Origin of the sequence: Pseudomonas sp. MIACH (genome assembly GCF_001269925.1) — a bacterium.
GTDB lineage: Bacteria > Pseudomonadota > Gammaproteobacteria > Pseudomonadales > Pseudomonadaceae > Aquipseudomonas.
The window spans coordinates 171066-227337 of the sequence record NZ_LHVO01000056.1 but is presented as its reverse complement, the minus strand read 5'-3'; the positions used below and the strand labels follow the sequence as shown (position 1 = coordinate 227337).

Annotated in this window: 54 protein-coding genes (1 of these 54 running past the window's edge); 27 read left to right on the top strand and 27 right to left on the bottom strand. The window is 61.7% G+C overall.

What is annotated here, in order from left to right; translation table 11 throughout:
- Positions 1–134 precede the first annotated feature (134 nt).
- From ppa to AD670_RS23800, 8 genes are all read right to left on the bottom strand, one after another.
- The gene (gene ppa / locus AD670_RS23835; RefSeq protein ID WP_053138161.1) at positions 135–662 is read right to left on the bottom strand and encodes an inorganic diphosphatase; all 528 of its coding nucleotides are present in this window, start codon (positions 660–662) and stop codon (positions 135–137) included.
- Between the two features lie 108 nt (positions 663–770).
- On the bottom strand, positions 771–1586 hold the full coding sequence (locus AD670_RS23830) for a zinc-dependent peptidase (RefSeq protein ID WP_053138158.1): 816 nt from the start codon (positions 1584–1586) through the stop codon (positions 771–773).
- 6 nt (positions 1587–1592) lie between these two features.
- Entirely contained in the window at positions 1593–2249 is a 657-nt protein-coding gene (locus tag AD670_RS23825) for a DedA family protein (protein ID WP_053138154.1), read from the bottom strand.
- Between the two features lie 299 nt (positions 2250–2548).
- Complete coding sequence (locus tag AD670_RS23820) at positions 2549–3007, bottom strand: N-acetyltransferase (protein WP_053138152.1); 459 nt, start codon at positions 3005–3007, stop codon at positions 2549–2551.
- A gap of 92 nt (positions 3008–3099) precedes the next feature.
- Entirely contained in the window at positions 3100–3933 is an 834-nt protein-coding gene (eutC, locus tag AD670_RS23815; RefSeq protein WP_053138150.1) for an ethanolamine ammonia-lyase subunit EutC, read from the bottom strand.
- Complete coding sequence (locus AD670_RS23810; RefSeq protein ID WP_053138148.1) at positions 3930–5324, bottom strand: ethanolamine ammonia-lyase subunit EutB; 1395 nt, start codon at positions 5322–5324, stop codon at positions 3930–3932. Before AD670_RS23810 ends, eutC begins: the two co-directional genes overlap by 4 nt.
- A 57-nt stretch (positions 5325–5381) precedes the next feature.
- Positions 5382–6815, bottom strand: coding sequence for an ethanolamine permease (gene eat / locus AD670_RS23805; RefSeq protein ID WP_053138146.1), 1434 nt, complete (start codon positions 6813–6815; stop codon positions 5382–5384).
- A gap of 144 nt (positions 6816–6959) precedes the next feature.
- Positions 6960–8480, bottom strand: a complete 1521-nt coding sequence (locus tag AD670_RS23800) for an aldehyde dehydrogenase family protein (protein ID WP_053138144.1) — start codon at positions 8478–8480, stop codon at positions 6960–6962.
- 272 nt (positions 8481–8752) lie between these two features.
- On the opposite strand from AD670_RS23800, the gene AD670_RS23795 reads away from it, so the two are divergent.
- The 4 genes from AD670_RS23795 (at position 8753) to AD670_RS23780 (ending at position 12974) form a co-directional block, all read left to right on the top strand.
- Entirely contained in the window at positions 8753–10648 is a 1896-nt protein-coding gene (locus AD670_RS23795; protein WP_053138140.1) for a sigma-54-dependent Fis family transcriptional regulator, read from the top strand.
- 73 nt (positions 10649–10721) lie between these two features.
- Positions 10722–12071 (top strand): UDP-N-acetylmuramate:L-alanyl-gamma-D-glutamyl-meso-diaminopimelate ligase, encoded by a 1350-nt coding sequence (mpl, locus tag AD670_RS23790; RefSeq protein WP_053138137.1) that lies wholly within the window; start codon positions 10722–10724, stop codon positions 12069–12071.
- Complete coding sequence (gene ubiX, locus AD670_RS23785) at positions 12068–12697, top strand: flavin prenyltransferase UbiX (protein WP_017735613.1); 630 nt, start codon at positions 12068–12070, stop codon at positions 12695–12697. The genes mpl and ubiX overlap by 4 nt, the downstream gene beginning before the upstream one ends.
- Positions 12690–12974: a YceK/YidQ family lipoprotein gene (locus tag AD670_RS23780; protein WP_027605223.1), complete on the top strand. Its 285-nt coding sequence runs from the start codon at positions 12690–12692 to the stop codon at positions 12972–12974. The genes ubiX and AD670_RS23780 overlap by 8 nt, the downstream gene beginning before the upstream one ends.
- Before the next feature lie 90 nt (positions 12975–13064).
- Here AD670_RS23780 and AD670_RS23775 read toward each other — a convergent pair whose 3' ends face one another.
- From AD670_RS23775 to AD670_RS23765, 3 genes are all read right to left on the bottom strand, one after another.
- Positions 13065–13706, bottom strand: a complete 642-nt coding sequence (locus AD670_RS23775) for an oxidoreductase (protein WP_053138134.1) — start codon at positions 13704–13706, stop codon at positions 13065–13067.
- A gap of 29 nt (positions 13707–13735) precedes the next feature.
- Positions 13736–15454 (bottom strand): C13 family peptidase, encoded by a 1719-nt coding sequence (locus tag AD670_RS23770; RefSeq protein ID WP_053138131.1) that lies wholly within the window; start codon positions 15452–15454, stop codon positions 13736–13738.
- A gap of 194 nt (positions 15455–15648) precedes the next feature.
- Positions 15649–16104 (bottom strand): MaoC family dehydratase, encoded by a 456-nt coding sequence (locus AD670_RS23765; RefSeq protein ID WP_053138128.1) that lies wholly within the window; start codon positions 16102–16104, stop codon positions 15649–15651.
- A 165-nt stretch (positions 16105–16269) separates the two neighbouring features.
- On the opposite strand from AD670_RS23765, the gene AD670_RS23760 reads away from it, so the two are divergent.
- The 3 genes from AD670_RS23760 to AD670_RS23750 are packed head-to-tail and all read left to right on the top strand — an operon-like array spanning position 16270 to position 17948.
- Positions 16270–16623 carry a CidA/LrgA family protein gene (locus tag AD670_RS23760; protein WP_053138125.1) on the top strand — a complete coding sequence of 118 codons (354 nt, stop codon included), beginning with the start codon at positions 16270–16272 and terminating at the stop codon, positions 16621–16623.
- Positions 16620–17336: an LrgB family protein gene (locus AD670_RS23755; RefSeq protein ID WP_053138122.1), complete on the top strand. Its 717-nt coding sequence runs from the start codon at positions 16620–16622 to the stop codon at positions 17334–17336. The genes AD670_RS23760 and AD670_RS23755 overlap by 4 nt, the downstream gene beginning before the upstream one ends.
- 21 nt (positions 17337–17357) lie before the next feature.
- The gene (locus AD670_RS23750) at positions 17358–17948 is read left to right on the top strand and encodes an LON peptidase substrate-binding domain-containing protein (RefSeq protein WP_053138119.1); all 591 of its coding nucleotides are present in this window, start codon (positions 17358–17360) and stop codon (positions 17946–17948) included.
- Here AD670_RS23750 and AD670_RS23745 read toward each other — a convergent pair.
- Complete coding sequence (locus AD670_RS23745) at positions 17945–19261, bottom strand: bifunctional DedA family/phosphatase PAP2 family protein (RefSeq protein ID WP_053138117.1); 1317 nt, start codon at positions 19259–19261, stop codon at positions 17945–17947. The genes AD670_RS23750 and AD670_RS23745 overlap by 4 nt on opposite strands.
- A gap of 85 nt (positions 19262–19346) precedes the next feature.
- Positions 19347–20030 carry a DNA-3-methyladenine glycosylase gene (locus AD670_RS23740; protein ID WP_053138114.1) on the bottom strand — a complete coding sequence of 228 codons (684 nt, stop codon included), beginning with the start codon at positions 20028–20030 and terminating at the stop codon, positions 19347–19349.
- A 175-nt stretch (positions 20031–20205) separates the two neighbouring features.
- On the opposite strand from AD670_RS23740, the gene AD670_RS23735 reads away from it, so the two are divergent.
- From AD670_RS23735 to AD670_RS23675, 13 genes are all read left to right on the top strand, one after another.
- On the top strand, positions 20206–21471 hold the full coding sequence (locus AD670_RS23735) for a glutamate-5-semialdehyde dehydrogenase (protein WP_053138111.1): 1266 nt from the start codon (positions 20206–20208) through the stop codon (positions 21469–21471).
- Positions 21471–22115, top strand: a complete 645-nt coding sequence (nadD, locus tag AD670_RS23730; protein ID WP_053138108.1) for a nicotinate-nucleotide adenylyltransferase — start codon at positions 21471–21473, stop codon at positions 22113–22115. Before AD670_RS23735 ends, nadD begins: the two co-directional genes overlap by 1 nt.
- Before the next feature lie 69 nt (positions 22116–22184).
- Complete coding sequence (rsfS, locus tag AD670_RS23725; RefSeq protein ID WP_003176298.1) at positions 22185–22679, top strand: ribosome silencing factor; 495 nt, start codon at positions 22185–22187, stop codon at positions 22677–22679.
- Between the two features lie 9 nt (positions 22680–22688).
- Positions 22689–23156, top strand: a complete 468-nt coding sequence (gene rlmH / locus AD670_RS23720; RefSeq protein WP_003176297.1) for a 23S rRNA (pseudouridine(1915)-N(3))-methyltransferase RlmH — start codon at positions 22689–22691, stop codon at positions 23154–23156.
- Positions 23157–23171: 15 nt separating this feature from the next.
- A complete protein-coding gene (gene mrdA, locus AD670_RS23715; RefSeq protein WP_053138105.1) occupies positions 23172–25070 on the top strand; it encodes a penicillin-binding protein 2 in 1899 nt (632 codons plus the stop codon).
- A gap of 31 nt (positions 25071–25101) precedes the next feature.
- Positions 25102–26205, top strand: coding sequence for a rod shape-determining protein RodA (gene rodA / locus AD670_RS23710; RefSeq protein ID WP_051429342.1), 1104 nt, complete (start codon positions 25102–25104; stop codon positions 26203–26205).
- A gap of 17 nt (positions 26206–26222) precedes the next feature.
- A complete protein-coding gene (mltB, locus tag AD670_RS23705; RefSeq protein WP_053138102.1) occupies positions 26223–27233 on the top strand; it encodes a lytic murein transglycosylase B in 1011 nt (336 codons plus the stop codon).
- A complete protein-coding gene (locus tag AD670_RS23700; protein ID WP_053138099.1) occupies positions 27233–28231 on the top strand; it encodes a septal ring lytic transglycosylase RlpA family protein in 999 nt (332 codons plus the stop codon). The genes mltB and AD670_RS23700 overlap by 1 nt, the downstream gene beginning before the upstream one ends.
- Before the next feature lie 176 nt (positions 28232–28407).
- The gene (locus AD670_RS23695; protein ID WP_053138096.1) at positions 28408–29565 is read left to right on the top strand and encodes a D-alanyl-D-alanine carboxypeptidase family protein; all 1158 of its coding nucleotides are present in this window, start codon (positions 28408–28410) and stop codon (positions 29563–29565) included.
- An 84-nt stretch (positions 29566–29649) separates the two neighbouring features.
- Positions 29650–29925, top strand: a complete 276-nt coding sequence (locus tag AD670_RS23690) for a DUF493 domain-containing protein (protein WP_053138094.1) — start codon at positions 29650–29652, stop codon at positions 29923–29925.
- Complete coding sequence (gene lipB, locus AD670_RS23685) at positions 29925–30572, top strand: lipoyl(octanoyl) transferase LipB (protein ID WP_053138092.1); 648 nt, start codon at positions 29925–29927, stop codon at positions 30570–30572. Before AD670_RS23690 ends, lipB begins: the two co-directional genes overlap by 1 nt.
- Positions 30573–30598: 26 nt before the next feature.
- Positions 30599–31600, top strand: a complete 1002-nt coding sequence (lipA, locus tag AD670_RS23680) for a lipoyl synthase (RefSeq protein ID WP_057444888.1) — start codon at positions 30599–30601, stop codon at positions 31598–31600.
- 138 nt (positions 31601–31738) lie between these two features.
- Positions 31739–32659, top strand: a complete 921-nt coding sequence (locus AD670_RS23675) for an LD-carboxypeptidase (RefSeq protein WP_053138090.1) — start codon at positions 31739–31741, stop codon at positions 32657–32659.
- 68 nt (positions 32660–32727) lie between these two features.
- On the opposite strand, the gene AD670_RS23670 is transcribed toward AD670_RS23675, so the two are convergent.
- The 5 genes from AD670_RS23670 to leuS all read right to left on the bottom strand — a co-directional run bounded on the left by AD670_RS23670 (position 32728) and on the right by leuS (position 38818).
- Positions 32728–34053 carry a lytic murein transglycosylase gene (locus AD670_RS23670; RefSeq protein WP_053138088.1) on the bottom strand — a complete coding sequence of 442 codons (1326 nt, stop codon included), beginning with the start codon at positions 34051–34053 and terminating at the stop codon, positions 32728–32730.
- A gap of 61 nt (positions 34054–34114) precedes the next feature.
- Positions 34115–34279 (bottom strand): alternative ribosome rescue factor ArfA, encoded by a 165-nt coding sequence (gene arfA, locus AD670_RS23665; RefSeq protein WP_003176285.1) that lies wholly within the window; start codon positions 34277–34279, stop codon positions 34115–34117.
- 161 nt (positions 34280–34440) lie between these two features.
- The gene (gene holA, locus AD670_RS23660) at positions 34441–35478 is read right to left on the bottom strand and encodes a DNA polymerase III subunit delta (protein WP_053138086.1); all 1038 of its coding nucleotides are present in this window, start codon (positions 35476–35478) and stop codon (positions 34441–34443) included.
- A 39-nt stretch (positions 35479–35517) separates the two neighbouring features.
- Positions 35518–36123 carry an LPS assembly lipoprotein LptE gene (gene lptE / locus AD670_RS23655; protein WP_053138085.1) on the bottom strand — a complete coding sequence of 202 codons (606 nt, stop codon included), beginning with the start codon at positions 36121–36123 and terminating at the stop codon, positions 35518–35520.
- Positions 36124–36211: 88 nt separating this feature from the next.
- A complete protein-coding gene (leuS, locus tag AD670_RS23650; RefSeq protein ID WP_053138083.1) occupies positions 36212–38818 on the bottom strand; it encodes a leucine--tRNA ligase in 2607 nt (868 codons plus the stop codon).
- A gap of 261 nt (positions 38819–39079) precedes the next feature.
- Here leuS and AD670_RS23645 point away from each other — a divergent pair, with 261 nt between their 5' ends.
- Together AD670_RS23645 and AD670_RS23640 are read left to right on the top strand one after the other, a co-directional pair.
- The gene (locus AD670_RS23645; protein WP_053138081.1) at positions 39080–39397 is read left to right on the top strand and encodes a hypothetical protein; all 318 of its coding nucleotides are present in this window, start codon (positions 39080–39082) and stop codon (positions 39395–39397) included.
- Between the two features lie 97 nt (positions 39398–39494).
- Entirely contained in the window at positions 39495–40256 is a 762-nt protein-coding gene (locus AD670_RS23640) for a YdcF family protein (protein ID WP_053138079.1), read from the top strand.
- A 62-nt stretch (positions 40257–40318) separates the two neighbouring features.
- Here the strand turns inward: AD670_RS23640 and lnt are convergent, their stop codons facing one another.
- The 5 genes from lnt to miaB all read right to left on the bottom strand — a co-directional run bounded on the left by lnt (position 40319) and on the right by miaB (position 45731).
- Positions 40319–41842: an apolipoprotein N-acyltransferase gene (lnt, locus tag AD670_RS23635; protein WP_053138078.1), complete on the bottom strand. Its 1524-nt coding sequence runs from the start codon at positions 41840–41842 to the stop codon at positions 40319–40321.
- Between the two features lie 8 nt (positions 41843–41850).
- Positions 41851–42690 (bottom strand): HlyC/CorC family transporter, encoded by an 840-nt coding sequence (locus AD670_RS23630; RefSeq protein ID WP_005791724.1) that lies wholly within the window; start codon positions 42688–42690, stop codon positions 41851–41853.
- Between the two features lie 42 nt (positions 42691–42732).
- A complete protein-coding gene (ybeY, locus tag AD670_RS23625) occupies positions 42733–43191 on the bottom strand; it encodes an rRNA maturation RNase YbeY (RefSeq protein ID WP_053138075.1) in 459 nt (152 codons plus the stop codon).
- Positions 43184–44188, bottom strand: coding sequence for a PhoH family protein (locus AD670_RS23620; protein WP_053138073.1), 1005 nt, complete (start codon positions 44186–44188; stop codon positions 43184–43186). The genes ybeY and AD670_RS23620 overlap by 8 nt, the downstream gene beginning before the upstream one ends.
- A 214-nt stretch (positions 44189–44402) precedes the next feature.
- On the bottom strand, positions 44403–45731 hold the full coding sequence (miaB, locus tag AD670_RS23615; protein ID WP_053138071.1) for a tRNA (N6-isopentenyl adenosine(37)-C2)-methylthiotransferase MiaB: 1329 nt from the start codon (positions 45729–45731) through the stop codon (positions 44403–44405).
- 131 nt (positions 45732–45862) lie between these two features.
- On the opposite strand from miaB, the gene AD670_RS23610 reads away from it, so the two are divergent.
- Complete coding sequence (locus AD670_RS23610; protein WP_003215457.1) at positions 45863–46189, top strand: DUF1820 family protein; 327 nt, start codon at positions 45863–45865, stop codon at positions 46187–46189.
- Between the two features lie 8 nt (positions 46190–46197).
- Here AD670_RS23610 and AD670_RS23605 read toward each other — a convergent pair whose 3' ends face one another.
- From AD670_RS23605 to AD670_RS23590, 4 genes are all read right to left on the bottom strand, one after another.
- Positions 46198–46752, bottom strand: a complete 555-nt coding sequence (locus AD670_RS23605) for a tetratricopeptide repeat protein (protein WP_053138069.1) — start codon at positions 46750–46752, stop codon at positions 46198–46200.
- 226 nt (positions 46753–46978) lie between these two features.
- Positions 46979–48262, bottom strand: a complete 1284-nt coding sequence (hemL, locus tag AD670_RS23600) for a glutamate-1-semialdehyde 2,1-aminomutase (RefSeq protein WP_053138067.1) — start codon at positions 48260–48262, stop codon at positions 46979–46981.
- An 18-nt stretch (positions 48263–48280) separates the two neighbouring features.
- Entirely contained in the window at positions 48281–48904 is a 624-nt protein-coding gene (gene thiE, locus AD670_RS23595) for a thiamine phosphate synthase (RefSeq protein WP_053138065.1), read from the bottom strand.
- A 32-nt stretch (positions 48905–48936) separates the two neighbouring features.
- Complete coding sequence (locus AD670_RS23590) at positions 48937–49734, bottom strand: hydroxymethylpyrimidine/phosphomethylpyrimidine kinase (protein WP_053138063.1); 798 nt, start codon at positions 49732–49734, stop codon at positions 48937–48939.
- A 275-nt stretch (positions 49735–50009) separates the two neighbouring features.
- Between AD670_RS23590 and AD670_RS23585 the strand changes: the two genes are divergently transcribed.
- The 4 genes from AD670_RS23585 to AD670_RS23570 all read left to right on the top strand — a co-directional run.
- Positions 50010–52400: a hybrid sensor histidine kinase/response regulator gene (locus AD670_RS23585; RefSeq protein WP_053138061.1), complete on the top strand. Its 2391-nt coding sequence runs from the start codon at positions 50010–50012 to the stop codon at positions 52398–52400.
- Between the two features lie 98 nt (positions 52401–52498).
- Positions 52499–54154 (top strand): acyl-CoA dehydrogenase family protein, encoded by a 1656-nt coding sequence (locus AD670_RS23580; protein ID WP_053138059.1) that lies wholly within the window; start codon positions 52499–52501, stop codon positions 54152–54154.
- A 195-nt stretch (positions 54155–54349) separates the two neighbouring features.
- Positions 54350–55822 carry an AMP nucleosidase gene (amn, locus tag AD670_RS23575; protein WP_172681519.1) on the top strand — a complete coding sequence of 491 codons (1473 nt, stop codon included), beginning with the start codon at positions 54350–54352 and terminating at the stop codon, positions 55820–55822.
- Positions 55823–55893: 71 nt separating this feature from the next.
- On the top strand, positions 55894–56272 hold the 5' portion of the coding sequence (locus AD670_RS23570; protein ID WP_053138055.1) for a pseudouridine synthase. 257 nt of this gene lie beyond the right edge of the window; only the first 379 of its 636 coding nucleotides appear in the window; it begins with the start codon at positions 55894–55896; the stop codon falls past the right edge of the window.

The window sequence follows — 56272 nt, the reverse complement described above, 5'->3', positions numbered from 1 at the left end:
GGCCTGATCTTTCAGTTGTTCTGCTTAGTTCAACGTTGCGTGTTAATTGGTGAACTTTATGTTTAATTTTTCCCACAAAAAAAGCCCCGAATAATCGGGGCTTTTTCAATTGCCGAGGCAATGAGTAGCAGGTATCAGCCTTTGTAGGCCGCAACCGACTTCAGGATCTCGGCGCGGGCGGCGTCTGCGTTGCCCCAGCCTTCGATCTTCACCCATTTGCCTTTTTCGAGGTCTTTGTAGTTCTCGAAGAAGTGCTTGATCTGTTCCAGCAGCAGTGCCGGCAGGTCGGTGTATTCCTTCACGTCCACGTACAGCTGGGACAACTTGTCGTGAGGCACAGCGATAACTTTGGCATCGCCGCCGCCGTCGTCGGTCATGTGCAGGATGCCGACTGGACGGGCGCGAATAACCGAGCCTGGGGCAACCGGGTAAGGGGTTACGACCAGCACGTCGAGGGGGTCACCGTCGTCGGCCAGGGTGTTAGGGATAAAACCGTAGTTGGCCGGGTAGAACATCGGGGTGGCCATGAAACGGTCAACGAACAGGCAGTCGCTGTCTTTGTCGATTTCGTATTTGATCGGCGCGTGGTTGGCCGGAATCTCGATGGCGACGTAGATGTCGTTCGGCAGGTCTTTGCCAGCCGGAATCTTGCTGTAGCTCATTGGGCGTTGCCCCCGTAGTTGGCCATATGACATGACCGGATTGGCCTAAAAGTGGCGGCGATTATAGGCATATTCTGACGGCGATGCCATGCGCCAGACGTCGTACAGTCATTCGCCTTGTGGCTGATAGCGCGGGTCGTGCGCTTGCAGTTGGGTCAGGCGGGCCAGGGGATCCTGGCGATAAAAGCGGCTGAGTTGGGCGTACACCTGGGGATAACTGTTGACCAGTAAATCCGGGGCGCTGAAAAAATATTCGCTGGTGACAGCAAAGAACTCCGCCGGATTTTCCGCGGCGTAGGGGTCTATCTCCGTCTCGGCATCGGGATTGGCGTCCAGTTGGCGATTGAGGTCGTCATAAGCACCCTGCATCACACTGGCCCACTCTTGCACACGCATGTCGTGGTGCAGCGGCGGCAGACCGTTCGCGTCGCCGTTGAGCATGTCGAGCTTATGCGCCAGTTCGTGGATCACCAGGTTGTAGCCTTCCCACTGACCGCTGGCCAGTACGCCGGGCCAGGCGAGGATCACCGGGCCTTGCTGCCAGGCCTCGCCGCTGTGTTCGCCGTCCCACTCGTGTTCGATGCCGCTGCTGTCGCGATGGCGCTGAGGGCTGAGGAAGTCGTCGGGGTACAGCACGATTTCATGGAAACCCTGGTACCAGTCGAGGTCGCCGAGGTTCATCAGCGGCAATTGCGCCTGGGCGGCGAGCAGCAGGCGTTGTTCCTGGTGCAGGTCGACGCCGGGGAGGGCGGTGAGGTGTTTTTCGGCGAGGAACACCACGCAGGCTTCGCGCAGCCACTGGTCCTGCTCGGCGCTGATGCCGTCGAGGAAGGTCAGGTGGTGGCGCACCCGCTGCCAGGTGTCATCGGCAATCGGGTGCTTGGCCAGCAGGCGCCGGCGACGCCAGGCGCTGAGGGACCACATGCCGGGTTACTGCGGCTTGGCTTCTGAAGACGTGCGACCAAAGCGGCTGCGGAACACGCCAATGATCATCGGCACCAGCGACAGCAGGATGATGAACACCACCAGCAGCGAGAGGTTTTTCTTGATAAATGGCACGTTGCCGAAGAAGTAGCCGAGGGTCACCAGGCCGCCGACCCAGAGGATAGTGCCCAGCACGCTGAAGCCGAAGAAGCGTGGGTATGGCATTTTCGCGATGCCGGCAACGAACGGTGCAAAGGTACGCAGGATCGGCAGGAAGCGCGCCAGGGTTACGGTTTTGCCGCCGTGCTTGTCGTAGAAATCGTGGGTTTTTTGCAGGTAGTCGCGGCGGAAGATTTTCGAGTTCGGGTTGCTGAACAGGCGTTCTCCCGCCGTTCGCCCGATCACGTAATTTGTACTGTCGCCGAGAATCGCCGCCAGCATCAGCAGGCCGCCCAACAATACCGGGTCCATGCCGCCGCCCGCAGCGACGGCGCCGGCGATAAACAGCAGCGAATCACCCGGCAGGAACGGCATGACCACCAGGCCGGTTTCACAAAAGATGACCAGGAAAAGAATGGCGTATATCCACGGACCATAATTGGTTACCAGCATGTCGAGGTACACGTCGAGATGCAGGATAAGGTCGAGCGGGTTGAAATCCATGGATGGCACCTGTGTGAACGGCCCGACTCGGCAGGCCTGTGCGGAAGCTCGGGTAATAAGGCTACACGTTTATGTAGTGTTTCTTACAACCCTGAAAGGTCCGCATTATACGGATTGAGAGGTGAAAAGCGTGTTGGTTTTGTAGCGGGGGATGTCGCAGTACACGGTGCGCTGGGCGCCTCATAACCCACTGTGGGAGGGGCTTGCTACCGATGAGGCCGTGTCAGTTATAAATAGTCTGACTGAACAGCCGCTATCGGGGGCATGCCCCTCCCACAGGGAGTCTACGTGTAAGGGAGTCAGTCTTCGCTGATCGGCAAGGTGTAGTTCTTGAACTCGGTGTCTTCACGAAACCCGATTGACTCGTACGTCTTCTGCGCCACTTGGTTATCACTGCTGGTCGATACCCGCAGCCGCACCGCGTGAGTCTCCTTGGCCATCTTCTTCGCCGTGCGCATCAAGTTATCCGCCACCAGTTGCCGGCGCGCGTCTTCGGCCACATAGATGTCGTTGAGGATCCACACACGTTTAAGCGACAGCGAGGAAAAGCTCGGGTAAAGCTGGCAAAACCCGAGCAGGCGTTTGTCGTCGTCATCGGCCAGGGCAAGGTAGATCACCGACTCCTTGCGGCGCAGGCGCTTTTCCAGGAACGCCCGTGACGAATCCGGAAAGGGCAGCGCGCCATAAAACTCGCGGTATTTGACGAACAACGGAGTCAACAGGTCCAGGTGTTCCAGGGTCGCTTGAGTAATCCGCATGCCAGGCCTCAACTTCCAAATGGGGTATGACCACACGAGCGGCCGTGACTTGATGCTGCCTAAAGACGCTAAAAAGCGCAATCGTGCCGGGATCAGTCGGTGGGTGGGCTAAGCAGGAAATTGCCCTTCATCAGGTCCGGGTCGTCGGATTCGATCGTCTGAAGCTGGGCCTCGTCCTTCAGGTTGACCCCCGACAGCTGCCGGCGACACGCCTCTCGCATCAAGTACAGCAAGCGATGGGCCGCCATGCCATAGCTCAAGCCTTCCAAGCGCACATTGGAGATGCAGTTGCGATAGGCATCGGTGAGGCCGACCTTGGGGTTATAGGTGAAATACAGGCCCAGGCTGTCCGGCGAACTGAGCCCCGGCCGCTCACCGATGAGGATCACCACCATCTTGGCGCCGAGCAGTTGCCCGATTTCGTCGGCCACTGCCACGCGGCCCTGTTCCACCAGGATCACCGGCGACAAGGACCACCCTTCGGCGTGGGTCTGTTCTTCCATGCGCGTAAGAAACGGCAACGTATGTTTATGCACCGCCAGCGCCGACAAACCATCCGCCACCACGACCGCCAGGTCCATGCCGCCAGGATGCGCAGCCGCGTAATCCCGCAGGCTTTGGGCCGACTCGTCACTCAAGCGCCGCCCCAAATCCGGACGTTGCAGATAGCTATGCCGGTCGGTTGCCGCGCTGTGCAGCAACAGGCTATCGCGCCCACGCTCGGCCAACTGACTGCTCAGGCCGGCATGGTCGAAGGGCAGGTGCACCGCGTCCCGCGCCTGGGCGTGGGCAAATTGAAAGTCCAGCTGTGCGTTGGTGGGAATGCTGGTGCCGGTGCGGCCCAGCGCAATCCGCGCCGGAGTCAGGCGGCGCAGTTCCAGCCACGGGTTTTCAGGCAGGTCGAGTTGCACAGGCGGCTCCTTCATCCCAATTGCGCCAAAGCGTGGCGAAACGCCGGTGGCAGGCTGTTGCCAAAATGCACCTTGCCGTCGGCCTGCGTAAAGATGCCCATTTTTGCCAGCCACTGTTCAAACTCCGGCGCCGGTTTTAAACCCAATGTTTGGCGGGCGTATAAGGCGTCGTGGAACGAGGTGGTCTGGTAGTTGAGCATGATGTCGTCGGAGCCGGGAATGCCCATGATGAAGTTGATCCCGGCGACACCCAGCAGGGTCAGCAGGGTGTCCATGTCGTCCTGGTCAGCTTCGGCGTGGTTGGTGTAGCAGATGTCGCACCCCATGGGCACGCCCAGCAGCTTGCCGCAGAAGTGGTCTTCAAGGCCCGCGCGGATGATCTGCTTGCCGTTGTACAGGTACTCGGGGCCGATAAAACCGACCACGGTATTCACCAGGAACGGCTTGAAATGCCGAGCCACCGCATAGGCGCGGGTTTCGCAGGTTTGCTGGTCGACGCCAAAATGCGCGTTGGCCGACAAGGCGCTGCCTTGGCCGGTTTCGAAATACATCAGGTTCTGCCCCAAGGTGCCCCGCTTCAGGCTCAAGCCCGCCTCGTAACCTTCCTGCAGCACGCTCAGGCTTATGCCGAAACTGGCGTTGGCTGCTTCGGTGCCGGCAATCGACTGGAACACCAGGTCCAGCGGCACGCCGCGGTTGATGGCTTCGATGGAGGTGGTGACGTGGGTCAGCACGCAGGCCTGGGTGGGGATTTCGTAGCGCTGGATGATGGCGTCGAGCATCTCCAGCATCGCGCAGATCGAGGCGATGCTGTCGGTGGCCGGGTTGATGCCGATCATGGCGTCGCCGTTGCCGTAGAGCAGGCCGTCGAGAATGCTCGCAGCGATGCCCGCCGGCTCGTCGGTCGGGTGGTTGGGTTGCAGGCGGGTCGACAGGCGCCCGCGCAGGCCCATGGTGCCGCGAAACTGAGTGACCACACGGATCTTCTGCGCCACCAGTACCAGGTCCTGCACGCGCATGATCTTGGACACGGCCGCGGCCATTTCCGGTGTCAGCCCCGGCGCCAATGCGCGTAGGGATTGTTCATCGGCAGCGTCGCTGAGCAGCCAGTCGCGCAGGCCGCCGACGGTCAGGTGGCTGACCACGGCGAAAGCCTGCTTGTCGTGGGTGTCGATGATCAGCCGGGTGACTTCATCGCTTTCATAGGGGATCAACGCTTCTTCGAGGAAGTGTTTCAGCGGGATATTTGCCAGCGCCATTTGCGCCGCCACCCGCTCACCGTCGTTCTGCGCAGCGACGCCGGCGAGAAAGTCCCCGGAACGCGCGGGACTGGCCTTGGCCATTACGTCCTTGAGGCTGTCGAAGCGGTAGGTCTGTGCACCGACCGCGTGGGAAAAGCTTGCCATACAGTGTCTCCTTGACGACGCGGGCAGGAGAGGAACCCGCGTCGAGGTTTACGGCAGTTAGTGCAAGGCGGCCTCTGCGGCCTGGATCGCGGCGAATTCTTCTTCGGGCGTGCCTGCTACCAAGTGATGCCGGCTGTAGAAAGCAAAGTAAGCAATTAATACTCCATAGATGATTGCGGCGCCAATCACCACCCGTGGATCCACCAAAAAGCCCGCAACGACGGCCACGCAGGCCAGTACCAGGGCCACCCCGGACGTGAAGATGCCGCCCGGCGTGCGATAAGGACGGTCCATTTTGGGGCGACGAATGCGCAGGGTGATGTGCGCGGCCATCATCAGCACGTAGGAAATGGTCGCGCCAAACACCGCCACCAGGATCAACAAATCCCCCTGGCCGGTCAGCGACAGGCCGAAACCGATAATGCCGGGGATCACCAGCGCCAGTACCGGTGCCTTGCTCTTGTTGGTCTGGGACAGTTTGCGCGGCAGGTAACCAGCACGGGACAAGGCGAAGATCTGCCGCGAATAGGCGTAGATAATCGAGAAAAAGCTCGCGATCAAACCGGCCAGGCCGACCAGGTTGACGAAGCTGCCCATCCAGGTCGAACCGCCATAAGACAGCGCCAGCGCTTCCACCAGCGGGTTACCCGACTTGATCAGCGCATAGGTGCCCGCGCCGCCCGGTGCGATCACCAGGATCAACAGGGCAAAGCTGGTCAGCACCACAATGGCGCCGATCAGGCCCCGGGGCAGGTCGCGCTTGGGGTTCTTGGTTTCTTCGGCGGCCAGCGGCACGCCTTCTACGGCGAGGAAAAACCAGATCGCATAAGGGATCGCCGCCCACACGCCGACGTAGCCAAACGGCAGGAAGGTGCTGGCGCCCTTGGCCTCGCTTACCGGGATATCCAGCAAGTTGGCGACATTGAAGTGCGGCACCATCGACACCAGGAACACGCCCAGCGCAATCGCGGCGATGGCGGTGATCACGAACATCAGCTTCAAGGCCTCACCGACGCCAAAGATATGGATGCCGATAAAAATGATGTAGAACGCCAGGTAGATCATCCAGCCGCCGATGCCGAACAACGACTCGCAATAGGCACCGATAAACACCGCGATGGCGGCGGGGGCGATAGCGTATTCGATCAGGATGGCGGTGCCGGTGAGGAACCCGCCCCAGGGCCCGAAGGCACTGCGGGCAAAACCGTAGCCACCGCCGGCGGTGGGGATCATGGAGGACAGTTCGGCCAGGGAAAAGCACATGCACAGGTACATGGTGGCCATCAGCAATGTGGCGAGGAACATACCGCCCCAGCCACCCTGGGCCAGGCCGAAGTTCCAGCCGGCGTAGTCGCCGGAGATCACGTAGGCAACGCCAAGGCCAACCAGTAGCACCCAGCCGGCGGCGCCTTTTTTAAGTTCGCGTTGTTGGAAGTATTGGGAGTCGACTTTTTCGAAGTCGACAGAAGATCCAGTCGGTTCGCTAGGCATGAAGAAGTACCTTTCATTGTTATTGTTTTTAACTCGGCCTCTGTGTGCCGAATGCAATTCGCAAGTACTTATGAAGATCTAAGTGTGGGAGGGGCAAGCTCCTCCCACATTTGATTGCATTTGAACTGTGGGAGGAGGGGTTAGTTAGAAGAAGCCCAGCGGATTAATGTCGTAACTCACCAGCAGGTTCTTGGTCTGCTGGTAATGATCCAACATCATCTTGTGGGTCTCACGGCCCACGCCGGACTTCTTGTAACCGCCAAACGCAGCATGCGCCGGGTACAGGTGGTAGCAGTTGGTCCACACGCGGCCCGCCTTGATCGCGCGGCCCATGCGGTAGGCGCGGTTGATGTCGCGGGTCCACACACCGGCGCCCAGGCCGAACTCGGTGTCGTTGGCAATCGCCAGGGCTTCGGCTTCGTCCTTGAAGGTGGTGATGCTCACCACCGGGCCGAAGATTTCTTCCTGGAACACGCGCATTTCATTGGTGCCCTTGAGCAGGGTCGGCTGGATGTAATAACCGCCGGCCATATCGCCCGTGAGTTGTTCGACCTTGCCGCCGGTGAGCAATTGCGCGCCTTCGCCCTTGGCAATTTCCAGGTAGGACAGGATCTTGTCGAACTGCTGCTCCGATGCCTGGGCGCCGACCATGGTGTCGGTGTCCAGCGGGTCGCCGCGTTTGATCTGTTCGACTTTCTTCATTACTACTTTCATGAAATCGTCGTAGATCGACTCTTCCACCAGCGCACGGGATGGGCAGGTGCACACTTCGCCCTGGTTGAAGAACGCGAGCACCAGGCCTTCAGCGGCTTTTTCGATGAACGACGGTTCGGCTTTCATGATGTCGGCGAAGAAGATGTTCGGCGACTTGCCGCCCAGTTCCACGGTGGACGGAATGATGTTCTCGGCCGCCGCATGCATGATGTGCGAGCCCACCGGGGTGGAGCCGGTGAAGGCGATCTTGGCGATACGTTTGCTGGTGGCCAGGGCTTCGCCGGCTTCTTTGCCGAAACCGTGCACTACGTTCAGCACACCCGGTGGCAGCAGGTCGCCGATCAATTCCATCAGCACGTTGATGCCCAGCGGCGTTTGCTCGGCAGGCTTGAGCACCACGCAGTTACCGGCGGCCAGGGCCGGGGCGAGTTTCCACGCGGCCATCAGCAGCGGGAAGTTCCACGGGATGATCTGGCCGACCACCCCCAGCGGCTCATGGAAGTGGTAGGACGCGGTGTGTTCGTTGATTTCGGCGCTGGTGCCTTCCTGGGCGCGGATGCAGCCAGCGAAGTAGCGGAAGTGGTCGGCCGCCAGTGGGATGTCGGCGTTGAGGGTTTCACGCACGGCCTTGCCGTTGTCCCAGGTTTCGGTGATGGCCAGCAGTTCGAGGTTCTGTTCGATGCGGTCGGCGATTTTCAGCAGCACCAGCGAGCGGTCCTGGGCCGAGGTCTTGCCCCAGGCGTCAGCGGCAGCGTGGGCGGCGTCCAGCGCCTTGTCGATGTCTTTGGCAGTGGAACGCGGGAATTCGGCGATAGGCTTGCCGTTGACCGGCGAGGTGTTGGTGAAATAGTTGCCATCGACCGGGGCAACGAATTCGCCACCAATGAAGTTGCCGTACTTGGCCTTGAACGAAACGATCGCGCCTTCAGTACCGGGGTGTGCGTAACGCATGGTGGGTATCTCCTGGCTTTTATGTTTATTGGAGTGCAGCGCGCAAGCGCTTGGTAAAGCGTAGAGCAAAGGTTGGGCCAGTGCTTTGCAGGCCAGGTAAATCAAGGGCTTGGGATTGGTTGCCAGATCTCGTTGTGACACGTGTGGTACAGCGGCAGTGACAGTTTGTGCCATAAACGGTACAGGTCGTGACCGATGGGTCGGCCTGGGATTGCATTGATCGGAGGGCTGGGGGATGCTGGACGCTCTCACGCAGGGAGAATAATAAGAAGATGCATAACGATCATTTCAGTCGCCATGCCCAGCAAGTCCTCACCGTGGCGCGCGGGCGCGATCCGTCCAGCGATCCGTCCATCGCCCGTTCCTGGCTGCGCTGCCTGGAGGATTACCACCTCGACCCTGCGCAAACCATTGCCCCTACGGTGCTTGAGCACGGTCGCCTGCTGGAAAGTCGCGAGCGCCTGCAACAGGTGCTGCATATTGCCGGCAGCGAGATGAACAGCCTGCACCAGCAGCTTTCCGGGGCAGGCCATGCGGTGCTGCTGACCGATGCGCGCGGGGTAATCCTCAACTGTGTCACCGCGCCGTCCGAGCGCAAGATTTTCGAGCGTGCCGGGTTGTGGCTGGGTGCCGATTGGAGTGAAGCCTGCGAAGGCACCAACGGCATCGGTACCTGCCTGGTGGAGCGCCAATCGTTGACCATTCATCGCGATGAACATTTCCGTGGCCGCCACACCGGGCTGACCTGTTCGGCGAGCCCGGTGTTCGACCCCCATGGCGAACTGCTCGCGGTGCTGGATGTGTCGTCGGCCCGGGAGGCGGTCTCGCGCCAGAGCCAGTTTCACACCATGGCGCTGGTCAACCTGTCGGCGAAGATGATCGAGAGTTGTTATTTCCTGCGCCACTTCGAAAACCATTGGCTGCTGCGCTTTCACTTGCAGGCCGAGTCGGTGGGGCTGTTCAGCGAAGGGTTGCTGGCGTTTGACGGCGAAGGGCGGATTTGTGCCGTCAACCAGAGTGCGCTCAACCTGCTGGGGCAGGTGCGTGGTGGTTTGTTGGGGCAGCCGGTGGAGGCGTTTTTCGAGTGTTCCCTGGACCAGCTGCTCGGTCGCGCCAGTGCCAATGCCACCGCCAGTTGGCCATTGCGCACGCGGGATGGCCGGCACTTGTTCGCGGCCTTGCGCGGTCAATCGCGCAGCGTGCCGGCGCCCATCGCCCAGCCTGCGCCGGTACGCCTGGCCGGTATCTGCCTGGGCGATCCGGCGCTGCAAAGTGACTTCCGTAAAGCGCTGCGGGTATTCGAGCGGGATGTGCCGTTACTGATTAATGGCGAAACCGGCAGCGGCAAAGAGGCCTTCGCCAAGGCGGTGCACCAGGCCAGCCAGCGCGCTGATCAAGCCTTCGTTGCGCTCAACTGCGCCGCCATCCCGGAAAGCCTGATCGAAAGCGAATTGTTCGGCTATCGCGGCGGCAGCTTTACCGGCGCGCGTAAGGACGGCATGCAGGGCAAGTTGCAACAGGCCGACGGCGGCACGCTGTTCCTCGATGAAATCGGCGACATGCCGTTGGCGCTGCAGACGCGTCTGTTAAGGGTGCTGGAGGACCGCATGGTGGTGCCCATCGGCGGTGAGCCCCAGGCGGTTGATGTCAGAATTATCAGCGCCACTCACCGGAATTTGCTGGAACGTGTGCAGGACGGCAGTTTTCGTGAAGACCTGTATTACCGGCTCAATGGTCTGGAAGTCGGCTTGCCAGCGTTGCGTGAGCGCAGCGATAAGTCTCAGTTGCTGGACTTCCTGCTGGTGCAGGAAGCCGGCGGGCAGAGCGTACAACTCGACCCGGCAGCGCGTTCGGCGCTGTTGACCTTCGCCTGGCCGGGCAACGTTCGGCAACTGCGCACGGTGTTGCGTACGCTGGCGGCGCTGTGTGACGACGGGCGGGTCGGTCTTGAGGATTTACCGGCGGCGATCCGCCAGGCTCGGCCGCAACCGGTCGCCGAGGCCAGGCTTGCGGAGTCGCCCCTGGGCGACGCCGAGCGGCTCGCCTTGCTCACGGCTCTGGAGCAACAACGCTGGCACATGACCCACACGGCGGAGCAGTTGGGGGTCAGTCGTAATACGCTGTATCGAAAGCTGCGCCGGCACGGTATTGCACGGGCGGCTCCATAGATCGGTCCTACAGCTAAAGAGTGCGATTTTCGCCCCCCTGCGCTAACCTGCCTCGATGTTTACGAGGTCGACTATGCACATTCATATTCTTGGTATCTGCGGCACATTCATGGGCTCGATGGCGGTTCTGGCCAAAGAACTGGGCCATCACGTAACAGGCTCCGATGCCAATGTTTACCCGCCCATGAGCACGCAGCTTGAGGCCCAGGGCATAGAACTGACCCAGGGTTACGACCCGGCGCAATTCGACCCGGTGCCGGACCTGGTGGTGATCGGCAATGCCATGTCTCGTGGCAATCCGGCTGTCGAATACGTACTCAACAAAGGCTTGCCTTACGTGTCCGGCCCGCAATGGCTGGCCGATCATGTGCTGCAAGGTCGCTGGGTACTGGCCGTTGCCGGCACCCACGGCAAGACCACCACCAGCAGCATGCTGGCCTGGGTGCTGGAGCATGCGGGCATGAGCCCCGGCTTCCTGATCGGCGGCGTGCCGCAGAATTTCTCGGTATCGGCGCGCTTGGGCGATACGCCTTTCTTCGTGATTGAAGCCGACGAATACGACAGCGCCTTCTTCGACAAACGCTCCAAGTTCGTCCACTACCGTCCACGCACGGCGATCCTCAATAACCTGGAGTTCGATCACGCCGACATCTTCCCAGACTTGGCGGCCATCGAGCGGCAGTTCCACCATTTGGTGCGCACTATTCCGAGCGAAGGCCTGGTTATCCACCCGACCACCGAGCCGGCCTTGCAGCGCGTGATCGAGATGGGCTGCTGGACCCCGGTGCAAACCACCGGTGCGGGTGGGCAATGGCAGGTCAAGTTGCTCAGTGAAGACGGTTCCCGGTTTGAAGTGCTGTTTGAAGGCGAGGCGCAAGGCATCGTCGAGTGGGACATGACTGGCCAGCACAACGTCGCCAATGCCTTGGTCACCCTGGCGGCCGCGCGGCATGTGGGCGTGGTGCCGTCGATGGGCATTGCTGCCTTGAGCGCATTCAAGAGCGTGAAGCGCCGTATGGAAAAGGTCGCCGACGTGAATGGGATTACCATCTACGACGACTTTGCCCACCACCCAACGGCCATTGCCACCACCCTCGACGGCCTGCGCAAACGCGTTGGCGATGCCCCTATCATTGCTATTGTCGAGCCGCGCTCAAACTCCATGAAGCTCGGCGCACACCGCGACGGCCTGCCGGAAAGCGTGAACGATGCCGACCAGGTGGTGTGGTATGCCCCGGCCAATCTTGGCTGGGACTTGCCGGCGATTGCGGCGCAATGCACGGTGCCGTCGAAAGTCTGTGATTCCATCGAGGGCATCATTGCGTTCGTCAAGCACCAGGCCAAGCCTGGCACCCATGTGGTGGTCATGAGCAACGGCGGCTTCGGCGGCTTGCACGGCAAACTGGCCGAGGCGTTGAAATGAGCGGACCCGAGCGCGTCACCCTGGCGATGACCGGCGCATCCGGCGCGCCCTATGGCCTGCGCCTGCTGGATTGCCTGGTGCGTGAGGACCGCGAGGTGCACTTCCTGATCTCCAAGGCCGCGCAGTTGGTGATGGCCACCGAGACTGATGTCGCGCTGCCGCCCAAGGTGCAGATGATGCAGGCCTTTCTCACCGAGTACACCGGTGCGGCGGCGGGGCAGATCAAGGTCTACGGCAAGGAAGACTGGATGTCGCCGGTGGCATCGGGCTCCGGCGCGCCAGCGGCAATGGTGGTGGTGCCGTGCTCCACCGGGACGTTGTCGGCGATTGCCACGGGCGCTTGCAACAACTTGATCGAGCGTGCTGCCGACGTGACGTTGAAGGAGCGTCGCCAGTTGATCCTGGTGCCGCGTGAGGCGCCGTATTCGAGCATTCATCTGGAACACATGCTCAAGCTGTCGAATATGGGGGTGACCATCCTGCCGGCTTCGCCCGGCTTCTATCACCAGCCGCAGACCATCGATGACCTGGTGGATTTCGTGGTGGCGCGCATTCTCAACCTGTTGAATATCCCTCAGGACATGCTGCCGCGTTGGGGCGAACACCATTTGAGCAGCGATGAATAAGGCACTGTTGGTGATACTGGCGCTGCAGCTGGCCGGCTGCGCCACCGCGCGTACCCTGGACGCCGCCCAGCCCGGCGCGCCGGTGGTGTATGCCGGCACGCGGTTGGATTTGTATGCAATGAACGGCGGTTGCTGCGCCAAGGACCGGTTTGGTGCCGAGGCGCCGAGCTATCCCGGCGTCGACCTGCCGGCCAGCGCGCTGCTCGACACGCTGTTATTGCCGCTGTCAGTGTTGACGGTGCTGGGGGTAGGGTTTAACGCGACGGGCGGGCTCTAGCGCTGACGTGAAAGCACCACAAAACCAATGTGGGAGGGGCGGTGCGACGATTCGACTTGCCCCTCCCACATTTTTGCTTTGTGTTCGGCTTTATTTACCGAGCTTGCGCAGTTCGTCCGACTCCACCACCCGCACCCCATCCTGCTCTTCCAGCGCCAGGCGCCACATGGCCCTCGCCAGTTCGCAGACTTCAATGCCGTGGTATTTTCCCGGAATCAATCGTGACAGCGGCCCGGCCAGTTGCTCGGCCAAACGTGGCTCCAGCCGCTCCCCGAGCAGCAACGAAGGCCGCACGATGGTCAACTGCGGCCAGTCTTGAGCCTTCAATGCCTGTTCCATTTCGCCTTTGACCCGGTTGTAGAACACCGAGGATTTCGGGTCGGCGCCAATCGCGCTGATCACGATCAGGTGCCGCGCGCCCATTTCCCGTGCGCGCTTGGCGAAGGCCACGACCATGTCCAGGTCAATCGCGCGAAAGGCTTCTTCCGATCCGGCTTTCTTGATGGTGGTGCCCAGGCAGCAGAAGGCGATATCCACCCGACCGCTCAGTTGCGGCAGGAACACCGCCGGATCGCCCACCGGGTTTTCCAGGTGAGGATGCTCGGCCAGTGGCTTGCGGCTTGGCGCGAGCACACGGGTCACGGTGGGTTCGTTGAGCAGGCGGTCGAGCAGGTGTTCGCCAGTGAGGCCAGAGGCCCCTGCGAGCAAGATATGCTGAGGTGTCAGGTACATGGTGTTTCCCCCTTGTTACACGTTACAGCTTAGTTGCCTTTGGCTTCCTTGCTATTCATTGAGACGCTTTCGAGCGCCTTTCGTGCCTGCTGCTTGCGTAATAATTGCCAATGGGCGATCACGCCTTTGGGGGCCCAGATCTGCGGTTCGGATGCTTCGAAGTTGTCCGCCTGTTCGCGTTCGCTCACATGCAACTGCGCGAGCTTGAAGGCTTGCTGCAAATCGTCGGTCTGGTTGAAGGCTTGGGCGAAGAGGGCATCGCCGAAGTAGGTGAAGTCGGCCTCTTCGGAGCAACCGAAGGACACGCGGTCGGCGCGCGAGGCGGTCATGATCAGGGTGCGTTCGTCCTTGAGCGCCGGGATGAAGCCGCCGGAGTAGCAGGCCGAGATCACGACGATCTTGTCGCGGTTTTTCAGCGGCGCCAGCACCGCGGCCAGCTCATCGGCGGGCAGGTCGGCCAGTTCCATGCGTGGTTGGTCCAGCACCAGTTCGTGTTCGTGGGTGCCGTGGCTGGTCAGGTAGATAAACACCAGGTCTTCCGGGCCGGTGCGCTCGGCCAGGGTCTGCACGGCACGGCGCAGGCTTTCGCGGGTGGCAAGTGGCCGGTCGGCGATATGGTCGCGGTGGTTGACCAGGCGGATCTGCCCACGGGCGCCGAAGCGGGTGGCGAGCATATTGCTGACGTAATCGGCTTCGCGCAGGAACACGCTTTGTTTGCCGTCGCCGGCCACGGCCAGGGTGTACAACTCCACTGCGGGGGTGGACGCTGGCACGGCGGCGAGGGCAGCGTCCAGCAGGCGGCCCTGGGCCAGGACGCCGATCTCCAGCGGGTCGGGCAACAATGCGCCGTCGGCGTCACGCACGCGCATGCCGTTGACCCAGGTGCCGGCCAGCACGGTGCCGTCGGTGAGGACGAGGGTGCCCTTGCCCTGGTAGCTGTCGCTGTCGAAGCCGCCAATATAGAAGCTGCCATCGGTCAGGTTCAGGCGGCCTTCGCCGGTAAAGCGCCAATCGCTGAACTGGCCGACGTAATGGCTGCCATCCACGCCGATCAACTCACCCTTGCCGCTGAGTGCGCCTTCCTTGAACTGGCCGATCCACACGTCGCCATCGGCGTTTTCATAGCGGCCCTTGCCGTTGAGCTGGTTCTGCTTGAACTGGCCGACATAGATATCGCCGTCGGCGCTGTTGAACGTGCCGTTGCCCTCCAACTGGCCGTCGACGAAGTGGCCGCTGAACTGGTTGCCGCTGTCGTCATTGCGCTGGCCTTCGCCATTCGGCTTGCCGTGGGCGAACTGGCCCTGATACTGGCTGCCGTCGGCCAGCTCCAGGCGACCGAGGCCGGAATACTGGTCGTCTTTGAATTCGCCGCGATAGGTCATCTGCCCCTCTTTGAGGGTGCCTTCGCCGTTGCGCCGGCCGTTCTTGAACCCGCCGACATAATGGCTGCCGGCCGTGGTCAGGCTGCCCTGGCCATCGAACAGGCCCTGCTGGAACTGGCCTTTATAGACTTCGCCGTTGCTGCCATGCCACTCGCCCTGGCCGTGCCACTGGCCCTTGTCGAACTGCCCGGCGTACCAACTGCCGTTGGGGTAGTCCACGCGGCCCTGGCCCTGCAGCAAACCATTGACCACATCGCCCCGGTAACGGCCGCCGTCGGGCAGGCGCGCATCGGGCGGCAACAGCGATTCGCCATCTCCGCAAGCGGTGAGCAACAGGACAAGGGCAAGGGGAGCGAGTGGGCGCATAGCGGGATCCGGATAATTAAGCGCCGAGTATGCCGCAGCGAGGGAGCCATACCTAGTGGTCTATGGGCTAATAATGACCTGTAGGAGCCGGCTTGCCGGCGAGGGTCGTCAACGCGGATGCTGGCATTCAGGAGGAACGCGGCGCCTGGGCGTTTTTCGCTGGCAAGCCAGCTCCTACAGTGGGCGGTTGTGTATTAAACGAAGTAGAGCGACAACGACTCGGCCACGTAGGCGGGTTTTTCCTGGCCTTCGATTTCCAGGGTAGCGGTGGCCTTGAGCAGCCACTGGCCGGGTTTTTTCTCGGTGACATCGGTGAGCGTCACGTTCAGGCGCACGTTGGAATTGACCTTCACCGGCTGGATAAAACGCACGCTGTCCAGGCCGTAGTTGACGGCCATCTTCAGGCCTTCGGGCACGATCAGGATGTCTTCCATCAGCTTGGGCATCAGTGACAACGACAGGAAACCGTGGGCGATGGTGCTGCCGAACGGCGTCTGTGCAGCCTTGACCGGGTCGACATGAATGAACTGATGATCGCCGGTGGCTTCTGCGAACAGATTGATACGGGCCTGATCGATGGTGAGCCATTCGGAACGTCCCAGTTCCTTGCCGACATAGTCTTTGAGCTGCGCTACGGGTACATAGGGCATTGCGTCTCTCCTTGGTTCATCGGTTCTGTTTTTTGGGGTTACAGAGAACCAATGTAGATCATCATGGCCAACCAGCCCGGTCAACCCACCATGCTTTTGGCGAATGCCGGTGCATAGGGCGGGCATGCTTATAATGCGGGCGAGCTCAAGAGGGGGAGAGAACGGATGCTGTTACGCGGTCTGACATGGCTGGTGCTGTTTCAGTTGATCGGCACGGCGATCAATCATCTGCTGCTGCCGGTACTGCCGGGGCCGATCATCGGCCTGTTGCTGATGCTGGGTTACCTGGTGTGGCGCGGTGAAGTCGGCGAGCCCTTGAGCCTTGCGGCCAGCAGCCTGCTGCGTTACTTGCCGTTACTGCTGGTCCCGCCGGCGGTGGGAGTGATGGTCTACGCCAAGGATATTGCCGCTGATTTCTGGGCCATCGTCGGCGCGCTGGTGTTGTCGCTGGTGATTGCCATGGGCGTGGTCGGGCTGTTGATGGAGCACATGGTCAAGCGCAAGGAGAAGGATCAATGATCTTCGACTGGCAAGGCGCATGGACGGCGGTGATTCATCATCCTTTGTTCGGCATCGGCATCACCCTCGGGGCCTATCAGTTGGTGCTGGCGGGGTTCGAGAAAACCCGCTGGATTTTCCTGCAGCCGGTGTTGGTCTCGATGTTGCTGGTGATCGGTGTATTGCTCACGTGCGGCCTGGGCTATGCCGAGTACCGCAAGAGCACCGAGATCATGGGCATCCTGCTGGGCCCGGCCACCGTCGCGCTGGCCGTGCCGCTCTATCTGAACCTGCGGCGGATTCGCCAATTGTTCTGGCCGATTTTTACTACGCTGGTGATAGGCGGGGTGCTGGCCACCGGCCTGTGTGTACTGTTGGGGTGGGGGTTCGGCGCCGAACACATGATGCTGATGACCATGGCGCCCAAGTCGGTGACGTCGCCGATTGCCATGCTGGTGGCCGAGCAGATCGGCGGTGTGGCAGCCTTGGCGGCGGTGTTTGTGCTGATTACCGGGGTGGTGGGCGCGATGGTTGGCCCGGCGTTACTTTCGCGTCTGGGGGTGCACAGCCCCGAGGCGCGCGGCATGGCCTTGGGCATGACCGCCCACGCCGTCGGCACTTCGGTGGCCCTGCAGGAAAGCGAAGAGTGCGGTGCCTTTGCGGCGCTGGCCATGAGTCTGATGGGCGTGGCGACGGCGGTGTTCCTGCCGCTGGCTGTGTCAGTGATTGTTTAAACCGGGTTTAAGGAAACCTTTATGAGTCTGGCGCTGTTCCCGCTCAATACCGTGCTGTTCCCAGGCTGCACCCTCGATCTGCAACTGTTCGAGGCGCGCTATCTGGATATGATCAGCCGTTGCCTGAAAAAGGGCGAAAGCTTCGGCGTGGTATGCATCCTTGATGGCAAGGAAGTCGGCATGGCCCCGGATGGCTACGCGTTGATCGGCTGCGAAGCGTTGATTCGCGACTTCAAGCAGCAGGACAACGGTCTGCTGGGGATTCGCGTCGAAGGCGGGCGTCGCTTCCGCGTGCGTGACGCCGGCGTGCAGAAGGACCAGTTGCTGGTGGCCGAGGTGCAATGGCTGGAAGAACTGCCGGACCAGGCGCTGGAAGAAGAGGATGCCGACCTGCTGGCTTTGCTCCAGGCCCTGGCCGAACACCCGATGGTCGCCTCATTGGACATGGGCACCCATGCCGATGGCCAGCAGGCCTTGGGCAATCAACTGGCTTATCTGTTGCCGTTCACCGAGGCTGACAAGATTGATCTGCTGCAACTCGATGACCCGCAGCAGCGGCTGGATGCGATCCAGATGCTGCTCGACGAGTTGCAGGGTGAGTTGTTCACTTAATAGGCATACCGCAGCAAGGCATGGGGCGTGCCGGTGAGTGCGATAAAACTCAGCACCGCCAGCAGTGCCGGCAGGAGCAACCACCAGGTTTTTTTCGGCATGGCCGGCAATGGGCTTCGATACTGGCTGACGCCCAGGCTGAACGCGCACACCGTCATTGCCAGCAATGTGCCTGCCAGGATGTCGGTAGGCCAGTGGGCGCCCAGGTAGACCCGTGACAGCGCGATAAAGGCGGCGGGAATACAGCCCAGCAGCATCCAGGTCAGGCGCAGCCGTGTCGGTTGGCCGCGACCGGCCAGTACCGCCAAGGCCAGGAAAAACGCGAAAGCACCGGACGCGTGGCCGCTGGGCATGCTGAAGCTGGTCAGTGGGTCGGTGAGGATTTCCGGGCGGCCGCGTGCGAAGAACAGCTTGGTGCCGGTGTTGATCACGGCCGCCCCGGCCAGTGTCGCGCCGACAAACAGCGCATGGCGCCACTGCCGAGCCAGTAACAAAAGGCCAGTGAATACGGCGCTGGCGAAGAACATTTTCTTGAACTCGCCCAGTTGGGTGATCATCACCATGGTCTGATCCAGCCAGGCGCTGCGATGTTCCTGCACCAGTGCGCTCAGGCCCTGGTCAAAGTCGTCCAGATGCGGATAACCGATAAACAGGGCGATCAACAAGGTCAGGCTGGCGCAGCCTATCCACAAGGTGGCACGGCGATGGCCGCGCAGACTGGTGTTCAGGCTCAATCCCAACACGACCGCCAAACAAGCGGTGACAATCCCCGCCTCAGGCCAGAACCCTTCCGGCAATGGCAGGCGGAATGCAGCGCCGGTCGCCCAGCCCGGCAGCAGATAGGCGACCGACCAACCGGCTGCCGCGAGAACGCTGACCAGGGCGAAGCGCACGAACGGCATGTCGCACATCCCCGCCACCATGGGCAGCATCGGCCGCAATGGCCCGATGAAACGTCCTACCAGCAGGCTGGCGATGCCGTATTTGTGGAAGTAGGTTTCGGCGCCGTTCATCCATTCGGGGTGGTGGCGCAGGCCAGGCAGGCGGCGGATGTTCTGATGGAAGTGGCGGCCCAGGAAGTAGGAAACCCCGTCGCCCAACAAGCCTCCCAGGAACCCCATCAGCAGGGTTTCACTCAGGGACAACGCGCCGCTGCCAGCCAGTGCGGCAATGGCAAACAGCAACACCGTGCCTGGCACGATCAGCCCGGCAATGGCCAGGCATTCCACGCACGCGACAATAAACACCGCCACCGCCAGCCATTCCGGGTTGAGGGTCAGCCAGCCGGTAATGCTATCGAGCCATTGGCCCATAAAACGTCACTCCCTCTATGTAATACATAACGCGAAACGCTGTAGATCCCCTGTGCGAGGGATCAACTGTCTGCGGCACCAGTGTTCAAATCAGAAAATAATCCCGGCCTTCGACCTGGCCCCGGCGCAGCGGGTTCCGTGTGCAATAGGGCGCATAGCCAGCATCGACGAAGCGATACATCAAGTGCTCGTCACGGCCGCTGGGGATGCCCAGGCGAGTGGTCTGGATGATGTGTGTCGGTGTCTGGCCGACGTCCTCAACGTAGAGCAACTCTTGATCAAAACGCTTGGCATCCCACATCGGCACCTTCAGGCCCAGTGCCTTGCACAGCAAGGTCTGGCCGGCACACAGCTTTTGCGAGGGGCGGGGGCTGCCATCGGCATTCGGGTTGTTCAGCAGCATCTGCGCGAGACTGGCGGGCCCGGAGGTTTCATCGACCCAGGGATAGGCCGATTTGATCAGCACGGCATTGCCCGGTCCCTGCGCGCTGAAGTTCAGCGAATCGCCGCCACGGGAGTAGTACATATAGATATGCCCACCATCCAGAAACAAAGCCTTACGCTTTTCTGTGTAGCCGAGTGAAGCGTGGCTGCCTTTTTCGGCCACGTAATAGGCTTCGGTTTCAATAATGCGCGCTGAAAGCCAGATATCGCCGACGCGATGGCGGATGACTTTTCCGAGCAAATCACGCGCGAGTATTTGCGCATCACGGTCGAAGAAGCTGTCGGGCAGGGCGCTGGCGGGGCGTTGGGGGGTAGAACTGGGCATGGCGGTCTGGGGTTAATACGGCTAAATGTGACGGAATAATAACAACTCCCACCTTAATTACCGCTGAACCCCGGGTTTTTACAGTTCATTTCGACCATCCGCCCCTCACCGCTGTCCGTAGGGCGGCGTCACAGCTATAATCTGCCGCTTTCCTCTTTGCCAAGACTCCCTGACCATGACTGAGTCCGTTCTTGACTACATGACCCGCCTGGGTCGCGCTGCCCGTCAGGCCTCGCGGTTGATCGCCCGTGCGAGCACCGCGCAGAAGAACCGTGCCCTGTTGGCCGCCGCCGATGCTCTGGACGCTTCGCGCTCCGAGCTGACCGCCGCCAACGAACTGGACCTGGCCAACGGCCGCGCCAATGGCCTTGAGCCGGCCCTGCTGGACCGCCTGGCGCTGACCCCGGCACGCATCGACGACATGATCGAAGGTTTGCGTCAGGTGGCCAAGCTGCCTGACCCCATCGGTGAAATCCGCGACATGCGTTACCTGCCGTCCGGTATTCAGGTCGGCAAGATGCGCGTGCCCCTGGGCGTGATCGGCATCATCTATGAGTCGCGCCCGAACGTGACCATCGACGCCGCGAGCCTGTGCCTCAAGTCCGGCAATGCCACCATCCTGCGTGGCGGTTCCGAGGCGATCAATTCCAACCGCGCCATTGCTGCCTGCATCCAGCAGGGCCTGGCCGTGGCCGAGTTGCCGGCCGAAGTGGTGCAAGTGGTCGAAACCACCGACCGCGCCGCCGTCGGTGCATTGATCACCATGCCGGAATTCGTCGACGTGATCGTGCCGCGTGGTGGCAAGAGCCTGATCGAGCGCGTCAGCCGCGATGCCAAGGTGCCGGTGATCAAGCACCTGGACGGCGTCTGCCACGTGTACATCGACATCGCCGCCGACATCGACAAGGCGATCCGCATCGCCGACAACGCCAAGACCCACCGCTATGCGCCGTGCAATACCATGGAAACCCTGCTGGTACACGTCGGCATTGCCGAGCGCGTGCTGCCGCCGCTGGCAGCCATCTACCGTGACAAGGGCGTGGAACTGCGCGGTTGCGAACGCACCCGTGCCCTGCTGGGCGCGGACGTGATCGAAGCCACCGAAGAGGATTGGTACACCGAGTACACGGCGCCGATCCTGTCGATCCGCATCGTTGACGACCTGGACCAGGCCATCGAACACATCAACAAATACGGCTCCAAGCACACCGACGCCATTGTTTCCGAGCATTTCAGCGATGCCCGGCGTTTCCTCACCGAAGTGGATTCCGCTTCGGTGATGATCAACGCCTCGACGCGCTTTGCCGACGGCTTCGAGTATGGCCTGGGGGCGGAGATCGGCATTTCCACCGACAAGCTCCACGCACGCGGCCCGGTTGGCCTGGAAGGCCTGACCAGCGAGAAGTACGTGGTGTTCGGCGACGGTCATGTGCGCACTTGATGGCTAAACGCATCGGGCTGCTCGGCGGTACCTTCGACCCCGTGCACATCGGCCATTTGCGCAGTGCCCTGGAGGTCGCGGATGCCCTGGCGCTGGATGAACTGCGCCTGATCCCTAATTTCCGGCCGCCCCATCGCGATACCCCGCAGGTGTCGCCGCAGCAACGCCTGGAAATGGTACGCCTGGCTGTAGAGGGCATACCGCCGCTGGTGGTGGACGACCGCGAGCTCAAGCGCGATAAACCGTCCTACACTGTCGACACCCTGGAACTGATGCGCGCCGAGTTGGCCGCGGATGACCAGTTGTTTCTGCTTTTGGGCTGGGACGCATTTTGCGGCCTGCCCTCTTGGCATCGCTGGGAGGAACTCCTCCAGCATTGCCACATCCTGGTTTTGCAACGCCCGGATGTCGACAGCGAACCGCCGGATGCCTTGCGCAACCTGCTGGCCGCGCGGTCGGTAAGTGACCCCTTGGCCCTGACCGGGCCGAACGGGAATATTGCATTCGTCTGGCAGACCCCGCTTGCGGTGTCTGCCACCCAGATCCGTCAACTGCTGGCCAGCGGGAAGTCGGTACGTTTCCTGGTGCCTGACGCGGTCCTGGCCTACATCGATGCGCACGGGCTTTACCGTGCGTCGAACTGAAAAGGCGCGCTTGAACGCACGAACAGTCGTGCAGCGAGCGCCCGAACATACGAGCAAAACGAGTTTTTTATGACGAACAAAGACGTAAGCAAAGTAAAACGCAAAGGCACGTTCAAAAGCGCCCCGCTGCCGGTTGAAGCCCACGTTGGCCCGGAACTGGCTGGCGAAGAGCTGGTAAAAGTCGCCGTTGCCGCCCTGGAAGACGTGAAGGCCCAGGACATCCAGGTCCTGGACGTACGCGACAAGCAGAGCATTACTGACTTCATGATCATCGCCACCGGTACCTCCAACCGCCAGATCGGCGCGATGCTGGACAAGGTTCGCGAAGCCGTCAAAGCCCAAGGCGTGAAGCCTCTGGGTGAAGAAGGCAAGGGCGACAGCGACTGGGTGCTGCTGGACATGGACGACGTGATCGTTCACATGATGACCTCCAACGCCCGTCAGTTCTACGACCTGGAGCGTCTGTGGAAAGGCGCCGAGCAGAGCCGTGCCGCTGATGGCAAGCACCACAGCCCGGAAGTGGGCCACGCGCACTTCGACAAGCTCAACAAAGACCAGGAATAAGGAACGGCTGTGCGCCTGCGTCTGATTGCTGTCGGTTCACGCATGCCCAAGTGGGTGGAGGAAGGCTGGCACGAGTATGCCAAGCGTCTGCCCGCCGAGCTGTCGCTGGAACTGGTAGAGATACCGCTCAACACCCGGGGCAAGAATGCCGACGTGGCGCGCTTTATCCGTCAGGAAGGCGAAGCCATGTTGGCCAAGGTCGGCCCCAACGAGCGCATCGTCACCCTTGAGGTGCACGGCAAGCCCTGGAGCACCGAGCAACTGGCGGTGGAGCTGGATCGCTGGCGCCTGGACTCGCGCACCGTCAACTTCATGGTCGGCGGCCCCGAAGGGCTGGCGCCGGAAGTCTGCGCGCGGGCCGACCAGCGCTGGTCGCTGTCGGCGCTGACGCTGCCGCACCCGTTGGTAAGGATCCTGATCGGTGAACAGCTGTATCGCGCCTGGACAGTCCTGTCCGGGCACCCTTACCACAAATAATCTGCGCCCCTCCCGATGACCCAGCCGATCCGCATCAAGGACCACGAGAAAGACGCACGTCTTGTACGCGCGCGCGTGGTGTTTGGCGCTTTTATGGTGGTGGGGTTGATCGGGGTACTGATAGCGCGCCTGTATTTCCTGCAGGTGATCCAGTACGACTATCACTCCACGTTGTCGGAAAACAACCGCGTGCATGTTCAGCCGATTCCGCCGACCCGTGGGCTGATCTTCGACCGCAATGGCGTGGTGGTGGCGGATAACCGGCCCAGCTTCAGCCTGAGCATGACCCGCGAACGTTCCGGTGATTGGCAGCAGGTCCTCGATGTGATCGTCGAGGTGCTGCAACTGACTCCGGAAGACCGGGTGATCTTCGAGAAACGCATGAAGCAGGGGCGTCGGCCATTCGAGCCGGTGCCGATCCTGTTCGAGCTGACCGAAGAGCAGATCGCGCGGATCGCGGTGAACCAGTTTCGCCTGCCGGGTGTGGAAGTGGTGGCGCAGTTGGTGCGCCACTACCCGCAAGGGCCGCACTTTGCCCACTCCGTCGGCTATATGGGGCGGATCAACGAGAAAGAGCTGAAAAGCCTCGATCCCGTCAATTACAGCGGCACCCACCATATCGGCAAGACTGGCATCGAGCGCTTCTACGAGCCCGAGCTGCACGGCCAGGTGGGTTACGAAGAAGTCGAGACCAATGCCCGTGGCCGCGTGCTGCGGGTGCTCAAGCGTACCGATCCGGTGCCGGGCAAGGACATTGTGCTGAGCCTGGACATCAAGCTGCAGGAAGCGGCCGAGATGGCCCTGGGTGGCCGGCGTGGCGCGGTGGTGGCGCTGGACCCGAAGACCGGCGAAGTCTTGGCCATGGTCAGCCAGCCGAGTTTCGACCCCAACCTGTTTGTGACCGGGATCAGCTTCAAGGCCTACGCCGAGCTGCGTGACTCCATCGACCGGCCGCTGTTCAACCGCGTGCTGCGCGGCCTGTACCCGCCCGGTTCGACGATCAAGCCGGCGGTGGCGATTGCCGGCCTGGACGCGGGCGTGGTCACGGCGTCCAGCCGGGTGTTCGACCCGGGCTACTACATGCTGCCCAACTACGATCACAAATACCGCAACTGGAACCGTACCGGTGACGGCTATGTCGACCTGGATACCGCGATCATGCGTTCCAACGACACCTATTTTTACGACCTGGCCCACAAGCTGGGGATCGACCGCTTGTCCGCCTACATGGGCAAGTTCGGCCTCGGTCAGAAAGTCTCCCTGGATATGTTCGAAGAATCCCCTGGCCTGATGCCGTCGCGGGAGTGGAAGCGTGCGACCCGCCGTCAGGCGTGGTTCCCGGGCGAAACCCTGATCCTCGGCATTGGCCAGGGCTATATGCAGGCCACGCCTTTGCAACTGGCCCAGGCCACCGCGCTGGTGGCCAACAAAGGCATCTGGAACCGCCCGCACCTGGCCCGGACCATCGAAGGCGAAAAGCCTGTGGATGAAAATCCGATCCCGGACATCGTGCTGCGCGACGCGTCGGACTGGACCAAGGTCAACCACGGCATGCAGCAAGTGATGCACGGCGCACGGGGTACCGCGCGCAAGGCGGCAATCGGCGCCCAATACCGTATCGCCGGCAAGAGTGGTACCGCCCAGGTGGTCGCGATCAAGCAGGGCGAGAAATATGACCGCACCAAAGTCCAGGAGCGCCACCGTGACCACGCCTTGTTTGTCGGCTTTGCGCCGGCGGACGACCCGAAAATCGTGGTGGCGGTGATGGTCGAGAACGGCGAGTCCGGCTCCGGTGTTGCGGCGCCTGTTGTGCGCCAGGTGATGGACGCCTGGTTGCTGGCCGACGACGGCCGACTCAAGCCCGAATATGGCGGCCCCCCTTCAATCCCCGAGGTTACGGCCAGTGAAGAGTAATTTTGACCGCATCCTCTCCAGCGAGGATGTGATGCGTCGCCGCGCGACGTTGCTGCAGCGCATGCACATTGATGGCCCGCTGCTGATCCTGCTGCTGACCCTGGCGGCCGGCAGTCTGTTCGTGCTGTATTCGGCCAGCGGCAAGAACTGGGACTTGCTGATCAAGCAGGCGTCGTCGTTCGGCCTGGGCCTGCTGTCGATGGTGGTGATCGCCCAGCTGGAGCCGCGTTTCATGGCGCGCTGGGTGCCGCTCGGTTATGTGGCCGGGGTGTTGCTGCTGGTGGTGGTGGACGTCATGGGCCACAACGCCATGGGCGCGACCCGCTGGATCAACATCCCGGGGGTGATCCGCTTCCAGCCGTCGGAATTCATGAAGATCCTGATGCCGGCCACCATCGCCTGGTACCTGTCCAAACGCACCTTGCCGCCCCAGCTCAAGCATGTGGGTATCAGCCTGATCCTGATCGGTATCCCCTTTGTGCTGATCGTGCGCCAGCCCGACCTCGGCACCTCGCTGCTGATCCTGGCCGGTGGTGCGTTCGTGCTGTTCATGGGCGGATTGCGCTGGCGCTGGATCCTCAGCGTACTGGCCGCCGCCGTGCCGGTGGCCGTGGCGATGTGGTTCTTCTTTATGCACGACTACCAGAAGCAACGGATCCTGACCTTCCTCGATCCCGAAAGCGACCCGCTCGGTACCGGCTGGAACATTATCCAGTCGAAGGCTGCCATCGGCTCCGGCGGTGTCTTTGGCAAGGGCTGGCTGCTGGGCACCCAGTCGCATTTGGACTTTTTGCCCGAGAGCCACACTGACTTCATTATTGCGGTGATGGGCGAGGAGTTCGGCCTGGTGGGCATTTGCGCGCTGTTGCTGATCTATCTGCTGCTGATCGGACGTGGGCTGGTGATTACCGCGCAGGCGCAGACGCTGTTCGGCAAATTGCTCGCCGGCAGCCTGACCATGACTTTTTTTGTTTACGTTTTCGTCAACATCGGTATGGTCAGTGGCCTGCTGCCGGTGGTTGGGGTGCCGTTGCCGTTCATTAGCTACGGCGGAACTTCGCTGGTGACATTGCTGTCAGCGTTTGGGGTTTTGATGTCGATTCATACGCATCGCAAGTGGATCGCACAGGTTTGAATAAGGTGAAGATGTCAATGCAAGTAATGCGCGGCTGGGCGACTCGGCATGCGTCCTGGATGGGCCTGATTGGGCTGCTGGGCGCAACGCAAGAGGCGCAGGCCGGTGACTACGATGGTTCACCCCAGGTCGCCGAATTTGTCGGTGAAATGACCCGCGACTATGGTTTCGCCGGTGAGCAGCTGATGGGCGTGTTCCGCGAAGCCCAGAAAAAGCAGGCGATCCTCGACGCCATCTCCCGTCCCGCCGAGCGCGTGAAGCAGTGGAAGGAATATCGCCCAATGTTCCTCACTGACGCCCGCGTGGCCCGAGGTGTGGACTTCTGGCGCCAGCACGAGGCCGTGCTGGCCCGCGCTGAGCAGGAATACGGCGTACCGGCCCAGGTGATCGTCGCGATCATCGGCATTGAAACCTTTTACGGGCGCAATACCGGCAGCTACCGGGTGATCGACGCCTTGTCGACCCTGGGCTTCGATTACCCGCCGCGTGCCGACTTCTTCCGCAAGGAGCTGCGTGAGTTCCTGCTGTTGGCCCGCGAAGAGCAGGTCGACCCGCTGACCCTCAAGGGCTCCTACGCCGGTGCGATGGGGCTGCCGCAGTTCATGCCGAGCAGCTTTCGCGCCTACGCGGTGGATTTCGATGGCGACGGGCACATCAATATCTGGAGCAACCCGGACGATGCCATCGGCAGCGTGGCCAGCTACTTCAAGCGCCACGGCTGGGTCGGTGGCGAGCCGGTGGTGGTCCGCGCCGATGTCACCGGGGAGCGTGCCGATGAAGGCCTGACCCAGGGTATCGAGCCGGTCAAGACGGTCGGGGAGTTGCGGGCGCTGGGCTGGTCGAGTCAGAATGCGCCACGCGACGATATGCCGGTGACGGCGTTCCGCCTCGAAGGCGAAAACGGCCCTGAATACTGGATGGGCCTGAAGAATTTCTACGCAATCACGCGTTATAACCGCAGTGTGATGTACGCCATGGCCGTGCATCAGCTGTCAGACATGCTGGTCCAAGCACGGGGCAACAAGTAATGCGGGCATCGCCGTTCAATCAACCGCTCAAGCTGGTGGCGTTCGCCGCGTTGTCCCTGCTGGTCGTCAGTTGTTCCACCAGCCGTGGCCCGGTACCGAAGTCCGGCGGCACCGCTGTGCGGTCCCAGCCAGGCCTGGACATCAACCGCGCGCACAAAGACGGCGCGCCGTGGTGGGATGTCGACGTGTCGAAGATCCCGGATGCCACCCCGACCCTGCACACCGGCCCGTACAAGGCCAACCCCTATACGGTGCTGGGCAAGTCCTACTTCCCGCTGCAGGACTCCAAGACCTACGTGCAATCGGGCACGGCGTCCTGGTATGGCACCAAGTTCCACGGTCAGAACACCGCCAATGGCGAGGTTTATGACCTGTACGGCATGAGCGCTGCTCACAAGACCCTGCCGCTGCCCAGCTATGTCCGCGTGACCAACCTGGACAACAACCGCACGGTGATCCTGCGGGTCAACGACCGTGGGCCGTTCTATTCGGATCGCATCATCGACTTGTCCTACGCCGCCGCGAAAAAACTCGGCTATGCCGAAACCGGTACCGCGCGGGTCAAGGTTGAAGGCATCGATCCGGCGCAGTACTGGGCCCAGCGTGGCAAGCCCGCGCCGTTGATGCTCAACGAGCCGCAGAGTGCGCAGCCGCAGGTGACGGCATCAACCGGCAAGATTGAACAATGGACACCGCCACCGCAGCAGCACGCACCGGATACGGTAGTCGTGCCCCGTGCAGCACCGGGCGCCTCGGTCGCCGGTGGGCAATACCTGCAAGTGGGCGCTTTCGCCAACCCGGATGCGGCAGAACTGTTAAGGTCCAAGCTCAGCAGCATGGTCAGCGCGCCAGTGTTTATCAGCTCCATCGTGCGTAACCAGCAAACCCTGCACCGTGTGCGTATGGGCCCGATCGGTTCGCCGAGCGAGGTCGCACAAGTGCAGAACAGCGTGCGCCTGGCTAACCTGGGGCAACCCAGCGTGGTCACTGCCGAATAATAAATTGATGGTTCAGGCTCGCATGCGGGCCTGAACCCTGGTTGTTGGCTCGTTGAACAATAAAACCCAGGGGCAAGGGGTGAGCGGGCAACCGAACACGTGACAGTCTGGTAGCGGGCTGTCTGAATAAGTTTTGCCCGCGAGGGCAAGTTTCCATAAGCAATTTCGAGAGACGGATGAACATCACCACCTTAGCCAAACGCACGTGCCTGCTTATCTCGCTGATCATCACCCCGGCCGCCTGGGCGGTTGAAATGGTGCCGGCTTCACCGCAACTGGCTGCCAAGTCCTGGGTCCTCATGGATGCCGCCAGTGGCAACGTGCTGGTCGAGAGCAACGGTGACCAGCGCCTGCCACCGGCCAGCCTGACCAAGCTGATGACCGCCTACATCGCGACCCTGGAAATCCGTCGCGGCCAGATCGGCGAAAACGACCCGGTGACCGTCAGCGAAAACGCCTGGCGTACCGGTGGTTCGCGCATGTTCATCAAGGTGGGCTCGCAAGTCACCGTGAGCGACCTGCTGCACGGCATCATCATCCAGTCCGGTAACGACGCCAGCGTCGCCCTGGCCGAGCACATCGCCGGCAGCGAAGACGCATTCGCCGACATGATGAACAAAACCGTGGCCGACCTGGGCATGACCAACAGCCACTTCATGAACCCGACCGGCCTGCCAAACCCTGAGCACTATTCGTCGGCTCACGACATGGCGATCCTGGCGCGCGCGATTATTCGTGTCGACCCGGTGCACTACGCGATCTACTCCCAGAAGGAGTTCTTCTGGAACAACATCAAGCAGCCTAACCGCAACCTGTTGCTGTGGCGCGACAAGACCGTCGACGGCCTGAAAACCGGCCACACCGACGAAGCCGGCTACTGCATGGTGTCGTCCGCGGTCCGTGATGGCCAGCGCCTGATCGCCGTGGTCTTCGGCACCAACAGCGAGCAGGCCCGTGCGGCCGAGACGCAAAAGCTGCTGACCTACGGTTTCCGCTTCTTCGAAACCCAGACCTTCTACCAGAAGGGTGCTGAACTGGCGACCGCGCCGGTCTGGAAGGGCGCGACTTCGCAAGTCAAGGCCGGCCTGGCTGAAGACCTGACCCTGACCATGCCTAAAGGCCAGCTGAAAAAGCTCGCTGCCAGCATGACCATGAACCCGCAATTGGTTGCGCCAATCGCCAAGGGCGACGTGATCGGTAAAGTCGAAGTGAAACTGGACGACAAGGTGGTGCACAGCGCCGACCTGATCGCGCTGGACGCCGTCGACGAAGGTGGTATCTTCCGCCGCGTGTGGGATAGCATCCGTCTATTCTTCTACGGCTTGTTCAACTGATTGTGTGCACCTGCAAAGCCCCGCGTTGATCCGACGCGGGGCTTTGCCGTCGCCACGGCTTACCGCTTACGAGGCCGTTCTGCCATGACCGATAAAGAAGTAAAGGCGCCAAAGATCGAATTCCCGGTGACGGATTATCCCGTCAAGGTGATCAGCGATACCGGTGTAGGCAACAAAGACAAGATTCTGGATATCGTGCGTAAACACGCGAAGATCAATGACAACCGGGTGGACGAGCGTTCGAGCACCAACGGTAAGTACACCACGATCCAGTTGCACATCGTTGCGACCGGTCAAGACCAGCTCTACGACATCAATAGCGAACTGCGGGCCACCGGCTTCGTGCACATGGTGCTGTGATGTCACAGGTCCTGGGCTTTCGCGAGCTCGGCCGGATGGACTACGAGCCCGTCTGGCACGCCATGCAGCGCTTCACCAACGAACGCGGCAGCTCGGCCCCGGATGAAATCTGGCTGGTGGAGCACGCGCCGGTATTCACCCAGGGCCAGGCCGGCAAGGCCGAGCATGTGCTGCTGCCGGGGGATATTCCGGTGGTGCAGGTCGACCGAGGTGGCCAAGTGACTTACCATGGCCCCGGTCAACTGGTGGCGTATCTGCTGCTGGACGTGCGCAAGCTGGGTTTTGGCGTGCGCGACCTGGTGAGCCGCATGGAGGCTTGCCTGATCGAGCTGTTGGCCAGTTACGGCGTGAGCGCTGCGGCCAAGCCCGATGCACCCGGTGTGTATGTGGACGGCGCGAAAATCGCGTCCCTCGGTTTGCGCATTCGCCACGGCTGTTCCTTTCATGGCCTGGCCCTGAACGTGGACATGGACCTGGCTCCGTTCCAGCGGATTAACCCGTGCGGCTATGCCGGGCTGGCGATGACCCAACTGAGCGACCACGCCACACCGATTAAATTTGCCGAGGTAAGTGCCCGGCTGCGTGCGCAGCTCGTCAAACACCTCGACTATGCTGAGCAGACGACCCTCACGGGCGGAATCGACTGATTATGACTACTGATGCAGTGCAAACCATGATCCCGACGCTGGACATCACCGAGCGTCCGGCCCCGGCCCCGCGTGCCAAGGTGGAAGCCGGCGTCAAGCTGCGCGGCGCCGAGAAGGTTGCACGCATCCCGGTGAAGATCATCCCGACCACCGAACTGCCGAAGAAGCCAGACTGGATTCGCGTGCGCATCCCGGTTTCGCCGGAAGTCGACCGTATCAAGGCCCTGCTGCGCAAACACAAGTTGCACAGCGTGTGCGAAGAAGCCTCCTGCCCGAACCTGGGCGAATGCTTCTCCGGCGGTACCGCCACCTTCATGATCATGGGTGACATCTGCACCCGTCGTTGCCCGTTCTGCGACGTTGGCCATGGCCGACCGAAGCCACTGGACGTCAACGAGCCGGAAAGCCTGGCCATCGCCATCGCCGACCTGAAACTCAAATACGTTGTGATCACCTCGGTAGACCGTGACGACCTGCGCGACGGCGGTGCCCAGCACTTTGCCGACTGCATCCGCGAAATTCGCAAACTGTCGCCGAACGTGATGCTTGAGACCCTGGTGCCGGACTACCGTGGCCGTATGGACGTCGCGCTGGAAATCACCGCTGCCGAGCCGCCGGATGTGTTCAACCACAACCTGGAAACCGTGCCGCGCCTGTACAAGGCCGCGCGTCCAGGTTCGGACTACCAGTGGTCGCTGACCCTGCTGCAGAAATTCAAGCAGATGATGCCGCATATCCCGACCAAATCCGGCTTGATGCTGGGCCTGGGCGAGACCGATGAAGAAGTGATCGAAGTCATGAAGCGCATGCGCGAACACGACATCGACATGCTGACCCTGGGCCAGTACCTGCAACCATCGCGCAGCCACTTGCCGGTGCAGCGCTTCGTACACCCGGACACCTTCGCCTGGTTCGCCGAGGAAGGTTACAAAATGGGCTTCAAGAACGTCGCCTCGGGCCCGCTGGTACGCTCTTCGTACCACGCCGACGAACAGGCCAAGCTGGTCAAGGCTAGCCTGGTTTCCTGATCGAGGTTCAGACCCAGTGTGGGAGGGGGCTTGCCCCCGATTGCGGCGTACCAGTCAGCTCATCTGCTGCTGACCCACCGCTATCGGGGGCAAGCCCCCTCCCACATTGGTTTCAGCGTTAGATAGGGGGATTCTCAGATGACCGCCGCCGTTCCAGCCCTTCGCTCCGAAGGCACCATCGCCCTGATCGCCCCCGCCGGCCCCGCCGTGCTGGACGTTGAAAAGGCTGGCCAATGGATGCGCACACGCGGCTACGATCTGCGAATTTCCCCCGGTGTCTATGAACGCGACGGCTACCTCGCCGGCAGCGATGCAGTGCGCCTGCGTGACCTGCATGCCGCCTTCGCCGACCCCGAAATCGATGCCATCTTCTGCCTGCGCGGCGGTTACGGCACGCCACGGCTGCTCGACGCGCTGGACGTCGACCTGTTGCGGGCCAATCCCAAGCCGTTCGTGGGTTACAGCGACATCACCGCGTTGCATCTGGCGATCAACCGCTACGCCGGCTTTGTGACCTTCCACGGCCCAATGCTCAATGCCGACCTGCTCGGCGGTAAACAACAACCTACCGAGTCATCATTGTTCAGCCTTCTGCGCGGCCAACTGGGCGCCGGCAGTGTGCTGGCGCACCCGGTGGCCTACCCGCTGACCACGATTGAACCTGGCATTGCCTGTGGGCGCTTGCTGGGGGGGAACCTGTCGATGATTGCGGCGGTGATGGGTACGCCTTACGAAATCGACGCTGAAGGCATCATCCTGTTTATCGAAGACGTCAACGAGCCGATTTACCGCATTGATCGTCTGCTGACGCACCTGCGTCTGGCGGGCAAGTTGGCCGAGGTCGCGGGTGTGCTGGTAGGGGATGTGGCGGGTGTGGATAACGCTGCGCTGGAGCGCCTGCTGAAGCAGACGTTCGAGCCGTTGCGCATTCCGGTGCTGGCCGGCTGGCGCAGCGGGCATTGCGATCCGAACCTGACGCTGCCGATGGGCGCGTTGGTGCGCCTGGATGCGGGGGAGCAGCGGGTGGTGTTGGAGCAGGATGTGGTTGTCAGGTCCTGAATCTGCGGGTGTTTGCTAAACCGCAATCGGGGGCTTGCCCCCGATTGCGGTAGTCGCCATACGCGGATCTAGCGGTTCTGCAGCGACTCCAGCAACTTCACCGTCGGATACCCATCCGCCGGCCAGCCCAATGCCTGCTGCGCCGCCCGAATTGCCTTGCGCGTGTTGGCGCCGATAATCCCATCCGGGTTGCCCGCGTCATAGCCTTGGGCGCTCAGCGCTGTCTGCAGATCTATGCGCTGCGAGCGACTCAGCGGCAGCTCATCCTTCGGCCAATCGCCACGAATCACACCGCCGCCGCCAAAGCGCTCCGACAACAGGCCTACCGCCAGTGCGTAGGACGACGAGTTGTTGTACTTGAGGATTGCGCGGAAGTTATCCAGCACCAGGAACGCCGGGCCACGGTAGCCGGCTGGCAGCAACAGGGCGGCGGACAGTTGGTCGACGTTTGGCGGCATGCTCGCCCCCGCTGGCAATTGAATGCCCAGTTTCAGCCACTCGGCAATGCTCTTGCGCACGCCGCCGTCGGCGAGGGCGTAGTCGAAGTTCGCCGGCAATTGCTTGACTTCAAAGCCCCACGGCTGGCCTTTCTGCCAGCCGGAGCTTTGCAGGTAGTGCGCGGTGGACGCGAGGGCGTCGGCCGGGCTGTTCCAGATATCGCGGCGGCCGTCGCCATCGAAGTCCACCGCATGGGTGTTGTAGGTGGTCGGAATGAACTGGGTCTGGCCCATGGCCCCGGCCCAGGAGCCCTTCATCTGGTCGGCGGCGATGTCGCCGTGCTGGATGATCTGCAACGCCGCCAGCAATTGCGCCTGGGCAAAGGCCGGGCGACGGCCTTCGTAGGCCAGGGTCGCCAGGGAACGGATCACCGAGTTATTGCCCTGGAACTGGCCGAAATTACTCTCCATGCCCCACACCGAGACCAGCGCCTGGCGGTCGACGCCATAACGCTGCTCGATGCTTTGCAGGGTGTCGGCGTACTTGACCAGCAACGCCTGGCCATTGCGTACGCGCACGGGCGACAGGGCACCGTCGAGGTATTCCCATACGGGGCGGGAAAACTCCGGCTGGCTGCGGTCTGCGCGGATCACCGCCATATCGGGGGTGACATCGGCAAAAGCAGTGTCGAAAACAGCGGCGGTGATACCGGCCTGCAGGGCTTGCGCGCGAAAGCCAGCCTGCCATTCAGCAAAGGTCTGGGTCGGTTGGATATCGAGATTGTCCACGGCCAGAGGGGCCACCACGGCAGGTGCTACCACTGGCGCGGTTTGCAGCTTTGGCAGGGGTTGGGCGTCGGCGGCGGTAGGTTTTTCCGCGCAGGCGACAAGCAGAATGAGGCTGGAGGCAGCGATCAATTGGCGAAGGTGCCAACGACGGGAAAGACAAGAGGGCATGCACAGGTCCAGGAATTACAAATCAGGCACAGACCTTATCATGCCAGAGGGGCGCTTGCCTTCAGGCAGCCAGAAAGTAAGAAGCCTCCCAGCTATTAGACTGGAAGGCTTCGCGGCGGTAGCTGCCTTTGCCCTTGCCGGCGCGTTCCTGACGGCTGCGGAACAGTGGCTGGGCGATGATGGATTTGGCCTTGTTGGGGCCATGCTTGGATGGCTTTTTGCTCATGGTCGATGCTCTCCTCAGATGTGATGCAGCGGTGCAAATCATCTGCCGAAGTTGGGCCGCTGTAAAGCCCGGCGGCAGGTAGGAGATTTCATTGCTTACGCGATAGGACATGTGGGAGCAAGCCCCTCCCACATTGGTTCGGTGGTGTTTGCAAACTAGGATTATTCCGCTGGCAATGTCAGTCGTTGACCGGCCATCAACAGCGATAAACGGCTCAAGCTCATCCACGGTGAACCCGCTGCCTGGCCCTTGATCTGTGCATCAATGCGCTGCGCCTCCAGCAACAGTTGCGCCCAGCGTTGCGCCGAGTGTCGTTGCAGGGCTTTGCTCATCAGGGGTTTGCGCTTGTCCCACACCGGTGGCCGAGCCTGGCTGAAGCATTTGTCCAGCGGCGTGCCCTGGCTGTATTGCAGGGCAATGTTGGCCAATACCCGTAGTTCCCGGGCCAGGGCCCAGAGAATCACCGGCGGCTCCACGCCTTCGCCACGCAGGCCTTCGAGCATGCGCAGGGCATGGGCGGGCTCGCCGTTGAGAATCGCATCTACCAGCCCGAACACGTCAAAACGTGCGCTGTCTGCTACTGCGCCTTGGACGGTCTCGACGGTAATCTGCCCGTCTTCGGCCATCAGCTTGAGCTTTTCGATCTCCTGGGCGGCGGCAAGCAAGTTGCCTTCAACCCGCGCGGCGATCAGCTCCACTGCATCCTGTGTCGCGGACAGCCCCGCCTGGGACAGGCGCTGGCGAATCCACTGCGGCAACTGATTGCTGTCCACCGGCCAGATCTGGATGAACTGGGTCTGTGCCCCTTCCACCAGGGCCTTGCCCCACTTGGTCTTCTGCGCGCTGCCGTCGAGCTTGGGCAGGCTGATCAGCAGCACCGTGTCGTCGGCGGGCCGCGAGCAGTATTCCATCAGGGCAGCCGCGCCCTTGTCGCCGGGCTTGCCCGACGGCAGGCGCAGCTCCAGCAGGCGTTTTTCGGCAAACAGCGACATGCTCGCGCCGGCTTGCAGCAGCGTGCCCCAGTCGAAGCTGGCGTCGGCGCTGAAGACCTGGCGTTCATCGAAGCCTTGCTGGCGTGCGGCGGTGCGGATGGCGTCGGCAGCTTCCTGGCACAGCAGCGGGTCATCACCGCTGACGATGTAGACAGGCGCGAGGCCACCTTGCAGGTGTTTGGCGAGTTGAGCGGGAGCGAGTTTCATAGGCAGGGTGAACGGGGCGCCTGGGGCGCCCCGTCTGGCTTACTCGACAGGTACTTCAACAGGCGATTGTTTCGGCGTGTTGTCTTCGTACTCTTTCGCCGCTTTCAGCGCGTCTGCATCAGCCTTGGCCTTGTCGTCAGCGCGTTGCTGCAAGGTTTCGAGTTGTTGTGGAGTCAGCATCGACAGGCGCAGCATCATGCGTTGCACCAGTTCGCGACGCATTTCCTGGCGTACCTGGGTGATTTCGGAGTCCGAACCCACCAGGTTGTTACCATCGTGGCTGACAATCTTCTGCAACTGGATGTTGTCATTCATCAATGGCAGGTGATCGCGACCCTGGATTTCAAAGCTGAGCACCGTGCTCAGTTCGACATCGGACGCGCGCCCGGCACTGGCGTAGCTCAGGCTGCGCTGGGTTTCTTTCTCGTTAGCCAGGAACAGCTTGTAGGGCGCGCCGGTGTAGACGTGCACGCCGCTGTTTTCCAGGACCTGGCGCAGCTGGGTGACTGTTTCGCTGTAGGCGTCGCGAGCGCTGAGGTCCAGTTCCTTGATCGTCAGGTCATTGGTGCCGGTGCCGCGCAGCTGGAAGCCGCAAGCGCTCAACAGTACGGCAAGGCCCATAACCAGCAGATTGCGTTTGATCATTTTGTTGCTCCCCTTGAAACCATGTGGGCCTTATCGAGGCCCTGAAGGCTTTGTTCGGCGCAGGGCTCAAGCCCTGCGCCCGATCCGATTAGCTAGCGACGATATTGACCAGTTTGCCAGGCACCACGATCACTTTGCGGATCGTCAGGCCTTCGGTAAAGCGCAGCACGTTCTCGTTGACGCGTGCAGCCGCTTCGACTTCTTCACGGCTGGCACTGGCCGGCATATCGATCTGGCCGCGCAGTTTACCGTTGACCTGAATCACCAGTTGCAGCGTGTCCTGTACCAGGGCGCCGTCATCCTGCACCGGCCAGCGCGCATCAATTACTGCGTCGCTGTGGCCCAGGCGGCTCCACAGTTCATGGCTGATGTGCGGCGTGATCGGGGCCAGCAGCAAGGTGACCGTTTCCAGGCCTTCCTGCACCAGCGCGCGATCCTGTTCGGTTGCTTGCGGGGCTTTTTCCAGCACGTTCATCAGCGTCATCACCTGGGCGATGGCGGTGTTGAACTTGTGGTTCTGGCCCACGTCCTGGCTGGCTTGCTTGATGGCCAGGTGGGTGCTGCGGCGAATGACTTTTTGCTCGTCGCTCAGGGACGCCACGTCCAGCTTGGCCGGCAGGCCCTGGCTGACATGCGCATGCGCCAGGCGCCAGACGCGCTTGAGGAAACGGTGCGAACCTTCGACGCCGGAGTCGGACCATTCGGCGCTCATGTCAGGCGGCGAGGCGAACATCATGAACAGGCGGCAGGTATCGGCGCCGAACTGATCGATCATCGACTGAGGGTCAACGCCGTTGTTCTTCGACTTGGCCATCTTCTCGGTGCCGCCGATCTCCACCGGCAGGCCGTCGGCGATCAGTTTGGCGCTGATGACCTTGGCTTTGCTGTCGCGCTCAAGCTCGACGTCCGCCGGGTTGAACCAGGTGTAGGCGCCATTGGCTTCGCGACGATAGTAGGTCTCGGCGATCACCATGCCCTGGGTCAGCAGGTTCTTGAACGGTTCGTTGGAGCTCACCAGGCCTTCGTCGCGCATCAGCTTGTGGAAGAAGCGCGCATACAGCAGGTGAAGAATGGCGTGTTCGATACCGCCGATGTACTGATCCACCGGCAGCCAGTGGTCGGCTGCGGATTTTTCCACCAGGCCGCCTTCATAGTGTGGCGAGGCGTAGCGAGCGTAGTACCACGAGGACTCGACGAAGGTGTCCATGGTGTCGGTTTCACGCTTGGCCGGCGCGCCGCATTTCGGGCAGCTGCACTCGTAGAACTCAGGCATGCGCGCCAATGGCGAACCGGCGCCGTCCGGCACCACGTCTTCCGGCAGGACGACCGGCAGTTGGTCTTCCGGCACCGGTACGTCGCCGCAGGTTTCGCAGTGGATGATCGGGATCGGGCAGCCCCAGTAGCGCTGGCGGCTGATGCCCCAGTCGCGCAGGCGGAACTGGGTGCGCGAGGCACCGAGGTTTTTCTTGATCAGTGCGACTTCGATGGCGTCGAAGGCACCGGCGAAGTCCAGGCCGTCGAACTCACCGGAATTGATCAGCGTGCCGTGCTCGCCATAGGCGTCTTGCCACGGGGCTGGGTTGGTGTCGCCGGAACTGGTGCGCACCACCGACTTGATCGGCAGGTTGTACTTGGTGGCGAATTCAAAATCACGCTCGTCGTGGGCCGGCACAGCCATTACCGCGCCATCGCCGTAGTGCATCAATACGTAGTTGGCGACCCATACCGGCAACTTCTCGCCGGTCAGCGGGTGCTCGACGAACAGGCCGGTCGGCAGGCCTTTTTTCTCCTGGGTGGCGACGTCGGCTTCCGCCACGCTGCCGCCTTTGCATTCGGCGATGAACGCCTGCAGCTCAGGGTTGTTCTGTGCGGCCTGGGTGGCCAGCGGGTGCTCGGCGGCCACTGCGACGTAGGTCGCGCCCATCAGGGTGTCGGGACGGGTGGTGAAGACTTTGAGTGCGCCCGCTTCGCCGATCGAGTCGACGTTGTACGGGAACTGCACTTCCATGCCCTTGGACTTGCCGATCCAGTTGCGCTGCATGGTCTTGACCTGTTCAGGCCAGCCCGGCAAATCGTCGAGGCTCGACAACAGTTCATCCGCGTAGGCGGTGATCTTGAAGTAGTACATCGGGATTTCGCGCTTTTCGATCAGCGCGCCGGAACGCCAGCCGCGACCGTCGATCACCTGTTCGTTGGCCAGGACGGTCTGGTCGATCGGGTCCCAGTTCACGGTGCCGCTTTTTTTGTAGATCACGCCTTTTTCGAACAGGCGGGTGAACAGCCATTGTTCCCAGCGGTAGTAATCCGGCTTGCAGGTGGTGACTTCGCGGGACCAGTCCACCGCCAGGCCCAGGCTGCGCAGCTGGGTCTTCATGTAGGCGATGTTTTCGTAGGTCCACTTGGCGGGGGCCACGTTGTTTTTCATCGCGGCGTTTTCCGCCGGCATGCCGAAGGCGTCCCAACCCATGGGTTGCAGGACGTTCTTGCCTTGCATGCGCTGGTAGCGGGAGATCACGTCGCCGATGGTGTAGTTACGCACATGCCCCATGTGTAGCTTGCCGCTGGGGTAAGGGAACATCGATAGGCAATAGAAAGTCTCCTTGCCTGGCTGTTCACTGACTTCAAAGGACTTTTGCTCGTCCCAGAAGGTTTGGGCGGCATTTTCTATTTCACGGGGCTGATATTGTTCGTGCATGGCTACTTTTGAACTGGATAGGGGTGGCCTAATCCTCTTCGGTGCAACGTTCAGGATGTTCGACACCAAAAAGCGGCGCGTCCGTGCCCAAACCCTGCGGGAAGTGGAGTTACAGGAAGCGCCGTAGCATACATGACCCCACTCTATCGAGGGAAACCCTGATTGCGCGGCGAGGGCCGTCTGTCGCGGCGCCGGGCAGGCGCAGCCATGGGGACTACGCTGTTTATTGGGGAGCAAGTCTTTCTTCAATGAGGTGAGGGGATGGTCGAATCGCAGCGAATCGCAACGAAACCGGAAATCTACGAAGGACTGATCGACCGATTGGGTCGTGCATTGGATGCAGCGAGGACCGCGGGCCGATTGCGTGATGAACGGCCCGTCGAGTTGGAACTGCGCGGTTTGAGCCGTGCGGAGCTGGAACTGATCAAAGCTTACCTGGAACGTAACAAGCGCAGTGCGCCTCCTTGGGTGGCAACCCCGCCAGCCAAAGAGCCTACGCACTCAGCCAAGGTGGTGTGGCTCAAGGACTTGTCGGCCGGTCGTGGCCCGGAAAGGCTCCGGTCTGCCCGCTTCAAGTAGTTCGCTCCCCTGAAGCACACCGTCGTGCCATGTCACTGTAAAGATTGTCGCTAAACCCCGTTACACCTTAGGCTTCGGGCATCTTTGGAGATGCCCGATGCCTATTCGTTATTTCATCAAACAACTGCTCCTGCCCCCCGGCATTCTCTTGCTGCTGCTGGCCCTTGCCTGGTGGTTTCGTCGCAGTCGCCCGCGTTTGGCCGGCTGCTGCTTTGCCCTGGGGTTTGGCGGCATGTGGTTGATCAGCCTGCCGGTGACGGTGGAGTGGGGCGCGCGGGCCCTGGAGACCGAGGCGCCGCTGGCCCGAGAAGACTGGTCGACCCTGGCCCAGCGCGCCGACGCCATTGTGGTATTGGGCTCGGGACGCGAGCGCGGCGACCCGGCATGGGGTTCTGATCAGCCGACCGGCATCGGCCTGGAGCGCCAGCGGTATGCCGCGCGACTGGCCAAGGCCTCCGGGCTGCCGGTGTTGACCACCGGTGGCCTGCATTACGGCACGCCGCCCAGTGAGGCGCAGTTGATGGCAGTTTCCATGCAGGATGACTTCGGCGTCGCCGTGCGCTGGAAGGAAGAGCGCAGCCGTACCACCTGGGAAAACGCGCAGATGAGTGCCGAGATTCTGCTGCCTGAAGGTATCAAGCGCGTAGTGGTCGTGACCCAGGCCTGGCACATGCCGCGCTCGGTGTGGAGCTTTGAAAAGGCCGGGTTCACTGTGGTGCCAGCGCCGGTGGGTTTTCTGGGGGTGGATAACGCCCGGCCGCTGGGCGGCTGGATGCCGGAGTTCAAGTCGGTGTGGCAGAGCGGGCAGTTGATCAACGAGGCGGTGGGGCAGGTGGGGTATCGGTTGTTCTATCGATAACCCTGCTGATCAAAATGTGGGAGGGAGCAAGCCACCTCCCACATTTTGATTCGCGTTGGCTGTTAGACCGTTTTGGACATCCGACCTGCCAGCAGTGCCCAGCCAAACAGCGCCAGGCATACGATGATCAGCGGCCACGAGCGCCATTGCAGGTACGGCGTCAGGTTGTGCATCGGCACCACTTCGCCGTAGAGGATGCCGCGTTCAAACTGAGGGATCTGCACGGTGATCTGCCCAAACGGGTTGATCAACCCGGTCACGCCATTGTTGGTGGCGCGGATCATCCAGCGGCCAGCCTCCAGCGCACGCATCTGCGCCATTTGCAGGTGTTGCAAGGGGCCGATGGAGCGGCCGAACCAGGTGTCATTGCTGATGGTCAGAAGCAGGTCGCTCTGGGCGGAAAGGCCGGCGGCGAACTCCGGGTACACCACTTCATAGCAAATGAACGGCGCAATCTGATAGCCCTTGGCCTGCAGCATCGGCTGGTCGGCAGGGCCACGGGCGAAGTCCGACATCGGCAGGTCGAAGAAGGCAATCAGGCCGCGCAGCATGTCCTGCAGCGGCACGTATTCGCCGAAGGGCACCAGCTTTTGCTTCAGGTACGTACCCTCGCCTTCACCCACCACGGTGATGCCGTTGAAGTAGCGCTTCTGGTGGTGCACTTCCTGGCGAATCGGTACCCCGGTGATCAGCGCGGTGTGCCGGTCCGCAGCAAACTTGCCGATCATTCCCAGGTAGCCCTCGACAGACTCCTTGAGTACCGGCACGGCCGTTTCCGGCCACACCAGCAGGTCGACCGGCTTGGAGCTGAAGCTCATGTCGCGGTACAGCGCGAGCTGTGCATTGAGCTGCTCGGGGTCCCACTTCATGCTTTGTTCGACGTTGCCTTGGATCGCGGCGACGGTCAGCGGCGCGCCGGAGGGGCTGGTCCAGGCATGATGCTTGAGCGCCAGGCCGACGGCCCAGGGCGCTACCAGCAACACCAGGCCAGCGCCGATAAACGCGTTGCGCTTGCCAGCCAGCAGGCGCGGCAGGTTGCACAACAGGGCCGCCGTCAGCGCCAGGGCAAAGGAAATCAGCCACATGCCGCCCACTGGCGCCAGGCCGGTAAGGGGGCCGTCGAGCTGGCTGTAGCCGGAATACAACCATGGGAATCCGGTGAGGAACCAGCCGCGAAAGGCTTCCTGGCCAACCCACAATGCGGCAAACGTGAGCGCATCTGCCAACGGTGCTTCATTGCGACGCAACCAGCGTGCCCACAGCCAGGCGGGCAGGGCGAAGAACCAGGCAATGGCGGCGGTGAACAACAGCATCAGGAACCCCGCCAGCAGCACCGAAGCGCCGCCGAAGTGGTGGATGCTGTAGTAGATCCAGCTGGTACCCGCGCCAAACAGGCCGAAACCGAAGCACCAGCCACGGCCGAGGGCCTGGCGTGGGGTCAGTTCCCGCAGCCCGATATAGAACAATCCGACCGCGACCAGTGCAAATGGCCACAGGTCGAACGGCGCCAGCGCCAGGGTAGTGATGGCGCCGGCCACCACGGCCAGCAGGTTACCGGGCCAGCCGGGGCGGGTCAGACGGCGCATATCAATCCTTAGCGGGCAATAGGTGTCAGGCGAATCAAGTGGATGCGGCGGCTGTCGGCATTCAGGATGCGGAAGCGATAGGCGCCGATCTCGGTGGTTTCGTTACGCTTGGGCAGATGCCCGAACGCACTCATCACCAGGCCACCGACGGTGTCGAACTCATCGTCGGAGAATTCGCTGTCGAAGAACTCGTTGAAGTTCTCGATCGGCGTCAGTGCCTTGACCAGGAAATCACCGCTGGGCAGCGGCTTGATGTAGCTGTCCTCTTCGACATCGTGTTCGTCTTCGATGTCGCCGACGATCTGTTCCAGCACGTCTTCGATGGTCACCAGGCCCGCCACGCCGCCGTATTCGTCGATCACAATGGCCATGTGATTGTGGTTGGCACGAAACTCGCGCAGCAGCACATTCAGGCGCTTGGATTCAGGCACGAAGGTGGCCGGACGCAGCAGGTCCTTGATGTTGAAGCTGTCACCGTTCTCCTTGAGGATCAGCGGCAGCAGGTCCTTGGCCAGCAGGACACCCATGACGTCGTCATGGCTTTCACCGATCACCGGGTAGCGCGAGTGCGCCGAGTCGATCACGGCCGGGAGGAATTCCCGTGGGGTCTGGGTCGCCTTGATGCTGATCATCTGCGAGCGCGGGACCATGATGTCCCGAACTTGCAGGTCAGCCACCTGGATGGCGCCTTCGACGATGGCCAGCGCTTCGCTGTCCAGCAACTTGTTCTGATGGGCCTCGCGCAGCAGCTCCAGCAGCTCCTGGCGGTTTTTCGGCTCGTGGGCAAAAGCCTGGGTCAGTTTACCCAGCCATGACTTTTGCCCGTTGCTCGATCGGTCTTCGCTCATAGCGATTACTCTAAATCCTTTGATGTGACAGTTGAGTGTTGATCAGTTTTCGTCGTCTGCATATGGATCAGGGTGACCCAATTCTGCAAGCAACGTTCGTTCCAGTGCTTCCATTTCCTCGGCTTCTTCATCGTCTATATGGTCGTAACCCAAGAGATGCAAGCAGCCGTGGATGACTAGATGGGCCCAGTGAGCCTCAAGTTCCTTGCCTTGTTCCTTCGCTTCACGCTCGACCACCTCGACGCAGATCACCAGGTCGCCCAGCAAGGGGATATCCAGCAACTCATCGGGTACGTCAGCGGGAAACGACAGCACGTTGGTCGCGTAATCCTTCTGGCGCCAAGTGTGATTCAGTTCGCGGCCCTCGGGCTCGTCCACCAGGCGGATGGTCAGTTCCGAGTCGGCGGTGCGCTGGCGCAGGGCCAGGGCGCACCATTGACGGAACTGTTCTTCGCTGGGAGCGGGCGCTTCGGTGGCCAGCTGCAGGTCAAGCTCAAGCATCGCGGCGAACGTCCTTGGCCGGCGCGTCATCGCGGTGGTCGAAGCGCTCGTAGGCTTCGACAATGCGCTGCACCAGCGGGTGGCGGACCACGTCCTTGGGCATGAAGTGCGTGAAGCTGATACCCGGCACGTCCTTGAGCACCTCGATCACCTGGGCCAGGCCGGACTTGGTGCCTTTGGGCAGGTCGACCTGGGTGACGTCACCGGTGATCACGGCGGTGGAGCCGAAACCGATACGGGTGAGGAACATCTTCATCTGCTCGACGGTGGTGTTCTGGCTTTCGTCGAGGATGATGAAGCTGTTGTTCAAGGTGCGGCCGCGCATGTAGGCCAGCGGGGCGATCTCGATCACCTGGCGCTCGATCAGCTTGGCTACGTATTCAAAGCCGAGCATCTCGTACAGTGCGTCGTAGAGCGGGCGCAGGTACGGGTCGATCTTCTGGGCCAGGTCGCCGGGCAGGAAGCCGAGTTTTTCACCGGCCTCGACCGCTGGGCGCACCAGCAGGATACGGCGTACTTGCTCGCGCTCCAGGGCGTCGACCGCGCAGGCCACCGCCAGGTAGGTCTTGCCCGTACCGGCGGGGCCGATGCCGAAGTTGATGTCGTTGCCGAGGATTTCCTTGACGTAGCGCTGCTGATTCAAGCCGCGAGGGCGAATCATGCCTTTTTTGGTGCGCAGGGCCACGCTGGCTTCGGCCACCGGGTTGTTGGCCAGGTCTTCCACGGCAGATTCCTGCAGGTACAGGTGCACCGTTTCCGGCGACAGCTCACTACCCTTGGTTTCACGGTAGAGGCGGCGCAGCAGGTTTTCTGCAGACGTGGTGTGTTGGGGTTCACCAATGAGCTCGAATTGATTGCCGCGATTGCGGATCTCGATGCTCAGGCGTTGTTCGATCAGGCGCAGGTGCTCGTCGAACTGTCCGCACAGGTTGGCGAAACGGCGAGCCTCAAAGGGCTCGAGGAGAAAACGATGGGGTTCTGCTATGGGTGCGTTCAAGGTTGCTTTTAGCCGCCCTTTGGCTGTTTAGGTGAAAGAGAGGATAACGCCAGCACGCCGGGTGCGAAAGCACTTAAACGGAGCATATTGGCTGACGGCGATTCTGTAGGAGCGAGCTTGCTCGCGAAAAACGTCAACGATAAGGCGTACAGCCTGAATATACGCGGTGCCCTCAGGTTTTTCGCGAGCAAGCTCGCTCCTACAGAAACTTGGTTTATTGCACCAGCGAGCCGCGCAACGAGTGCGGTTGCGCCGCATCGATGTGCACATCGGCAAACTGGCCGATCAGGGTTGGATTATCGCAACGGAAGTTGACGATCCGATTGTTCTCGGTGCGGCCCTGCAATTCGCCAGGGTCTTTTTTCGAGTAGTCGGTGACCAGGATGCGCTGGATCGAACCGACCATTTGTCGGCTGATCTCGAAACCCTGCTGGTTAAGGCGATGTTGCAGCGCGTTCAAGCGCTCTTTTTTCAGCGCTTCCGGGGTTTCGTCCAGCAGGTCCGCCGCCGGGGTGCCCGGACGTTGGCTGTAGACGAACGAGTAGGAGAAGTCGAAACCGACGTCTTCGATCAGCTTCATGGTCTGCTGGAAGTCTTTCTCGGTTTCGCCGGGGAAACCGACGATAAAGTCCGAACTGATGCAAATGCCCGGCACCGCTGCGCGCAGTTTGCGCAGTTTGGATTTGTATTCCAGGGCGGTGTGGTTGCGTTTCATCGCCGACAGGATGCGGTCCGAGCCCGACTGCACCGGCAAGTGCAGGTGCTTGACCAGTTCCGGTACTTCGGCATGGGCCTGGATCAGGCTGTCGGAGAATTCCAGCGGGTGCGAGGTGGTGTAGCGAATGCGTTCGATGCCATCCACCGCAGCGACCACGCGGATCAGCTCCGCCAGGTCAGCCAGGCGCCCGTCGTGGGTCAGGCCGCGATAGCCGTTGACGTTCTGGCCCAGCAGGGTCACTTCGCGCACGCCGTTTTCGGCCAGGTGGATGATTTCTGCTAGCACGTCGTCAAACGGCCGGCTGACTTCTTCACCGCGGGTGTAGGGCACCACACAGAAGGTGCAGTACTTGCTGCAGCCTTCCATCACCGACACGTAGGCGCTCGGCCCGTCGATGCGCGGTTCGGGCAGGTGGTCGAATTTTTCGATTTCCGGGAACGAGACGTCGACCTGGGGCAGCTTGGTGATGCGCGCGGCGTCGATCATTTCCGGCAGGCGGTGCAGGGTCTGTGGGCCGAAGACCACGTCGACATACGGCGCACGGTCGCGGATCGCGGCGCCTTCCTGGCTGGCCACGCAACCGCCGACGGCGATCACCATGTCCGGGTTGGCCAGTTTCAACTCGCGCCAGCGACCCAGCTGCGAGTACACACGGTCCTGGGCCCGCTCGCGGATCGAGCAGGTATTGAGCAGGATCACGTCGGCATCTTCGGCGCGGGCGGTGACTTCCAGGGCCTGGTGTTCACCCAGCAGGTCGACCATGCGCGAGCTGTCGTACTCGTTCATCTGGCAACCGTGGGTTTCGATATAAAGCTTCTTGGCCATGGGAATCGTCAACTGGTGGTAAAGAACCGCGCATTATAGGGGTCATGCCCATCGGTTCCTAGCACTGTGCATCGGGTGCCATGCTATAGTTCGCGCCCTCTTTTATATCCCCCATGTGTTCCTCACCCACCATGACCAAACGTGAAGCTCCAATCTATAAGGTGATTTTCCTCAACCAGGGCCAGGTGTTCGAAATGTACGCCAAGCAGATCTATCAAAGTGATCTGTGGGGCTTCCTGGAAGTGGAAGAGTTCGTCTTTGGCGAGCGCACACAGCTGGTCGTCGATCCGGGCGAGGAAAAGCTCAAGGCCCAATTCGAAGGCGTGGTGCGCAGTTTTGTGCCGATGCATTCGATTGTGCGCATTGATGAAGTCGAGCGCCTGGGCACGCCGAAGATCAGCGAAGCCCGGGGCATGAGCAATGTCATGCCGTTTCCGATGCCGATGCCTGAGAAATAGGTTGGGTGTCAGGGCAGGGGTGAGAAGGGCGAACGTCCATCGGCACTCTGCAATTCCTGCAGATAATTGCGGAAAATCTGCCCCAGCACCTGGGTGGCGGTTTCCAGTTCATTGCGCTGCATGTGCTCGGCGACTTCGTCGGCAGTGTCCAGCGCGTCTTCGGCGCCATTGACCGCGGCCATTTTCAGCACGATATACGCTTGGACGTTATTGGCCGGCACGCCTTCGCCTTTGAAGAACATGGTGCCGAGCTGGAACTGTGCCTGCGCGTGGCCCTGCAACGAGGCTTTCTCGAAGTAGCTCAAGGCTTTGTTGAGGTCGCGGGCGGGATTCTTGCTGTCGTGGTAGTACTCGCCCAACTCGTATTGCGCCTGCGCATCCCCGCCGTCGGCCTGTTTCTGGCACGCGCTCAGGGATTCGGCCTGGCTGTCTGGCTGGGTATTGAGGGTGCAACGACCCATCGCTGGGATTAACAACGAGTTGCCGCCTGCCTGGGCATGTGCCAGCAGCGGCTGAAGGAGCAACAGGCAGCCCAGTACCAGGGTGCGGCCGGTGCGTTTCATGGGAATCGACTTACCTCTGACGGGGCGCGCGGATCCTCTCGGGATCCAATAAGCGCGCATTATGAAATAAGCAGGCCTCTGCTTACAAAGTCTTTACTCGTTTTTCTGCTGCTTGGGCAAGTTATCTGCCGGATTGCAGGTAAATTCTCGGAAAAATAAGGAAATCTCTGTAAGCAAAGTAGCAAATCTGACGCCGACCACCGCGACGTCAGTTTTTTGCACCGGCTTATTTCAGCGCGGCGAAGGCGCGCTCGGCGGCATCGAGGGTCAGTTTCAGCTCGGCGTCGCCATGGGCGATTGAGGTGAAGCCCGCTTCAAAGGCACTCGGCGCCAGGTAGACGCCGCCTTCCAGCATCAAGTGGAAGAAGCGCTTGAACAGGTCGGCATCGCTGCCCATCACATCATCAAAGGTGACGATGTCATCGGCGCCACTGAAGTACAGGCCAAACATGCCGCCCGCTTGTGTGGTCACGAACGGGATACCGGCGGCGTCGGCGCGCTGTTGCAGGCCGTCGAGCAGGCGGGTGGTGTAGTCGGTCAGCTCGGCGTGGAAGCCCGGACGGCTGATCAGGCGCAGGGTGGTCAGGCCGGCCGCCATGGCCAGCGGGTTACCCGAGAGTGTGCCGGCCTGGTACACCGGGCCCAGCGGCGCGATGTGCTGCATGATTTCGCGCTTGCCGCCGAAGCAGCCCACGGGCATGCCGCCACCGATGATCTTGCCGAACGTGCTCAGGTCCGGCGTGACGCCGTAGTGCGCCTGGGCACCGCCGAGGGCAACGCGGAAGCCGGTCATCACTTCGTCGAAAATCAGCACCACGCCGTGCTTGTCGCACTGTTCGCGCAGGCCTTCCAGAAAGCCAGGGGCAGGCGGCACGCAGTTCATGTTGCCGGCCACCGGCTCGACGATGATGCACGCCACGTCCTGGCCGACTTCGCTGAGCATCTGCTCGACGGCGCTGATGTCGTTGAACGGCAGGGTCAGGGTGTGTTTGGCGAACGCTGCCGGTACGCCGGCCGAGCTGGGTACGCCTTGGGTCAGCGCGCCGGAACCGGCCTTGACCAGCAGGCTGTCGGAATGGCCGTGGTAGCAGCCTTCGAACTTGATGATGCTGTCGCGGCCGGTGAAACCACGGGCCAGGCGAATTGCGCTCATGGTGGCTTCGGTGCCGGAGCTGACCATGCGCACCATTTCCATCGACGGCACGATGCTGCAGACCAGATCGGCCATCTCGGTTTCCATGGCGGTCGGCGCGCCGTAGGACAGGCCGTGTTCCAGCTGCTTGCGCACTGCGTCCAGCACGTCGGGGTGGCTGTGGCCGAGGATCATCGGGCCCCAGGAACCGACGTAGTCCACGTAGCGCTTGTCGTCTTCATCGGTGACGTAGGCGCCTTCGGCATGCTTGAAGAACAACGGCGTGCCGCCCACGCTCTTGAACGCACGCACGGGGGAGTTCACACCGCCGGGGATGTGTTTTTGGGCATTGGCAAACAGGGTTTCGGAACGAGACATGCTGAGGGCTCTCTGAATTCAGGATTTGATTAATGCGTTGAAGGCGCGGGCGCGGCGCGTGACTTCCTGGGTGCTGTCGGCACCGAACAGGCCGTGGACCACGGCGAGCAGGTCGGCACCATGGGCCACCAGCGGTGCGGCGTTCTCCAGGGTGATGCCGCCGATCACGCAGATCGGCACATGCAGGCGCTTTCGGGCTTCGGCGAGCATTTCAACGGTGGCGGCCGGAGCGCCCGGCTTGGTGTTGGAATTGAAGAAGCGGCCGAAGGCGACATAACTGGCGCCTTCCTTCGCCGCCTGTTCGGCCAGTTCGATCTGGCTGTGGCAGGTGGCGCCGATGATCGCCTTGGAGCCGAGCAGCGCACGGGCGGGCGTCAGTGGGCCGTCGGTCTGGCCCAGGTGCACGCCGACGCCCAGGCGCGCGGCCAATTCAGCGTCGTCGTTGATGATCAGTTGGGTCTTGTAGCGTGAGCACAGCTCGCGCAGCTTTTCGGCTTCGCGCAGGCGCCGGGCTTCGTCGCTGCTTTTGTCGCGGTACTGCAGCAGGGTCACGCCACCGTCCAATGCCGCTTCGACGTAGGCGAGGAACTTGCCGGCCAACAGTTGGCTGTCGGTAATGGCGTAAAGGCCACGTAGTTTCATCGGGCAGGCCTCTTGCTGTTAAGAGCGGAAAGTTACGAGCAGAAATCCAGTGGCAGACGGCGCGGTACGAACTGGCCCTTGCCGAGTTGTTCGGCGTCACGCAGGGTGCGCCAAGTGTAGTTAAGTGCCGACTGCACCGCACTCACCACCCCTTCGCCTTGGGCGATCCGCCCGGCCAAGGCACTGGCCAGGGTGCAGCCCGAGCCGTGATAGCTGCCGGGCAGGCGCTGGCAGGTAAAGGTCTGGCGCGTGCCATCGCGGCTGTAGAGACGGTTGTGCACTTCGTGCTCGTCGCCATGGCCGCCGGTGATCAACAGGTGCTTGATAAACGGCAGCAGCTTCTCGGCGCATTCGTCGGCGGTGCCCTCGGGCAGTTCGGCCAGGATGCGGGCTTCAGGCAGGTTCGGTGTGGCGATCAGCGACAATGGCAACAACCGCTCCCGCATGGCGTAGCCGACTTCGTCCTTGCCCAGGCTGCCACCGCCGCCGGCGCGCAGCACCGGATCGCACACCACCGGCAGGTGCGGGTGCGCCTGCAGCAGTTCGACCACGGTGTCGACCATCGCGGTGGAGCCGAGCATGCCCAGCTTGACTGCCGCCACTTCGGAGTCGCCCAGCACGGCATTAGCCTGGGCCAGTACCCACTCACGGTCCAGTACGCGGAAATCGCTGACATTGACGGTGTTCTGCACGGTCAGGGCGGTGACGGCCGGAGCCGCATGGCAGCCTTGGGCGAGCAGGGCTTCGATATCTGCCTGCAAGCCGGCGCCACCACTGGGATCATGGCCGGAGAGACAGAGGACAACAGGGCGAGAGCTGTAGATATTCATGGTGCGCGAGCTTACCACCAAACGCTTTTGGCGTGGCCGTCGGGCGATGGTTGAATTTTGTCCAAAGAGTGACGCTTTTTTGGCGCTTTGCTTCTCACGAAAACAGGCTGTAAGCCTTGTTCTAGAGCCCTCAGGAAAATTATTTCAATGGTGTCCAATGGCCTTTAGCGGCTATGCTAAAGTGGATCCAAACAACTGACTGTACCGTCGGTGTACGTCTTCTCAAAAGGAAATGGGGGCTTTTGACATAACCGGACAGGCCACGCTGGGGCTCTATGCGCTATTTGCTGATTTTATTGTTGTGCGGGCTGCCGATGCTCGCCAGCGCCATCGAGTTCAACCAGAACACTCGAAGCCTGCCGCTGGGCCGAGCCATGCAAGTGCTCGAAGACCCGACCGATGCCCTCACCATCGCTGAAGTAAGCTCCCCCGCCTACGCTGCGCAATTCAAGCACCATGACAAAGCCACTCTCAATGCCGGCTATTCGCGCTCGGTGTTCTGGCTCAAGGTCGACCTGCATTACATGGCCAAAGACCCGCGCGCGCCCCGCACCTGGTTCCTGGAGTTGGCTTACCCTCCGCTGAATCATCTGGACCTGTACCAGAACGATGGCACCGGCAACTACCGGCTGGCCACCCGCACCGGCAGTGCGCTGCCTTTTTCCAGCCGTGAAGTCAGCCAGAGCAATTACCTGTTCAAGCTCAATTTTGTGCCCGATCAGCAGCAAACGCTCTACCTGCGCCTGCAAAGTGAAGGCTCCATCCAGGCGCCGTTGACGCTCTGGGCCGGCACCGCTTATCTGGAGCAACAACCGCTGCGCCTGTCTGTGCTGGGGGTGATCTATGGCGTATTGCTGGGGATGCTGGTCTACAACCTGTTTATCTACCTGAGCGTGCGCGACACCAGCTACCTGTATTACATCCTCTATATCGCCTCGTTTGGCCTGTACCAACTGTCGGTCAATGGTGTGGCGGTGCAGTACTTCTGGCCGAACAACCCGTGGTGGGCGAATGCGGCGGTGCCGTTGCTGATCGGTTCCGCGGCGCTGTTCGGCAGCCTGTTCGCCCGTAGCTTCCTGCATACCGCGCAGCACAGCCGCTGGATTAACCGGCTCTTGCTGACGCTGGCGGCGTGCGGCGGCGTAGTGATGGCGCTGGCGCTGCTGACCAGCTACGCCCTGGCCTTGCGCCTGGCGACCGGTTTGGCGCTGGTATTCACCGTGACCATCTTCGTCGCCGCCATCAAGGCCTGGTACTGCGGCCAGCGGGTGGCGCGGTATTTCATCATCGCCTGGTCTGCGTTCCTGCTGGGCGGGGTGGTGAACACGTTGATGGTGCTGGGCTACTTGCCCAATGTGTTCCTCACCATGTACGCCAGCCAGATCGGCTCGGCGATTGAAGTGGCACTGTTATCCCTGGCCCTGGCCGACCGCATCAATGCCATGCGTGAGCAGCAGGCGCAGATCCTCTTCGACGCCAGCCAGAAGCTCGAAGTGCTCAACCAGCAACTGGCCCGCAGTAACCGTCTCAAGGATGAATTCCTCGCAACGCTGACCCATGAACTGCGCACGCCCATGAATGGTGTGATCGGCTCCCTTGAGCTGATGCAAACAGTGCCGCTGGACGACGACCTGGCGCAGTACCAGCAAACTGCCGCCGGTTCGGCACGGGACATGATGCGCATGGTCAACGGCATCCTCACCCTCACCGAACTGCAGGCCGGACGCCTGAGTGCCCAGCCTCGGGTGTTCAGCCTGCGCGGCGTGCTCGACACCTTGCGCCAGCAATTCAATACCAGCGCCCAAGGCAAAGGCCTGGCGTTTTCCATCGATGTGGCCGCTGATCTGCCGGACCGCGTGGTGGGCGACGCCGACAAGCTGGTGCAGTGCCTGGATTGCTTGCTGGACAACGCTTTCAAGTTCACCCACGAAGGCTCCGTGCGCCTGCGGGTGGTGGGTGTGCCTCACAGTGACGGCGGCGTGCGCCTGAGCTTTATTGTGACCGACACCGGTATTGGTTTCGCCTTCCTCGACGAGGCGACCTTGTACCAGCGCTTTTTCCAGCTCGATGGCTCCATGACCCGCGAATACGGCGGCCTGGGTATTGGCCTGGCCATCTGCCGGCAATTGATCGAACTGTTGGGCGGGCGCCTTACCCATCATTCCGAGCCGCGCAAGGGCAGCCGCTTTCAGTTGGACGTGAAAGTCAGCCCGGTGCCGCCTGAGGCAAAACCGGCGCACGATCGGCAGCGTGCGCCCCAGGACTGCGCGGTGTTGTTGGTGGATGACAACAGCGTCGGCCAGTTGGTGGTGCGCGGCATGTTGCTCAAGCTGGGTTACCGGGTGAAAACCGTGGACAGCGGCCCGGCGGCGTTGGCGGCCGTGCAGGGGCAACACTTCGACGCCGTCTTGTTGGATATACCTGAAGGCGGTTTCTCGTTGTGCTGTCAGATTCGTGCCCTGCCAGGCTGCGGTGAACTGCCGGTGATCGCCTTGAGTACGTCGCTGAATACGTCTGAACGCGAGCACTGCCATGGCATCGGCGTTTCCGATCGCCTCGCCAAGCCTGTGCGTTTCGAGGCGTTGCAGGCGGTGTTGGAACGTCGGGTGTTGTGCCCGCAAGAGGGTGAAAGCGCCGGGCATTCGGCGGGTATGCCACTGTTTTAAGCGCCATGTCAGTGCTTAACTGAAAAAACCGGCCTTAATCGATCTGCGCTTTTATGGGTAGTTGGCATTCGATAGGGCCTTTTTCCAGGAGGCCCTTCATGAACCTGCACGCGTTCGCCGAAACCCACGACGTCACCAACCAGCCGCCCTCCTTGGACGGCACCAACCTGTACCGCATCGACGTGCCGCTGCAAGACTGGTCACGGCGCTTTGGCGCCGGCTGGGCGCAAGCGCGCATCGATGCATACGGGGCGTTGGCCGGCGGGCCGCTGATGGAGGCCGGGTTCCTGGCCAACCAGAACAAACCGGTGTTCAGCAGCCATGACCGGTATGGGCATCGCATCGATCTGGTGGAGTTTCACCCGGCCTACCATGAGTTGATGCGCACCGCCGTCGAACATGGCCTGCCCTCGCTCCCCTGGGCCCATCCGCAACCCGGTGCCCATGTGGCCCGGGCCGCCATGACGTATCTGCATAGCCAGGCCGAAGCCGGCACCGGCTGCCCGCTGACCATGACCTTCGCTTGCGTCCCGGCCCTGCGCTTGCAGCCCGACCTGGCGAAGACCTGGTTACCGAAAATCCTCAGCACCCAATACGACCCGCGCAATCTCGGCATTGCCCACAAGACCGGCGCGACCATCGGCATGGCGATGACCGAGAAACAGGGCGGCACCGACGTGCGTGCCAACACCACTCGCGCCTATCCCGTGGGGGCTGGTGGGCCGGGGCAAGCCTATGAGCTGGTGGGCCATAAGTGGTTCTGCTCTGCACCGATGTGCGATGCCTTTCTGACCCTGGCCCAGACCGACAAGGGCCTTACCTGTTTCCTGCTGCCCCGGCACCGCCCGGATGACACGCGCAACGAGTTCTATATCCAGCGTCTGAAAAACAAACTCGGCAATTGCTCAAACGCCTCCAGTGAAGTGGAGTTTCGCGGTGCCCTGGCGTGGATGATCGGCGAAGAGGGCCGTGGTGTGCCGACCATCATTGAGATGGTCGCCATGACCCGTTTCGACTGCATGGTGGGTTCCAGCGCCTTGATGCGCCAGGCGCTGACCCAGGCCAGCCATCATTGCGCCCATCGCCTGGTCGGTGGCCGTGTACTCAGTGAACAACCGCTGATGCAAAACGTGCTCGCCGACCTGGCCCTGGAGAGTGAAGCCTCGCTGGCGCTGAGCATGCGCATGGGGGGCGCCCTGGATCATCTGGACGATGAGCGGGAGGCCAAGTTCGCTCGGCTGGTGACGGCGGTGGGCAAGTATTGGATCTGCAAACGCGCCCCGGCAATGATCAACGAAGCCGCCGAATGCATGGGCGGCGCGGGTTACGTAGAGGACAGCATCCTGCCGCGCTTGTACCGTGAGGCACCGGTGAATTCGACGTGGGAAGGTTCCGGCAATGTGCAATGCCTGGATGTGCTGCGCGCACTGTCCAAAGAGCCCGGCGTGCTGGAGGCGCTGTTTGTCGAACTCGGTGACGGGCATGGCGATAAGCAGCTGGCACGGCATATCGAACACCTGAAGTCGGCGTTTATGGACACCCAGGACATCCAGTACCGCGCGCGGCAGTTGACCGAGGACATCGCCGTGGCGCTACAGGCCAAGTTGTTGCTGGAGGCCGGTCATGGGGCGGTCAGCGATGGTTTTATCGCCAGCCGTTTGGGCCAGTCGTCTGGCCGCGTCTACGGCACCTTGCCGCGTGGTGTCGATGTCGGGGCCATCGTCGCGCGCTCAAGCCCCAATGTATCTGAATAAACACGGTCCAAATGTGGGAGGGGGCTTGCTCCCGATGGCTGAGTGTCAGTCAGCCTAGCTGTAAACTGACCCACCGCTATCGGGAGCAAGCCCCCTCCCACAGGGATTGCAGCCATCTTGAGAGGGCACTCCAATTCAAGGTTTGCGTCTGACAGGGATACAGGCAAGATAAAGGCCTGCAAGTCAGAACACAGGATGCTTACCGTGACCGAAGCTTTTGTTGTCGTTCAAACCGCCGAAGAGGCCGTGGATCGGCTGGCGGCCCTGCATGAGCGGGCTACCGGCGCGCTTAACCAGGCCCTCAAGCAATACCTCAAGGACCGCGTCGAACCCGACGCCGAACAACGCGCGCTGTTTCGCTACCCGGAACTGCGCCTGACTTACCACTGCCACGGTGAAGTCCCACAGACGACCCGGGCGTATGCCAAGGTCCAGCTACCGGGGACCTACAGCGTTACCGTTACTCATCCGGCGGCGTTCCGTAAGTATTTGCTGGAACAACTGGTGCCGCTGATGCACGACTTCACCGTGACGGTGGAAGTGGGCGTCAGCCAGCAAAACATTCCCTACCCCTACGTAGTGGAGCAGGGTGACGAACTGGCCGGCTCCGGAGTGACCGCCGCGACCTTGGCGCGCGTGTTCCCCAGCACCGACCTGTCGGCCGCCACCGATGGCATCGCCGATGGCCTGTACGACTGGGAAAACACCGACCCGCTGCCCCTGGCGCTGTTCGATGCGGCGCGCGTGGACTTTTCCCTGCGCCGGCTGGTGCATTACACCGGCAGCGACTGGCGCCATGTGCAACCGTGGATTTTGCTGACCAACTACCACCGCTATGTCGACCAGTTCATCGTGCATGGCCTGGAACAACTGCGCAGCGATCCGCGTTTTATCCGCATGGTGCTGCCGGGCAATGTGATCATCGACAAGAGCATGGACCACGGCGAAGCCTCGGCGATTGCCGCAGGCGTGGTATGGCACCGCTACCAGATGCCGGCCTATCACCTGCAGGCCAGCGATGGCCACGGCGTGACCCTGGTAAACATCGGCGTCGGCCCGTCCAACGCCAAGAACATCACCGACCACCTGGCGGTGCTGCGTCCACACTGCTGGCTGATGATTGGCCACTGTGGCGGCCTGCGCCAATCCCAGACCATCGGCGACTATGTACTGGCCCACGCTTATATGCGCCGCGACGGAATTCTCGACCGGGTAGTGCCGCCGAACATCCCGATCCCAGCCTTGGCCGAAGTGCAGATGGCCTTGCAGCAGGCGGCGGCGAATGTCACCGGTGAGAAAGGCGAAGAGCTGAAAAAACGCCTGCGCACCGGTACGGTATTGACCTACGACGACCGCAACTGGGAACTGCGCTGGGCCCAGGAACGGCCGTTGATCAACCTGTCCCGCGCCGTGGCCGTGGACATGGAAAGCGGCACCATCGCCGCCCAGGGCTACCGCTTGCGCGTACCCTACGGCACGTTGTTGTGTGTGTCGGACAAGCCGCTGCACAGCGAGATCAAGCTGCCGGGTTCGGCCAACGCGTTCTACGAACGTGCGGTCAGCCAGCACTTGAAGATCGGCATCGAGGCGGTGGACCTGTTGCGCACCGAACTCAACTCGCTGCACTCGCGCAAACTGCGCAGCTTCGACGAGCCTCCGTTCCGCTAAGCGGTTGGGATGGTCATTTAGCGGTCAGGCCACTAGCATTGTCGGTCCTGACCGTTAGATGTTCCTTTGCCATGTCCCGTCCCACCCGTCCCGATTCGCGCCGCCCTGGCGTGAAACCTCCGTATTCTGCTGCGCGCCGTGTTGCCAAGGCGCCGCCGGCCGAGCCGAAGTTGATCCTGTTCAATAAACCCTTCGATGTGCTGACACAGTTCAGCGACGAAGGCGGGCGCGCGACGCTCAAGGATTTTATCGACATCCCCGGTATTTACCCGGCAGGCCGCCTGGACCGTGACAGCGAAGGCCTGTTGCTGCTGACCAACGATGGCCAGTTGCAGGCGCGTATTGCCGATCCCAAGCACAAGTTGGCGAAAACCTACTGGGTGCAGGTGGAGGGCGAACCCACCGAAGAACTGCTGCAACGCCTGCGCGAGGGGGTAGAGCTCAACGACG

Excerpts from the sequence above, each read along its gene's own strand:
- AD670_RS23810 (WP_053138148.1), bottom strand. The coding sequence starts at position 5,324 with ATGGCAAGCTTTTCCCACGCGGTCGGTGCACAGACCTACCGCTTCGAC.
- AD670_RS23795 (WP_053138140.1), top strand. The coding sequence starts at position 8,753 with ATGCATAACGATCATTTCAGTCGCCATGCCCAGCAAGTCCTCACCGTG.
- ppa (WP_053138161.1), bottom strand. The coding sequence starts at position 662 with ATGAGCTACAGCAAGATTCCGGCTGGCAAAGACCTGCCGAACGACATC.
- lipA (WP_057444888.1), top strand. The coding sequence starts at position 30,599 with ATGATCCCGACGCTGGACATCACCGAGCGTCCGGCCCCGGCCCCGCGT.
- AD670_RS23830 (WP_053138158.1), bottom strand. The coding sequence starts at position 1,586 with ATGTGGTCCCTCAGCGCCTGGCGTCGCCGGCGCCTGCTGGCCAAGCAC.
- ubiX (WP_017735613.1), top strand. The coding sequence starts at position 12,068 with ATGAGCGGACCCGAGCGCGTCACCCTGGCGATGACCGGCGCATCCGGC.
- AD670_RS23585 (WP_053138061.1), top strand. The coding sequence starts at position 50,010 with ATGCGCTATTTGCTGATTTTATTGTTGTGCGGGCTGCCGATGCTCGCC.
- AD670_RS23605 (WP_053138069.1), bottom strand. The coding sequence starts at position 46,752 with ATGAAACGCACCGGCCGCACCCTGGTACTGGGCTGCCTGTTGCTCCTT.
- AD670_RS23765 (WP_053138128.1), bottom strand. The coding sequence starts at position 16,104 with ATGCCCTATGTACCCGTAGCGCAGCTCAAAGACTATGTCGGCAAGGAA.
- AD670_RS23700 (WP_053138099.1), top strand. The coding sequence starts at position 27,233 with ATGCGGGCATCGCCGTTCAATCAACCGCTCAAGCTGGTGGCGTTCGCC.
- AD670_RS23695 (WP_053138096.1), top strand. The coding sequence starts at position 28,408 with ATGAACATCACCACCTTAGCCAAACGCACGTGCCTGCTTATCTCGCTG.
- lptE (WP_053138085.1), bottom strand. The coding sequence starts at position 36,123 with ATGATCAAACGCAATCTGCTGGTTATGGGCCTTGCCGTACTGTTGAGC.
- AD670_RS23745 (WP_053138117.1), bottom strand. The coding sequence starts at position 19,261 with ATGGGCCAATGGCTCGATAGCATTACCGGCTGGCTGACCCTCAACCCG.
- AD670_RS23770 (WP_053138131.1), bottom strand. The coding sequence starts at position 15,454 with ATGCGCCCACTCGCTCCCCTTGCCCTTGTCCTGTTGCTCACCGCTTGC.
- AD670_RS23675 (WP_053138090.1), top strand. The coding sequence starts at position 31,739 with ATGACCGCCGCCGTTCCAGCCCTTCGCTCCGAAGGCACCATCGCCCTG.
- thiE (WP_053138065.1), bottom strand. The coding sequence starts at position 48,904 with ATGAAACTACGTGGCCTTTACGCCATTACCGACAGCCAACTGTTGGCC.
- hemL (WP_053138067.1), bottom strand. The coding sequence starts at position 48,262 with ATGTCTCGTTCCGAAACCCTGTTTGCCAATGCCCAAAAACACATCCCC.
- AD670_RS23740 (WP_053138114.1), bottom strand. The coding sequence starts at position 20,030 with ATGCCCAGTTCTACCCCCCAACGCCCCGCCAGCGCCCTGCCCGACAGC.
- holA (WP_053138086.1), bottom strand. The coding sequence starts at position 35,478 with ATGAAACTCGCTCCCGCTCAACTCGCCAAACACCTGCAAGGTGGCCTC.
- AD670_RS23825 (WP_053138154.1), bottom strand. The coding sequence starts at position 2,249 with ATGGATTTCAACCCGCTCGACCTTATCCTGCATCTCGACGTGTACCTC.
- AD670_RS23735 (WP_053138111.1), top strand. The coding sequence starts at position 20,206 with ATGACTGAGTCCGTTCTTGACTACATGACCCGCCTGGGTCGCGCTGCC.
- AD670_RS23800 (WP_053138144.1), bottom strand. The coding sequence starts at position 8,480 with ATGCGTTACGCACACCCCGGTACTGAAGGCGCGATCGTTTCGTTCAAG.
- AD670_RS23590 (WP_053138063.1), bottom strand. The coding sequence starts at position 49,734 with ATGAATATCTACAGCTCTCGCCCTGTTGTCCTCTGTCTCTCCGGCCAT.
- AD670_RS23820 (WP_053138152.1), bottom strand. The coding sequence starts at position 3,007 with ATGCGGATTACTCAAGCGACCCTGGAACACCTGGACCTGTTGACTCCG.
- AD670_RS23640 (WP_053138079.1), top strand. The coding sequence starts at position 39,495 with ATGCCTATTCGTTATTTCATCAAACAACTGCTCCTGCCCCCCGGCATT.
- miaB (WP_053138071.1), bottom strand. The coding sequence starts at position 45,731 with ATGGCCAAGAAGCTTTATATCGAAACCCACGGTTGCCAGATGAACGAG.
- AD670_RS23580 (WP_053138059.1), top strand. The coding sequence starts at position 52,499 with ATGAACCTGCACGCGTTCGCCGAAACCCACGACGTCACCAACCAGCCG.
- eat (WP_053138146.1), bottom strand. The coding sequence starts at position 6,815 with ATGCCTAGCGAACCGACTGGATCTTCTGTCGACTTCGAAAAAGTCGAC.
- mpl (WP_053138137.1), top strand. The coding sequence starts at position 10,722 with ATGCACATTCATATTCTTGGTATCTGCGGCACATTCATGGGCTCGATG.
- AD670_RS23670 (WP_053138088.1), bottom strand. The coding sequence starts at position 34,053 with ATGCCCTCTTGTCTTTCCCGTCGTTGGCACCTTCGCCAATTGATCGCT.
- amn (WP_172681519.1), top strand. The coding sequence starts at position 54,350 with ATGCTTACCGTGACCGAAGCTTTTGTTGTCGTTCAAACCGCCGAAGAG.
- rsfS (WP_003176298.1), top strand. The coding sequence starts at position 22,185 with ATGACGAACAAAGACGTAAGCAAAGTAAAACGCAAAGGCACGTTCAAA.
- ybeY (WP_053138075.1), bottom strand. The coding sequence starts at position 43,191 with ATGCTTGAGCTTGACCTGCAGCTGGCCACCGAAGCGCCCGCTCCCAGC.
- mltB (WP_053138102.1), top strand. The coding sequence starts at position 26,223 with ATGCAAGTAATGCGCGGCTGGGCGACTCGGCATGCGTCCTGGATGGGC.
- AD670_RS23690 (WP_053138094.1), top strand. The coding sequence starts at position 29,650 with ATGACCGATAAAGAAGTAAAGGCGCCAAAGATCGAATTCCCGGTGACG.
- rodA (WP_051429342.1), top strand. The coding sequence starts at position 25,102 with ATGCGTCGCCGCGCGACGTTGCTGCAGCGCATGCACATTGATGGCCCG.
- arfA (WP_003176285.1), bottom strand. The coding sequence starts at position 34,279 with ATGAGCAAAAAGCCATCCAAGCATGGCCCCAACAAGGCCAAATCCATC.
- AD670_RS23755 (WP_053138122.1), top strand. The coding sequence starts at position 16,620 with ATGATCTTCGACTGGCAAGGCGCATGGACGGCGGTGATTCATCATCCT.
- eutC (WP_053138150.1), bottom strand. The coding sequence starts at position 3,933 with ATGAAGGAGCCGCCTGTGCAACTCGACCTGCCTGAAAACCCGTGGCTG.
- AD670_RS23630 (WP_005791724.1), bottom strand. The coding sequence starts at position 42,690 with ATGAGCGAAGACCGATCGAGCAACGGGCAAAAGTCATGGCTGGGTAAA.
- AD670_RS23645 (WP_053138081.1), top strand. The coding sequence starts at position 39,080 with ATGGTCGAATCGCAGCGAATCGCAACGAAACCGGAAATCTACGAAGGA.
- AD670_RS23610 (WP_003215457.1), top strand. The coding sequence starts at position 45,863 with ATGACCAAACGTGAAGCTCCAATCTATAAGGTGATTTTCCTCAACCAG.
- leuS (WP_053138083.1), bottom strand. The coding sequence starts at position 38,818 with ATGCACGAACAATATCAGCCCCGTGAAATAGAAAATGCCGCCCAAACC.
- mrdA (WP_053138105.1), top strand. The coding sequence starts at position 23,172 with ATGACCCAGCCGATCCGCATCAAGGACCACGAGAAAGACGCACGTCTT.
- AD670_RS23750 (WP_053138119.1), top strand. The coding sequence starts at position 17,358 with ATGAGTCTGGCGCTGTTCCCGCTCAATACCGTGCTGTTCCCAGGCTGC.
- lnt (WP_053138078.1), bottom strand. The coding sequence starts at position 41,842 with ATGCGCCGTCTGACCCGCCCCGGCTGGCCCGGTAACCTGCTGGCCGTG.
- AD670_RS23760 (WP_053138125.1), top strand. The coding sequence starts at position 16,270 with ATGCTGTTACGCGGTCTGACATGGCTGGTGCTGTTTCAGTTGATCGGC.
- nadD (WP_053138108.1), top strand. The coding sequence starts at position 21,471 with ATGGCTAAACGCATCGGGCTGCTCGGCGGTACCTTCGACCCCGTGCAC.
- lipB (WP_053138092.1), top strand. The coding sequence starts at position 29,925 with ATGTCACAGGTCCTGGGCTTTCGCGAGCTCGGCCGGATGGACTACGAG.
- AD670_RS23775 (WP_053138134.1), bottom strand. The coding sequence starts at position 13,706 with ATGTACCTGACACCTCAGCATATCTTGCTCGCAGGGGCCTCTGGCCTC.
- AD670_RS23780 (WP_027605223.1), top strand. The coding sequence starts at position 12,690 with ATGAATAAGGCACTGTTGGTGATACTGGCGCTGCAGCTGGCCGGCTGC.